Source organism: Maribacter sp. (genome assembly GCF_039968975.1).
Lineage (GTDB): Bacteria > Bacteroidota > Bacteroidia > Flavobacteriales > Flavobacteriaceae > Maribacter.
The window spans coordinates 1-44,683 of sequence record NZ_JBDVOT010000034.1 but is presented as its reverse complement, the minus strand read 5'-3'; the positions used below and the strand labels follow the sequence as shown (position 1 = coordinate 44,683).

18 protein-coding genes are annotated in these 44,683 nt (G+C 34.4%); 17 read left to right on the top strand and 1 reads right to left on the bottom strand.

The window, feature by feature from the left end:
* The 9 genes from ABJI11_RS02115 to ABJI11_RS02075 all read left to right on the top strand — a co-directional run.
* The coding region (locus tag ABJI11_RS02115; RefSeq protein ID WP_348348986.1) for an ATP-binding protein at positions 1-2,636 on the top strand (2,636 nt) is incomplete at its 5' end.
* A gap of 144 nt (positions 2,637-2,780) precedes the next feature.
* Positions 2,781-3,656: an inositol oxygenase family protein gene (locus ABJI11_RS02110; RefSeq protein ID WP_348348984.1), complete on the top strand. Its 876-nt coding sequence runs from the start codon at positions 2,781-2,783 to the stop codon at positions 3,654-3,656.
* A gap of 91 nt (positions 3,657-3,747) precedes the next feature.
* On the top strand, positions 3,748-5,325 hold the full coding sequence (locus tag ABJI11_RS02105; RefSeq protein WP_348348982.1) for a solute:sodium symporter family transporter: 1,578 nt from the start codon (positions 3,748-3,750) through the stop codon (positions 5,323-5,325).
* A gap of 11 nt (positions 5,326-5,336) precedes the next feature.
* On the top strand, positions 5,337-6,533 hold the full coding sequence (locus ABJI11_RS02100) for a glycoside hydrolase family 88 protein (RefSeq protein WP_348348980.1): 1,197 nt from the start codon (positions 5,337-5,339) through the stop codon (positions 6,531-6,533).
* A 488-nt stretch (positions 6,534-7,021) separates the two neighbouring features.
* Positions 7,022-7,939 (top strand): hypothetical protein, encoded by a 918-nt coding sequence (locus ABJI11_RS02095; RefSeq protein ID WP_348348978.1) that lies wholly within the window; start codon positions 7,022-7,024, stop codon positions 7,937-7,939.
* 37 nt (positions 7,940-7,976) lie between these two features.
* Positions 7,977-11,201: a TonB-dependent receptor gene (locus ABJI11_RS02090; protein WP_348348976.1), complete on the top strand. Its 3,225-nt coding sequence runs from the start codon at positions 7,977-7,979 to the stop codon at positions 11,199-11,201.
* Positions 11,202-11,213: 12 nt separating this feature from the next.
* Positions 11,214-12,704: a RagB/SusD family nutrient uptake outer membrane protein gene (locus ABJI11_RS02085; RefSeq protein WP_348348975.1), complete on the top strand. Its 1,491-nt coding sequence runs from the start codon at positions 11,214-11,216 to the stop codon at positions 12,702-12,704.
* A gap of 75 nt (positions 12,705-12,779) precedes the next feature.
* Entirely contained in the window at positions 12,780-16,112 is a 3,333-nt protein-coding gene (locus ABJI11_RS02080; protein ID WP_348348973.1) for a VCBS repeat-containing protein, read from the top strand.
* A 15-nt stretch (positions 16,113-16,127) separates the two neighbouring features.
* On the top strand, positions 16,128-17,237 hold the full coding sequence (locus ABJI11_RS02075) for a glycoside hydrolase family 16 protein (protein WP_348348971.1): 1,110 nt from the start codon (positions 16,128-16,130) through the stop codon (positions 17,235-17,237).
* 130 nt (positions 17,238-17,367) lie between these two features.
* Here ABJI11_RS02075 and ABJI11_RS02070 read toward each other — a convergent pair whose 3' ends face one another.
* A complete protein-coding gene (locus ABJI11_RS02070) occupies positions 17,368-18,099 on the bottom strand; it encodes an NUDIX domain-containing protein (RefSeq protein ID WP_348348969.1) in 732 nt (243 codons plus the stop codon).
* 527 nt (positions 18,100-18,626) lie between these two features.
* On the opposite strand from ABJI11_RS02070, the gene ABJI11_RS02065 reads away from it, so the two are divergent.
* The 8 genes from ABJI11_RS02065 to ABJI11_RS02030 all read left to right on the top strand — a co-directional run.
* On the top strand, positions 18,627-22,358 hold the full coding sequence (locus ABJI11_RS02065) for a glycoside hydrolase family 2 TIM barrel-domain containing protein (RefSeq protein ID WP_348348967.1): 3,732 nt from the start codon (positions 18,627-18,629) through the stop codon (positions 22,356-22,358).
* Between the two features lie 573 nt (positions 22,359-22,931).
* Positions 22,932-27,890, top strand: a complete 4,959-nt coding sequence (locus tag ABJI11_RS02060) for a T9SS type A sorting domain-containing protein (RefSeq protein ID WP_348348965.1) — start codon at positions 22,932-22,934, stop codon at positions 27,888-27,890.
* Positions 27,891-28,137: 247 nt separating this feature from the next.
* The gene (locus ABJI11_RS02055) at positions 28,138-29,811 is read left to right on the top strand and encodes a ribulokinase (RefSeq protein WP_348348963.1); all 1,674 of its coding nucleotides are present in this window, start codon (positions 28,138-28,140) and stop codon (positions 29,809-29,811) included.
* Positions 29,812-30,513, top strand: a complete 702-nt coding sequence (locus ABJI11_RS02050) for an L-ribulose-5-phosphate 4-epimerase (protein ID WP_348348961.1) — start codon at positions 29,812-29,814, stop codon at positions 30,511-30,513.
* Positions 30,514-30,530: 17 nt separating this feature from the next.
* On the top strand, positions 30,531-32,042 hold the full coding sequence (gene araA, locus ABJI11_RS02045; protein ID WP_348348959.1) for an L-arabinose isomerase: 1,512 nt from the start codon (positions 30,531-30,533) through the stop codon (positions 32,040-32,042).
* Between the two features lie 32 nt (positions 32,043-32,074).
* Positions 32,075-33,667 (top strand): solute:sodium symporter family transporter, encoded by a 1,593-nt coding sequence (locus ABJI11_RS02040; RefSeq protein ID WP_348348957.1) that lies wholly within the window; start codon positions 32,075-32,077, stop codon positions 33,665-33,667.
* A gap of 1,068 nt (positions 33,668-34,735) precedes the next feature.
* Complete coding sequence (locus tag ABJI11_RS02035) at positions 34,736-35,458, top strand: hypothetical protein (protein WP_348348955.1); 723 nt, start codon at positions 34,736-34,738, stop codon at positions 35,456-35,458.
* Positions 35,459-35,511: 53 nt separating this feature from the next.
* On the top strand, positions 35,512-44,683 hold a 9,172-nt coding region (locus ABJI11_RS02030; RefSeq protein WP_348348953.1), incomplete at its 3' end, for an Ig-like domain-containing protein.

Below are 44,683 nucleotides of genomic sequence, written 5' to 3'. Positions count from 1 at the left end.
AAGGAGCCATGTTATTAGATACCAAAACCTTAAAAAAGGTAACCGGTACAGATGTAATCTTGCAAGGGTACCAAATCAATGAAATTGTCAAGCAAAACGATGCCAATATTTGGTTCGCTACAGAAACAGGTGTTGTTCATTTTTTGAAGGATAAAAATACTTTTGAATATTATACATCTACTAGTTCACCAGAACCAGGTTTGTTGCATGATAATGTTAGTGACATCACGTTAGATAATGAAAATCGTTTATGGGCTGCGACCAGAAAAGGTATTAGTCTTTTTGATTTTAGGGAGGGTAAATTTAAACCGTTAGAAGAACCCGTTGAACTTAGGGATAAGTGGATAACTGATATGCTCACGTACACAAATGGTGATATTTGGTTTAACCTAAATAGCAATAGTGTCGCTAGGCTAAAATCTAACTTAAAAAGTTATAATATTTACGATGTTAAAAGTGGTAATAGATTAGATGTCTTTAGTTCTAGCGGTTTCTATAATTTTCAAAATTCAAATATATATTTAGGAGGTAAAAATGGTATTATTTATTTTTCACCGCATGCTATCAGTGAAAATAAGATTGCTAAAAAACCTATGATTACCGAATTTAAGATTCAGAACGAGGTAATTAATCCGGGTACTGAAATTAATGGTCAAATACCTTTAGAAAAAGACTTGAACGAGACCAAGAACATAAGCTTAGATTATAAGAATAGAAATTTTTCACTTCAATTTTCTGCCCCATCGTACGTTAACGAAAAGCTCAATAGGTTTGAATATATGTTAGAAGGTTTTGACGAAAACTGGATATCTACTACAAGCAATTCTAGAACGGTACAGTATACGAACTTGTTTCCTGGAGATTATACTTTTAAAATAAAATCAAGCAACAGTGATGGTTTTTGGAGCGATGTAAATTCATATCAAATTTCGATAACACCTCCTTTTTGGTTAACATACCAAGCTTTAATACTCTTTTTGGCATTGTTCATTTTAATCATTTATTTGATAAGAAGAGAAATGAAGAACAGGTTGCGTTTAAAGCAAGAACTAGTTACAGAAAAGGTAAATAGAGAGCGTGATATAAAATTGAATAATGAGAAACTTCGTTTTTTTACAAATATCTCTCATGAGTTGAGAACACCGTTAACACTTATTTTGGGTCCTGCTAAACAATTATTGGAAGAGAGTAGTGAGAACAGTAGCGAATACCAAAAGAGTAGGTTTAATCTCATACACCAAAATGCGAGTAGGTTACTTAATTTGGTAAATCAGGTTCTTGATTTTAGAAAAGCGCAAACTGGGGAACTAAAACTAAAAGTATCTAAAACAGATATTTTAATGTTTACAATGAATACGTTCGAGTCTTTTAAAGAGTTCGCTTACAACAAACAAATAGAATTAAATATTAATAGTGAAGTAGAAGATTTATTTGGTTGGATAGATCGAGACAAGTATGACAAAATTCTGTATAACCTTTTATCTAACGCCATAAAATTTACCAATAAATACGGGCACGTTGATTTGTTTATAAAGCTCAAAGAAACCAATAGCGAAATGTTGGTAATTGAAGTGAGTGATGACGGTATAGGTATACCTGTAAAAAGTCAGGAAAAAATATTTACCCGCTTTTACCAAGCTACAAATAGTAAGGAGAATAATACAGGGTCAGGTATTGGTCTTTCTTTGGTTAAATCTCTTGTAGAATTACATAAAGGAACAATCGTTGTTAAAAGTAAGCCTAATGTAGGTAGTACATTTACCGTAGAAATTCCCATAACTAGAAATGGCTATTCCAAAAAAGAAGTTTTTGAATTTATTTCAAATAAAGAGGTTGAAGAACCTGAAACATATGTGCCTGTAAAAAGGAAAACCACAAATACCGAGATAAAAGATAAGGTTCTAGTCATTGAAGATAACATTGAACTAAGAAAATATCTCATTGACTATTTATCTGCTTACTACAAGGTTTATGAGGCAGAAAACGGTCAAGAAGGATTACAACTTTGTAGAAAGATCAAGCCCATGTTGTGTGTAGCGGATGTTATGATGCCGGTTATGGATGGTTTAGAATTTTGCAATGAATTAAAGAACGACGAATTTATAAGTCATATTCCTGTTATTCTACTAACGGCGCTGTCAGAAAACGAAGATAAGGTAAAGGGGTATGATGTTGGAGCAGATTCTTATTTGGTGAAGCCTTTTGATCCTTCATTATTAAAATCGGTGATCGTAAATACCATTAAAACACGATTAGAACTTAAGGCTAAGTTTTCTGACGAGGTAGAAAGTGAAGTGGGGCTGCTTACACATTCTCCTGTAGACAAAGAATTAATGGAGCAAATCACCCAGATTATTGAAGATAATATTGATGATGTAGATTTAACGACCAACTACCTTTGTCAAGAATTAGGTATGAGTTCCTCAAAATTATACCGTAAGATAAAAGAGTTAACAGATTTGGCACCAAACGAATTTATTAGAACTATTAGATTAAAAAAATCGGCACAACTGTTAAAGACTAAAAAATATAACGTATCAGAAGTGACAGATTTAATAGGCTTTAATGATCCGTTATACTTTAGTAGATGCTTTAAAAAACAGTTTGGCTTTCCGCCTAGTAAATTATTGAAATAGAATCTTTTAAATGCCAGTTATATTTTTGGTTATCCATATTTATGACAGTATTATCCATCTTTTTTTGGCTTAATTTTTATAGATTGCATATAGATATTTTTTAAAATATCATATTCAACTTACTCAAAAACTAATTACAACTTTATGGAAAATGCCTTCAATAAACAGAACAATCCCATGGCTGATATCGACGATTGGGAAGATAACTTATTAGAGAGATACCCTGATCCAGAAGAAATCACAAAAGAAAAAGAAGAGTTTAGAAATTACGTAGACTCAGAAAGATTAGACACTGTCAAAGAATTTTATAAGATAAACCATCAATTTCAAACCTATGATTTTGTAGTTGAAAAAGAGAAAGAGTTCTTGCAGTTCAATAAAAAAGAAATGTCTATTTGGGAAGCGGTAGATTTTCTAAATACCCTGGTAGACGATAGTGATCCAGATATTGACCTTGATCAGTTACAGCATTTATTGCAAACGTCTGAAGCAATAAGGGCAGATGGGCATCCAGATTGGTTTGTACTTACTGGTTTTATACATGACCTAGGCAAAATACTTTGCCTTTTTGGAGAACCGCAATGGGCGGTAGTTGGTGATACTTTTCCTGTTGGTTGTGCTTATTCCGATAAAATAGTATATCCAGAATTTTTCAGTGCAAACCCCGATGCTACTAACGAAAAATACAATACAAAATATGGGGTCTATGAACCTAATTGCGGATTGGATAATGTAAAAATGAGCTGGGGACATGATGAGTATCTATATCAGATCATGAAAGATTATTTACCAGAACCCGCATTGTACATGATTCGTTATCATTCTTTCTACTCACAACATAGAGAAAATGATTACGGACATTTAATGACAGCAAAGGATATTGAGATGTTTGAATGGGTAAAGAAATTTAACCCATATGATCTATATTCAAAAGCGCCTGTTCCACCAGATGCAAAAGAATTACTTCCTTATTATAAAGAGTTGGTGGCAAAGTATTTACCTGAGAAATTAAATTTTTAGTTGTCCCAATTATTTGAGTTTAGCAATGCTCTAGCATATTCTACTAGAGCATTTTTTTTACCTAATATTTTCAAAACCAACCAATCTACCTATGTATACCGCTATTACATTTATTGCGTTTACCGCCTTTGTTGCCTTTTATTCTTGGTTTAAACTAAGAAAAGAAAAACTGGATTCTAAAGACGGATATTTTCTTGGAGGAAGAAGTTTAACGGGCGTGGTTATTGCCGGTTCAATGTTATTGACAAATATATCTACTGAACATTTAATAGGTATGAACGGCTCGTCTTATAAAAACGGGTTTATCATAATTGCTTGGGAGGTAACATCTGCATTGGCATTAGTGGTGGCAGCTATATATTTTGTTCCCAAATATTTAAAAATGGGATTGACCACGATACCTGAGTATTTAGAAAAAAGGTTTGACAGCACTACTAGAACTTTGGTAGCGCTATTTTTAATGGTTTCCTTCATTGTAACATTGCTGCCAATTGTACTTTATACCGGTGCAATTAATATTGAAAGTATCTTTAATATATCTGAAGTTTTAAACGTATCTAAAGAACAGGGGCTTTGGATTACTGTGGTCTGTATAGGTGTTCTTGGCTCTATATACGCAATATTCGGTGGTCTTAAAGCTGTTGCCATTTCAGATACGATTAATGGTTATGGTTTATTGATCGGTGGTCTGGCAATACCTATTATAGCCTTGTTTGGTATAGGGGACGGCAATTTGTTTGACGGTTTATCTAAAGTATACAACCATAGCCCAGAGAAATTTAATGTTATTGGGGCTAAAGACTCGGTATTACCATTTGAAGTGCTTTTTACGGGACTTATCATTAATCAGTTATATTTCTGGAGTATGAACCAAACCATAATTCAACGAGCACTTGGTGCTAAGAATTTGGTAGAAGCACAAAAGGGGCTTCTCTTTACGGGAGTTTTAAAAATTTTAGTGCCTATAATCATTATTCTGCCTGGTGTAATCGCCTTTTACTATTTTGGGGATTCTCTATATGATAATCAAGATATGATCTATCCTGAGCTCGTTAAAAAGGTTTTACCTATTGGTTTTGTTGGTGTCTTCGCTGCAATCATTATGGGCGCCGTTCTAAGTACTTTTAATAGTGTATTGAACAGTGCTGCAACTATTTTTAGTATAGATGTTTTTAAACGACATTTTGGTAAGAATGCAAGTGATAAAAAATTGGTAAGAATTGGAAAAATTACATCCACAATTCTTGCGGTGTTTGCCATATTGGTGGCTCCTATGGTTGCAAATGCACCAGACGGACTTTATCAACTTTTACAGCAATTAAACGGTATTTTCTTTATACCGATAGCATCAATTATGTTAGCAGGTTTCTTTCTGAAAAAGGTATCTGCCATGGCTGCCAAAGTAGCTTTGCTTGTTGGTTTAACGTTTTACATCATAACTACTTTTGTATTCAAGGTAGATATTCATTTTGTACATATTTGGGGAATTGAATTTGTTCTAAATGTATTGGTGATGTTCATTGTTTCATATTTATATCCTAATCATAAAGGAACAATGGAAGAAAATCATGATTATGTGGAAATGAAAGAATGGCAGTACACAAAGCCTATGGCTATCATCTTATGTATTATTACCATAGTAATATATATACTATTGGGTACTAATTAATCTTATTTTCAATGGGCAGAATTGTGACTGGAACTTTAATGCTGTTAATTTCTTTTACATTTATTTCTTGTAAAGAGACTATAAATGGAAAAGAAAGTAGGAATGTAGTGTCTATTGATTCACTTTTAAAAATTAGGTATCAGAAACTTTTAGATTACCCTGTAGATTCTATTGGGTTTCCAAGAAGTTATACGAAAGAAACCAAAGAAGTTTTTAAAGTTAAACCTAATGACTGGACAAGCGGATTCTACCCCGGTAATCTTTGGCAATTATATAAGTTAACAGGAGAAGAAGCTTTTAAGTCTGAGGCAATGGCTTGGACTAGTTTTTTGGAGAAAGAGAAAACCAACGGTGGTACCCATGATATGGGATTTAAAATGTACTGTAGTTTTGGTGAAGGTTATGACGTTGCCGGTAATGAGGAATATAAAAAGGTGCTTCTTGAAAGTGCTGCTACATTGACCACCCGATTTAATGAAAAAGTAGGCAGTCTGAGATCTTGGGATTTCAATAAGGATATATGGGAATTCCCCGTAATCATCGATAATATGATGAATTTAGAGCTTTTGTTTGAAGCCACTAAGATTTCGGGCGATAGCACATTTCATAAGATTGCTGTACAACATGCAAATATGACATTGAAAAATCATTTTAGAGAAGACAACAGTAGTGTTCATGTTGTTGTGTATGATTCTATTTCAGGATTGGTAAAAGATAAAATTACCCACCAAGGGTTTAGTGATAGTTCAGCTTGGGCTAGGGGACAGGCTTGGGGTATATATGGTTTTACTATGTGCTACCGTTATACAAAAGATTTAAATTATCTAGAACAAGCTAAAAAAACTGCAGACTTCTTTTTAAACCATAAAAACCTTCCTGAGAATGGTATACCTTTTTGGGACTTTAATGACCCTAACATTCCTAATGTGATCAAAGATGTTTCTGCGGCTACAATTACTGCATCTGCACTTGTAGAATTGTCTTCCTATACTAATGAGGTTAGTTACCTCACTTATTCTGAAAAAGTATTGAATACATTAAGAAGTGAGAAGTATATATTGTCGGCAGATACCAATGCTCCATTTATTTTGGATCATAGTACAGGTAACTGGCCTAAAAAGGATGAAATGAATGTGCCAATTGTTTATGCAGACTATTACTTTTTAGAATTGATATTTAGAATTAACAATAGTAAACTTCGTTATTGAGTATACTAATGAAAAAGAATGTGTTTGTTTAATGTAAATTATATCAATATTATTTCCTTAATAACTCACTCTTTTTAAAACTACATAAGAGTTATTAAATAATTCTGTTTTCTACTTTTGCTCCATCTAATAAATATTTCCACCGAAACAAATGAATTAATTTAATCTCATAATTATTTGTTTTTCAACAACGATTAAAATAAATGTAATTTTAACACTTTTGATAATTCAAATATAAAACATTGATAAACAGTGTCTTATATTTGAATTATATTTTTTTGTTAATATTTGTGTATTAGATTTGATTTTGCAATTTTTTTTAATTGGAATATTATTATATTTTAGTGTTAAAATGACACTTAACTATAAGGGAATTGAAAAGCTTTGCTTTACATCAATGTATAACAAGAGTGCTTACCATTCTTAAATTATAGCTAAATCATTTAAGAACTGTTTTAACAGTATTAATCTTTTTTAACCTAACCAAAATGAAAAAACTACTTAGTCAGGCTATAGTATGCTCTATATTCCTATTTCTCGTAATCGGCTTAGTGTCTTGTGAAGACGATGACACAGTCTCAACAGATGAAACTGTAATTGTAAAATCTATAAATGGTCTCGATAAAAATGCTGGATTTGGAATTCAAGGTGATTCGTTGGTGCTTTTGGGACAAAACTTTGACAAGGTCACTAGTGCAAATTTAATAGGAGAGGGCAATCCAATAAAATTGACCATTAATAATACTATTAACACTAATTTTCGTCTCATCTTTATTTTACCAAATTTAGAGAATTCTGACGTGGTTTATGGTTCAAAACAATTAGTCTTATCTGGTTCTTCAATAGATGACGAGACAATTGATTTTGATTTAAGAGTTCCTGGTAGACAGTTTGAGCCTGGTGCCGTATTCATTTCAAATTTTGATGGATTAGGGTTTGAAGAAGCTGGATCTGATAAATGGGGATGTTATGGAAGTCAAACCAGTTCGGGCGAAAGTTCAGATGACGAGTATGGTAATTATATTCAATTTATTTGGGATGGTAATCCTAGTCCAGGGTTTGGAGGATGTTTTAGTGGAACTTTTCCTGCAACAGGTATAGAAGAAGTTAATCCATTAAACATGGCAATTGCTTTTGATGCAGATGTAAACGGTGTATTGGGTACATTATTTACCGTAATAGCACAAAATAGAGCAGGAGAGCAATACACTGCCGATATAACAGTCAATGAGGAAGGTTGGCAAGAATTTTCAATAACCTTTGCCAGTTTTAGATTAGCGAGTGACCCAGAAGCAAGAATCATTCCTGCAGAAGTAGGTCAAATGTTGATAGCTATTAATCAATATACAGGTGTTGGACCGGCTACCCTAAATGTAGATAATATCAGGTTTGTACCACTTAATTAACCAATTAAACTAACTTTTCTTTTAAACCAATACGTCTATGAATATTTTAAAATTAAAAAATATAATTGCGTTTATGTTTATGATACTTAGTAGTAGTATCATATTCGCGCAATCTATTACTGGAACGGTGTTTTCGCTAGATGGTCCGTTACCAGGGGCATCAGTTGTTGTAAAAGGTACTACGAACGGTACGATTACAGATTTTGATGGAAATTTTAGTTTGAACAATGTAGAGCCAAATAGTATTTTAAATATTACATATTTAGGATTTATCGCACAAGAAATTCAGACAAATGATAAAATAGAATTCAATATAATCTTAGAAGAAGATGTAGCTTCTTTGGATGAGGTAGTTGTAGTTGGTTACGGTTCAAAAAAACGATCAGAACTGACAACAGCAGTTTCTTCGGTTGGCAGCGATAAAATTAATTCTTTACCGGCTGCTGACATAAACCAAGCTTTAGAAGGTAGAGCTACTGGTGTTCAGGTTCGCAACGGTGGCTCTCCTGGTGAAGCAGCTACGGTATTGATTAGGGGTTTTAATACATTTGGTGATGGGTCACCACTTTATGTGGTAGACGGTATATTTATTAGTGATATAAGCGCTATAAACCCAAATGATATCGAAAAGGTAGATGTGTTAAAAGATGCAGCTGCAGCCGCAATTTATGGATCAAGAGGTTCTAACGGTGTTATCATTATAACAACTAAAAAAGGAAAAGAAGGGGCTCCTAAAATTTCTTATAATACGTATACAGGTTATCAAACTTTTAGTAAATCAAGATATTATGATGTTATAGATACGGATCAATTAATTCAAGTTCTTATTGATGAAGATTTAAGAGTAGGCTCTGATGCGGCAGTAGGTGTTAATGAAACTCCTCCTCGTTTTTCTGATCCTGATTTTGTAGCTGCAAATACTAATTGGCAGTCAGAAGTCTTTCAATCTGCACCGATGTCCAATCATGACTTCTCTGTTTCTGGAGCGACTGAATTTGTAAATTATAGAGTAGGTGCCGGTATTTTTAGTCAAGATGGTATTCAATTGGATACCGAATTTAAAAGGTGGAATTTCAGTGCCAATACAGATTATAAGGTAGGTAAGTCGATTAAAATCGGTCAAACTTTAAATCTAAATTATAGTAGACAAAAAGCACCCGAACAAGTAGGTGGAGAGTTTTTGCCGGCCTGGGCATTAAAAATGCCTTCTTACTTACCCGTAAGATTTGAAGATGGCCGTTATGCTGGTACCGGTAGGGTTGAAGATTTAGTGACTATCGGTCAACGAAATCCGGTTCTTTTAGCTGATGTTAATGATAATGAACGATTAAATTCTAACATTGTGGGTTCTATTTATGGTGAAATTCAATTGGCCCCGGGTTTAACAAATAGACTTCAGTTAGGTGTTAATCTTTTTAATCAAAATTCTAGTTCGCAACAAAATACTTATGGTGAGGAACTTTTAGATGGTGATGGTACTAATATTAATAAAGTTCTTCAGAAAAATACTTATAGAAATTTAACCACAAGTTTAACAAACGTTTTATCTTATAATAAAACCTTTGGAGATCATAGGGTTGATGCTAGTTTTATATTTGAACAATTGCAGATTAAAATTAATACGGGTAGCACTAGGTACACTAGTGACGAGCCAAATACTATTACAGATTTCGGTGCCGGGGTTGTTGGTAATCTTGATACAAATCAAATTGTTAATATTGCATCATCATACTTACCTAATAAACTAGTTTCATTAGCGGGTCGTTTGGGGTATTCATATAAGAATAAATATGTTTTATCTGGCTCTATCAGAAGAGATGCCGACGGAAAATTTGCAGCAGGTTTTAGGGATGAAGTCTTTCCAGCTGCTTCTGCTGCTTGGATTGTTACCAACGAATCCTTTTTAAATGAAAACAACACAATCTCTAATCTTAAGTTGAGAGCTAGTTATGGTAAAACTGGTAATAATTCTGCTCAACAATTTGCAACTAATCCGGCTTTGAACAATACATTTGGTCCTGTAGGTGATGTTAATGGTATTTCTGTACTTCAGGTAAGCTCACCAACTTTAACTTGGGAGACAAGTACCAAAACTAATTACGGACTTGAATTTGGTCTTTTTAAAAATAAGTTTACGCTTGAATTGGATTATTTTACTAGTGAAAATGATCAGTTAATTGTATTTCCTATAGTAGATACTTCAGAAGGTCTTGAGCCGAACTTTACAAATGCCGGTAGAGTAGATTCTAAAGGTGTAGAACTAACATTGGGTTATAACGATTATGAAGGTGATTTTCAATGGAATGCTACGGTAAACGTCTCTACTGTTGATCCAGTCGTAAAAGAAGTGGCGCCAGGCGGTCAAGGTATACCGGCTGCAGAGGTAAGCTTTGGTGGTTCTAGTAGTGTTGTAGTTTTTAATTTGCCAGGAGAAGCACCATATTCTTTTTTAGGGTATGAAACAGAAGGAATTTTTGAAAGTGAGCAAGCTGCTATAAGTGGTTCTTTACAGTCACAGGCATTTCGTGAGACAAGTACAGGTGCAGGGGTTTCAAGAACTACCGATGATAATGGTAATCTAGTATACACAGTCTTAAGTGATGGTAGAGTAATTGACGCTAGTGAAATTTCTTTAGATGGTGATATAGGCACTTTTGCGGGAGATATAAGATTTAAAGATCAAAATGGAGATGGTGTTATTTCTGAAGAGGATAGAGTTGTAATAGGTGATCCAAATCCTGATTTTACATATTCATTTAATTTAGGTGCTAATTATAAAGGTTTCGATGCTAGCTTGTATTTTACCGGTGTTCAAGGAGTAGATGCTTATAATCATTTAAGTTATACCGTTGATAATTTTAATAGTACCGGACCTAGAAACTATTCAACCAGAATATTGGATCGTTATTCTGCAACCAATACAAATACTTCTGTGGAGAGATTTACACCTAATGATCCCAATAATAATGAACGCGTTTCAGATAGATATATTGAAGATGGTTCATATACAAGATTAAAAAATATAACTTTAGGGTATTCACTATCTAAAAATTCACTAGGGCAGTTATTGAATAATAGTGTTAGTAAATTACGTTTATATGTAAGTGCTCAGAATATTTTAACAATAACCGATTACTCAGGTTATGATCCTGAAATTAGACCAACTTATAATAGTGGTGGTGTAATTGATGGTATTGGTCTTGATAAAGGATTTTCACCGGCACCAGAAACTGTTATTGTAGGACTACAAATAGAATTTTAAAAAGGAATCAACATGAAAAATTTAATTAAATACACGTTATGTAGCTTAGGTTTGGCTATATGTTTAGTGTCTTGTAATGAAGATGAATATCTTCAATTTCAAGATACAAATGGTCTTAATGCAGCGGTTTTAGAAGCTACTCCAGAGTTGCAAGAATCTGCTGTCGTTGCTATTTATTCTGCATTTAGATCAGAAGGTATGTATGGCCGTTATGGTAATTTGCTTTATGATTATGTGTCAGATGAACTATCTATTAATATCTCTGGTCAGCCACAATTATCTCGTATTTCAGAATTTTTATTGGACGGTACATTTGATGCGCCCAGCGGATTCTATAAATCGGCATATTCTGGTATTGCAAAAGCTAACTTTGTAATAGAGGGTTCGGAAAACTATACGACAGAACCAGAGTTTTATGAGCCTTTAGTAGCAGAAGCTTATTTTATGAGAGGTTTATACTACTATATTTTAGCTACTAGATATGGTGATGTTCCAATTAAAATTGGCGAGAGTACAAGTGGTTTTCAACCTAAGAGTACACAAGAAGAAGTTCTTCAACAAGCTATTTCAGATTTAAAAATAGCTTCTGAAGGTATGAGAACCAAAGCCATTCAATCTGTAGGTAGGGCTACCAATGAAACTGCTTTTGCTATGCTTGGAAAAACCTATTTGTATTTAAAACAATATGATGAAGCTTATGAAGCTTTTGATCAGGTAACATCTTACTCACTTATGTCTAACTATATTGATAATTTTAATGTTGCAGGTGAATTTAATGATGAGACATTGTTGGAGATTGATTTTAGAAAAGGTTCACTAGACGGTCTTTGGGGTAATAATGTTGGTAACAATAACACATTGTCAACGCTACGTAGTGCAGATTATAGCGGATGGGGAAACAGTATACCTAATCCCGTTTTAGTAGAGGCATATGAGGATAATGACCCTAGATTCGATGATACATGGTGGGTTACCGGTGATTCTTACGGTACGGGAAGAACATGGGGTGTTGATCCAGATGTTGGTGATTTTTCAGGACCTACACTTGGTGGTACTAGAATGAAAAAATATTCTAGTTATATTGAAGATGACGTTCATACTCAAGATAATGGAACCAACATTAGATTGTTACGTTACTCAGATGTATTATTGATGAAAGCAGAGACAGAGTTATTCAGAAATGGTGGTAGTTTAAGCAATGCAATAGCTTTAATGAATGAAGTTAGGTCTAGACCAAGTGTAAGCATGCCATTATATGGGACTGCAGCTATGAACGATGCAGGCTATCCTGTAAATTCTGTAGATGAAGCTTTTGCGGCATTAATTCATGAAAGACAAATAGAACTAGCTGGCGAAGGTAAACGTTTCATTGATTTACAAAGATGGAATTTGGATATGGAGCTTTTGTTTAATACCGGTATAAAACCAAATTATTCTTTAGACAAACGATTCTTGCCAATACCAACGGAACAGATAGATACCAATCCATTAATAAATGATTGATTTTTAGCTAATTTTTCTTTTAAAAAAAGCAGAAATCTAATTTCTGCTTTTTTCTATTTAAAACTATTGCCATTTATGAGAATTCAACCACTTTTTTTATACCTAAGCTTAGTTGTATTCATTAGTTCATGTTCGAAAACTAATGAAAAACAGAGTACAAAGAATACTAGTTTAGATAGCGTTCCGGCTATTTTTAACAAACTGAATTTTGAGCAAACTTCTATCGATTTCGCAAATAACCTTACAGAAACAGATTCGTTAAATTATTTTACTTACTACTATATCTATATGGGTGGCGGTATTTCAGCTGGTGATGTAAATAATGACGGATTGACCGATCTTTTTTTTACAGGTAACCAAGTAAAGAATAAACTTTATTTAAACAAAGGTGATTTTAAATTCGAAGACATTTCAAAAGCCTCTGGTATTGAAGGTGATAATCGTTGGTACACCGGTACTTCAATGGCAGATGTGAATTTTGATGGGTTTATGGATATTTACGTTAGTGTATCTGGTCAAGATGGAAATAAAGAAAATCAATTATACATTAATAATGGTGATAATACATTTACAGAGCGGGCAAAAGAATTAGGAGTTGATGACGCTGGTAATTCAATTAATGCCACTTTTTTAGATTTTGATAATGATGGTGATTTAGATATTTATGTAGCCAATTATCCTATCACAGACTTTAAAACAGATTCAAAAACCTTAAGGGCTATGATGTATCATGTTACTGATCTACAATCAAATCATTTGTATCGAAATGATGGAGGTGTATTTACAAAAGTAACCAAAGAAGCCGGACTTTTTGAGTATAGTTTATCCATTAGCGCAACGGCAGCAGATTTAAACAATGATGGTTGGCAAGATATTTATGTGTCAAATGATTTTAATAGTCCAGATATATTATATATAAATAATAAAGACGGCACATTTACTAATACAATTAAAGAGAGCACAAAACATACATCATTTTATGGTATGGGCGCTGATATAGCAGATTTTGATAATGATGGTCATCTTGATATTTTTCAGGTTGATATGGATGCGGAAATTAATAGGAGGTCTAAAGCTAATATGGCAAGTATGGATCCTTTATTGATGCTACAGGTTAAAGAAGCAGGTTTTCAAACCCAGTATATGCAAAATTCTTTACAACATTATATTGGCGAAACCAAAGAGAATTATCCTATCTATTCAGAAATATCTAGACTTTCTGGAGTTTCTTCTACTGATTGGAGTTGGAGCCCTCTTTTTGCGGATTTGAATAATGATGGTTTAAAAGATTTATATGTTTCTAACGGTTCAAGAAGAGAAATAAATAACAAGGATTTTTTCGCTAAACTAAAAGGAGAAACTAAAAATAAGGATAGTTTATTGTCAAAAACAATGGCAATGCCGTCTGAAACTTTACCAAATTACGCTTATAAAAATATGGGCGATCTAACTTTTGAAAAAGCTACCAAACCATGGGGTATAGTACATAGTGGATTTTCAAATGGGGCTATTTACGTTGACTTGGATAATGATGGAGATTTAGAAATCATTACAAATAATATTGACGAAAAAGCATCTGTTTTTGAGAACTCTAGTTCCGCGTCTAATAATTATTTGACCTTGACTTTTAAAGGTGATGAAAAAAATATTCAAGGAATAGGTGTAAAAGCGACTATAACCAATAACGGTTCAAAACAATTTCAAGAATTAACCTTGGCTAGAGGTTTTCAATCTTCAGTAGCACCAAAATTGCATTTTGGTTTAGGTGAGTTTAGTAAGGTTGATACTTTACATATTCAATGGCCTAATGGTAAAGAGCAAATTCTTGCAAACATATCAACAAACCAAACGTTGAATGTAAATATAGATGAGGCCTTCAATATTCCAATTAATGAAAAGAAGGATAAAAGCACTTTTTTATTTGAAAGTGATGTCGATTCAATTTTGTCATTTACCCATCGCGAGAATTTATATAATGATTTTACTTACGAAATATTGTTGCCACACAGAACCTCTAGTTTCGGGCCAGGTATAGCTGTTGGTGATTTAAATGGAGATAACTTGGAAGACTTCTATATAGGTGGAGCACATAACTACCCAGGTGGTTTGTTTTTTCAAACAGAAACCGGTTCGTTTAAGCAACAGAAAACTGAATTAATGGCTAATGAACGTGATTTTGAAGATTTAGATGCCTTAATATTTGATGCGGATAATGATGGAGATAACGATTTATATGTCGTTAGTGGTGGTAATGAGTTTTCGTATCGTTCAGAGATGTTGCAGGATCGTCTTTATATAAATGATGGTAAAGGGAATTTTACCAAAGGTCAAAAGGTTCTACCAAAAATGATAACTAGTGGTAGTAGGGTATTTGCAAACGATTTTGATAATGATGGAGATTTAGATTTATTTGTTGGCGGGCGTTTGTTTCCTGCAAATTATCCCTATCCGCCTATGAGTTATATATTAGAGAATGTAAGTACACCTGGTAAACCTAAGTTTGTAGATGCAACTGAAAGCGTAGCGCCATTTCTTAAAGAAAAATTTGGAATGGTAACCTCTGCGGTTTTTGTGGACTATGACAATGACGGTTGGGAAGATTTAATAGTAGCAGGTGAATGGATGCCGATTAAAGTACTTAGAAACGAAAAAGGAGAGTTTAAAGAAGTTACTGAAGATTTAGGATTATCTGGTACTACTGGGTGGTGGTTTTCATTGGCTAAAGGTGATTTTGATGGTGACGGCGATCAAGATTTGGTCGCTGGTAATCTTGGTTTAAATTATAAATACAAAGCTAGTGAAGATGGTACTTTTGATATCAATTTAAATGATTTTGATGAAAATCAAACAAATGATATTGTACTTAGTTATTATAATGATGGTGAAAAATATCCTTTGCGTGGTCGCCAATGTTCCTCTCAGCAAATGCCTGATATTAAAAATAAATTTAAAACCTATAATGAATATTCTACAGCTACATTAACGGATGTCTATGATGAGGATAAATTGGAGAAAGGTATTCATTATCAAGTTTCATCTTTTGCAAGTGCTTTTATTGAAAATACTGGTGGATCATGGAAAGTACATGATTTGCCTAAAGAATCTCAAATTTCACCTATCAATCAAATTTTGGTAGATGATTTTAATAGAGATGGAAGTTTAGACGTTTTGGTAGCAGGTAATCTTTATCAATCTGAAGCAGAAACACCTCGTGCAGATGCAGGACACGGCTTATTGTTAAGTGGGAATGGTAAAGGGGCTTTTACACCTATAAAAAGTACGGAAAGTGGTTTTTATACACCAGGTGACGTAAAGGATATGGATAGAATTACAATTGCTGGCGAAGAATATATTATTGTGGCTAAAAATGATGATTATCTACAGTTTGTTCGCATGAAAACTAAATAAGAAAAAGAGATAATTATGAATTTGTTATTCAGAATATGGAGATGTAATGGGTTGAATGTAGCAGCTACCATTCTTGCATTTTTGATGTTAAATGGATGTTCGGAGAATTCTTCAACAGATGCTGATTCTGAACAAACTAATACTACAGGAATAGAAAATCCAGTTGACGAAATACCGGAAGTAATGGAAGAAGTACCAGATGAAGAACCTGTGGTTGTAGATGATAGGTTACCTACAGATATCGATTCTAACTATATTATTACGTTTGAAGACGATTTTAATCAACAGCCAGGTACATTACCAGACCCCAGCAAATGGCAAAGCCAACTACCGTGGGGACCAAACGTTACTATTAATAGTGAATTACAATATTATACAGATGTTCTAAATGGAGACGTAAAGGCACCTAATCCTTTTGATTTTGATGGTAATGGAAATCTTATTATAACTGCTGGTTTAAACAATGATCAGCAAGTGGAAGCCACTGGTGCGGAGTATTATTCAGGGGTGTTAACAGGAGCGGAATCTACGCCCTACAGAGATGGTTATATTGAAGCAAATATCTGGTTTGAACCAGATGTTGCCGGCTTTTGGGGAGCCTTTTGGTTATTACATAAATATTATGAAAGTCCTCAAGATACCGGAGAAAACGGCAAACGTAGAACAGAGATAGATTGGGAGTTTGTACGTGGACCAGGTGGAGCGTTTTTGGGCGGACCTTATAGTACAGACCGTTTGCAAGTAGCTTATCATTATGATGATGGGCAGTGGTCAGTTTCTGGTTCTGGTTTTAATAGCTCAAATGGTGAGCCTGGTTTAAGTATTCAATGTGATGGTTCAGAAATTAATAATGTTGTTGGAGTGGGGCCTATAAAACAGATGAAAGGAGAAGACTTTGCAGGTGATTGGCATAAATATGGAATATGGAAAACAGATGAATTTGTGAAATGGTATCTTGATGGTAATCTTGTTGCAAGTATCTGTGATCCTACAATAGTATCGCAAATAGATATGTACCCAATAATTAATTTAGCAATAGGAGGTAACTTTCCCGGGCCGCCTAATCCAGAAGATTATCCAACAAGTATGCTGGTAGATTATATTACTTTATGGCAGCCACAATAATTATTTATATTAAATAAATGTCTTTTAATTATATTAGTTACTACACTAGATTATTAAGTAATGATTAAATAAGAAAGCAGGCGAATAAAAGCAATATATAGAGTTTCAATAAAACTCATTCTAATCTTTATCAAATTTTAAAATCAAATCCTTCATCAGATTTACGCTTATACTTTTCTTCGTTAAAGCGATAAAGAAATGATCCTTTTCTAGAACTTGTCATATCTTTTTCATCAAGTTTATCAAGAATGTCAAGCAGGTTTACTTTATTAATAAAGTTTCGTTTATCTAGTTTTTTATTTAGAATGGACTCGTATAAACTTTGAAGTTCACGCATTGTAAATTTTTTGGGTAACAATTCAAAACCAATTGGTTTTACAAGTGCTTTACGCCTTAGTCGCAACATGGCCTTGTTGATCATTTCATTATGATCAAAAATTAATTGTGGAATTTTATTAATTTCAAACCATTTCGCAGAATCAATTTTAATTTTATCTAAATTTTTTGCACTTAAATCAATCAAAGCGAAATATGCTACAGATATGGTTCTTTGTCCTGGATCTCTATCAATTTCACTATAGCTGTACAATTGTTCCATATAGATATCTTTTAGACCTGTTAATATATTTAACACGCGTATTGCCGCTTCATCTAAGTTTTCACTTTTTTTTAAAAAACCACCAATCAAAGACCATTTATCCTTCTCTGGTTCAAAATCACGTTTTACTAAAAGTACTTTAATTTCTTTTCTATCAAATCCAAAAATGATACAATCGACGGCCAGTAAAACTTGGTCTTCCTTGTTGTAATATTGCAATTTGTAATTTACATCTTCGTGTTGATCGGCGTTACCTATTTTCATTACTTATAAGCGATATTTCTATTAACTTGATAATCAATTTAATGCTAAAATACTACTATTTAACAATTATTAAAGGATGTTCTTAACCTTATAATTTAGCATTTTCGGATTTTAATTATTTGAATATTAACAATTTTGATAAATTTTAAAATCCATTAAAACAAAGTTTTTTTGAGGTTTAGCTCTATTATTTTTGTGGTAGGTTAAAGATTAATATTCAAATAATAATAATTAAAACGCTATCTATTTGAAACTAAATTAATTTATGGCTATTAGTTATTAGAAAATCTTTTTAAGCTGTTAAACATTTAAATATAATTCTTTTTATATATTCGTAAGTGTAATAATAACACTTAAAATACTGTATCCTTTATTTTAGGTAAATTTCAATTGGTTGTGTCTCTAATTTATGTAGTGAATTGGTAAGATGAATTCTTTGGAAAATGTAAGGGTTAATAAATTATTTTAATTTACCCGTAATAAAGCGTAATTAAGTAATAACATATCGAAATTAACATCACTGATAAATGAATCAATCATATAAAAAAACTGTTTTTCTTTTTAAGATATGTATACTATTTAGTTTAGTAGTAGCACAAGCACAAAATGAATGGGAGAACCCAAAAATATTTCAACGTAACCAAGTTTTGCCTCATACCAACTTAATGCCTTTTAATACCGTAGAAGAAGCATTGAGTAAAGGTAAAAAAGAATCAATAAATTTATTGAGTCTAAATGGAACATGGAAATTTCAATTTTCAGATAATTTAGATAGGGCTCCAAAAGGTTTTTATGAAGATAATTTTAATCGTAAAAAATGGGATGAGATAAAAGTGCCTTCCAATTGGGAAATGCAAGGTTTTGGATCTGCAATGTTTAGAAACATTGGTCAACCCTATAACTCAAAACCACCAATGGTACCTAAAGAGTATAATCCTATAGGGTCTTACTACAAGACTTTTACGTTATCTAAGAACTGGAAAGAGAAAAAACATTTTTTACATTTTGAGGGTGTACAATCTGCATCTTATGTTTGGATAAATGGTAAGGAAGTAGGTTATAACCAAGGGGCAATGGAACCCGCTGAATATGATATTACACCGTATTTAAAAGAAGGTAAAAATAGTATTGCCGTTAAAGTTTTACATTATAGTGATGGCTCGTATTTAGAGGACCAAGATACTTGGAGACTTGCCGGTATTTACAGAGATGTGTATATCATGTCCACACCAAAAACACATATACATGATTATTATGTAACCACAGATTTAGATGAAAATTACCAAAATGCCACTCTAAATATTGATGCGTTTGTAAAAAATTACACTGATGAAAATTTAAATGGGTTTAACGTAAACGCCATTTTGTATGATGATAGGGGAAATAGAATTGTTTCTAAAAAATTAACCATGGCAGACGATAAATTTTCAGTATCAATTGATGTTGAAAATCCTAGGAAATGGTCTGCTGAACACCCAAATTTATATACACTTATCTTAGAATTGATTGATGGTAAAGAAAATACTATTGAGGTGTTTAGTCATAAAACAGGCTTTAGGGAGGTAGAGGTTAAAAACAAGGCTATTTATGTTAATGGCAAGCCTGTTAAGTTGAATGCTGTAAATAGTCATATGATGCATCCTAAAACTGGGCATGCTATGGATGTTATAACAATGCGCAAAGATTTAACCTTGATGAAACAATTCAATATTAATAGCGTAAGAACAAGTCACTATCCGCCAAATGTGGAGTATTTAGATTTAGCTGATGAATTGGGAATGTATATTATTGATGAAACGGGAGATGAAGCTCACAGTAACATTCAATTATCCAGTGAACCAGAATGGAGAGATCAGTATCTAGATCGTATGCAGAAAATGGTATATAGAGATAGAAACCATGCTTCTGTAATTATATGGAGCGCAGGTAATGAAAGTGGTCCAGGAGATAATATTTGTGCCTTAATTGTTGAAGGAAAAAAAATAGACCCAAGTAGACCTGCTTGGATGTATGGGGGTAATAGTGATGAGGATCCAGAGACTAACCCTATTGAATGTGAAGATATTGTTGGTCCAAGATATGTTACACCATTTATGCTCGAAAAAAGATTCGCGCTTGAAGAAGATGCTAGACCTTCTTTTATGGATGAATATTTATCTGTGGCAGGAAATGCACTTGGTGGTTTAGATGAGTATTGGGACCTGATTTACAAATATCCACGTTTAACAGGTGGTGCAATTTGGGATTGGGTAAGCCCGGGTATTGATAAAAGATGGATAACTACACCAGATGCTTCAGCTAATAAGATTTCTGCAGCTTTAATGAATAATGCGGTTTTAAAAGAGGGCAAGTTTGGAAAGGCACTTTACTTAAGTGGTCATGATGACTGGTTAGAAGTGTATAAAGATAAAGCTCTGGATATTGCCGATAATAAGCTTACATTGTCTTTTTGGGTGAAACCTGAAAAATATAACGGACATGCCTATTTTGTTACCAAAGGAAATTATCAATATGGTATTATTCAATCTGATAAATCTGAATTGCAATTTTATGTTCATACAGATGAAAGGGTTAGTGTAGAAGCTTCTCTTCCTGCTAATTGGGTGGGTAGCTGGCATCATGTAACAGGAGTTTATGATGGAAAGAATTTAGGACTTTATATTGATGGAGAAAGATTAGCGACCAAGAGTTGTTCTGGTAATATTACTAACGGTCCTTATCAGGTTGAGATTGGTAAATCTGCCAACATAATTGATAGTCATTTAGGCTATTTGGCGCATACAACTATTGACAAAGTTAGAATTTTTAATAAAGTAGTTTCTAACGAGGATTTGAATGTAGATAATGAGGAATTAAGAGACTCAGCTTCTTTGTGGCTAGATTTTGAATCTATAATCGATGAATCTCATTATTATAGTATTGGGTTGCCAGGTAGAACATATGGGTTGGTTTGGCCAGATAGGGAAGTTCAACCGGAATTGTGGCAATTGAAAAAATCACCACAACTTATAGATGTTAATCTAATAGACATTAAAAAAGGAACAGTATCTATATACAATCGTTTTCCTTTTACTAATCTAAGTAATTTTGATACCAAATGGTCATTATTAGCCAATGGTAAGCAAATAGAATCTGGTAATTTAAAGGTTGACTTGGAACCTTTAAAAATAAAAGAATTTAAAATTCCATTTACTAAAAGTAATCTAGAAGCCGGAATACATTATGTGTTAGAAGTAAGTTTATCATTATCTGAGGATACCAACTGGGCTAAAAAAGGACATGAAGTTGCTTGGGAGCAATTAGAATTTCCATTTGTAGAAAAGCCAACAGTACTTTCTAATGTAGACGGATTAAGTGTAGAAGATAACCTAGAGAATATTGTTTTTAAAGGTCCTGAGTTTGTCTATACATTTGATAAGCAAAATGGTTTGCTAACCTCACTGGTCTATAGAGATAAAGAATTTCTGAAAAAAGGCCCCATGTTTAATGTATGGAGAGCTCCGTTAGCCAATGAACTAGATGCTTGGCCAACATTCACCGTTTCCACAGGATATCAAAAAGATGGTATGGGTGTTAATTTAACTAATGGTTTGTATGCCATTGGTCTAAATAATTTAGAACATGAAGTATCATCTTTAGAAATAATAAATAAAGAAAACGAGGTAGGCCTAAAAGTGATTATTCTTGCTACAAGTAATAAGGATGCTACAGGCTTTTTAAACGAGTTTAATTATAGTATTACCAAAAATGGGGAAATTGCTATTAGAACAAATACTTCACCTGCAGGTGAATTTACCAACCGGATTCCTAAAGTTGGCCTACAATTACAAATTCCAAATACGTTTAATACTATTGAATGGTATGGAAGAGGACCTTACGAAACATATCCCGATAGAAAAACAGGAGCCAAGTTCGGTAGTTATGAAACTACTGCAAAAGATGATTATGTACCTTATATTATTCCGCAAGATTATGGTAATAAAACAGATGTATATTATACATCTATTAGTGATGACAGTGGATATGGATTACAGATAAAAGGTGATCAAACTTTTAATTTGAGTGCTCAAATCTATGATACGGACAACATGACACGATCTTATTATAGACGTCAACTAAAAGAAGTAGATTATATAACTCTAAACTTGGATCATGCAGTTTCTGGAGTAGGGGGTACGGCAATTTCTGTATTAAATAAATATAGAGTACAGCCTAAACAGTATAATTTTACTTTTTATATAACCCCATTTAAAAAATAACTAGTAACTACTTTAAGAATATAATTTCAACAATCTATTGATTCTTGTAAATGCTTTAACACTATTGTTTTAAGTAGCTCCTTCTGTTTATTTCCCTGTTAATCGATATAGTAAATGATTAAAATGTTTTGGATAAATTGATTAATGATTATTATTAATGTAAAATATACACTTATAACATATTATTGGCTATATTTATGCATATTAAGTATCTGTAGTCTTAAAAACTTATAATTATTAAAGGGTATTTTAATGATTTGTGAAAAAATGGAATTAATCAATTATAATGAAATAGATAGTAATGGATTTGTTTGATTCTTTTTACATGATAATTTAATTATAGTTTTTAAGAACCATACCTCTAGATATATAGTTGTTTACATTTTGCACATATGGTGTATTATGTAAATTTTTTATGTAAATTTTATTAAGTGTAAAATATACATTAAAAAATATAACGGTATTAGAATACTATGAATTGCCTTTTGTGAGATCAGTTCAGAGACTCGTGATTAGAATAATGTTCTTGAAATATATAGGGAAATAAAAATAAACCTCTCAAAACCAACAATTATGAAAACAAAACTACTCTTATTTCTTTTTGCAATAGCCTTTTCAGGTTTCCTGCAAGGGCAAAACACCGTTGCCATTATAAATCCCCCTACCACTGTAACGGCAAATCAAACGGTAGATGTCAATGTGAATTACACTAAAGTAGTTGATACGGCTTACGTTCTAATTAGGTTTAAAAGTCCAACTGGTGATAATTTGGGTCAAGCGTTAACTACGGTTATGGCAAATTCAGATACAGTTCTGTTAAGTGTTCAAGCCCCGGATGCAGCGGGTAACAATTATAGTTTACAGGCGCAGATTTTAGCTTTGGGAACTTGGGCAGGTTTAGCAAATGACGAGTTTATAGGGGTAACTGTTGAAGGTGATGCACCGATTTTGGAAAATACTATTTCAATTATAGATCCACCAACTACGGTATCTGCAGATGAAATGATTGGTATTAATGTTAGTTACTCCAAGGTTGTAGATACAGCTTATGCTTTAATACGTTTTAAGAGTCCCGCCGGTGATAATTTAGGACAGTCGCTAGCTACAGTAACTTCAGATTTAGATACGGTATTATTATCTGTATTGGCACCTGAAACTGCAGGTGCTAATTATAGTCTACAAGCTCAATTATTATCACCAACTTGGGCGGGATTGGCTAATGACGAAGTAGAAGAGGTTACAGTAGAAGATAATACTCCGGTTTTGAATAATTCCATTACAATTATTGACCCGCCAGCGACAATTACGGTAGAGCAAATGGTTGACATAAATATTAATTATACCAAGGCTATTGATACTGCTTATGTGCTTGTTCGGTTTAAAAGTCCTACGGGAGATAATTTAGGCCAAGGAGTAGAAATGGTGACTGCAGATTCTAATTCAATAAATATAAGTGTTTTAGCTCCTGATGCTGCTGGTGCTGATTATAGTATACAAGCACAATTATTATCGACTACTTGGGCTGGTTTATCTGAAGATAATGCTCCTGGAGTTACTGTAGAGGAATTTACCCCGCCTACAGGAGACAACACTTTAGATATTGTGAATACATCTATGGATCCTATTAATAACGGTACAATTAGACGTGTTAACATTAGTTATAATTTATTGCAAGCTAGTAGAATTTTAGTTGAAGTTCGTGATAGCGAAATAGCTGCTGGAAGTAATAAAATTGGGCAAGTATGGGTAGATGTTCAGGCAGGTACAAACACCGTTGGTGTTGATTTAATAGTTAATAGTGGTAATCCGAAGGCGACCAACCGTATACAGGCGGTATTGTTTGAAGGTAATTCATGGACTCCTATTAGTATTGCAGAAGCTCCACATTTATTAGTTGGTAAAGGTGACGGTACCATTACATACAGAGATCAACCTTATAATTACGATAATAGCCAAAACCTTCTTTTTGAAGAAGATTTAGGTAATGGATATTACACCAATTGGTTTGTAAATAATGGTTGGATAGGTGATATACAGGCAAAGTTTGGTCCTGCAGAACAAGAATCATGGGTAGATTGGGATAATAATGGTTTCGAAACTGGACAAACACATGCAGAATTTGACATTAAAATACAAAAATATTCTTGGCACAACTGGAAAGAGCAAGGGTTAAGTCGTGGATACCCTACGAAAATTGCTGATGTTGAAAACCCAATAACTTGTACCTATACGGGTCAATGGTCTTCAAACAGTGAAGGAAGAACATTTTTTAATATGACTGCATGGTTATATAATGGTGGTGGTGATTTAAATAATAATTCCTATGCAAAAAGTGATATTATTGTCCATACATGGGATAATTCTGGAAATCTTGCACAAAGATATGCCGAAGACCCAAATGATAGTTTAGAACCGTTAGATACAATTAGCAGTGGTGGTATTGCTTATCATGTATTAAAAAGAAATACTGGTGGTTATGGAGAGGCAGCGACATATAATATTGTTCCCGTTAACAATCCAAGAGCGGGTAATTGGGATACTCCTTTTGATACGGCACCTTTCAATGTTTCTTTAGATATGAAGGATATCTTAGAGAAATTAATAGTTGTTGATGCTAATAGTACAACACCTACACTTGACAACCAATGGTTTATTCATGGTTTAGAGTGGACATTTATTGGTTCTTCTGGAGATACTATTGGTGGTGATTATGTGGGCGACAGTAAAGCCAAGTTTACATTATTGAATTACACTATTCCAGATTTATTGGCTAGCACTGAATCTGATGGAAACAATAGTTTAGAAATAGTAAATACCTCTTCTGATCCAATTAATAACGGAAGTTTAAAGCAGGTTAATATTAAATATAACGTTAGTCAAGCTAGTAGAATATTGGTAGAGGTTAGAGATAGTGAAGATGCAGCAAATAGTAGTAAAATAGGTCAAGTTTGGGTAGACGTAGAAGCAGGAGAAGATACTGTAGCTGTAGATTTAGTAGTAGATGATGGTAACCCAGGAGATATGAATCTTATTCAGGTCTTATTATTTGAAGGTAATTCGTGGACGCCTATTAGTGTTGCAGAAGTTCCACATTTATTAGTTGGTAAAGGAGACGGAACATTAATATATAGAGGGCAACCTACAGCGGGCAATAAACAAAATGAGTTGTTCCAGCAAGATTTAGGTGATGGGTATTGGACCAATTATTACATTGCTGACGGATGGCAAGGTCCTTTACAAATGAAATTTGAACCATTAGGCTCGCCATCATGGATAGAATGGGAAAATCAAAATGATGTCAATGGCGGACATAAGGAATTTGATATTAAAATTCAAAAATTCTCATGGCATGAGTGGAAAGATACTGAAGATAGGGGTTACCCAACAGCCGTGAAAGATATCAACTTTCCCTTAGAAACGACATTAGAAGGTCGTTGGAGTCATGGAAGTGGTGGTAAAGGACAAATTAATATGACCGCTTGGGTTACCGAAAATGGGGATATGGGCGGAAATAGAGTAGATATTATTGTTCACGCATTTGATAACTCAGGTAACTTTAGACAGAAATATGATGATGCAAATGTTGATGGTAATCATAGCTTCAACAATATTGGTGAGTTTACAGCTAATAATGGATTAACATATCAGATATTAAGAACCTTGCCAGGTTATATTGGGGAAATGGCATCTTATAATTTAATTCCTGATGAAATAGTACAAAAAGATCCAAGAGCAGATTATACAAATGAATTAATTACTGCCAATATTGATATGAAAAATATCATTGACAATATTATTCAAAAAGAATCTGAGTTTTCAGGTGCCCAAGTTCCAATAAGTGAAGATTGGCAGATAAATGGTTTGGAGTGGACAGTTGTTGGTCAATCAGCAAGTACAGATACAGACGATCAACCTATACCTAGTAGTCATGGCAGATTTACATTCGAAAATTATAGCATTCCAGATTTAGTTGGTGGTGCACCGGTTTATAGCAATACGTTAAAAATTGTAGATACTTCTTCGGATCCCATCAATAATGGTAGTTTAAAGCAAGTGAACGTAGAGTATAATGTGCTACAGGCTAGTAGAATTTTGGTTGAGGTACGTGATGGTGAAGATGCAACTATTAGTAACAAAATAGGTCAAATTTGGGTTGATGTTGAGGCTGGTACTGATACTGTTAGTGTAGATTTAGTTGTTGATAATGGTTGGCCCGGAGATACAAATGTTATTCAGGCAGTTTTGTTTGAAGCAGACTCATGGAACCCCATTTCATTGAGTAAAATACCTCAAATATTTGTTGATAAAGGCGACGGAACTATTACTTATAGGGGTCAACTTTCAGCAGACAACAATCAAAATATACTCTTTGAACAAAATCTTGGATATGGCTATACCACAAACTATAATATTTTTGATGGTTGGGAAGGTCCGTTGCAAATGAAGTTTGACCCTGTTAGTTCTTTATCTTGGATTGAATGGGAGAATCAGAATGTGGAAAGTGATGATACTAGAGGATTTGAAATAAAAATTCAAAAATCTTCAAGTAATCCAGATAACGCTGATGTTGGTTATCCTACAAAAATTGAGACAATCAACTTACCGTTAACTGCAACCTTAAAAGGGAATTGGAATACAGGGAGTAGTGGAAGAGCAAGTGTTAACTTAACTGCAAGACTAACTAAAGAAGGAGGCCTAAGCGGTGAAAAAGCTGACATTATAGTGTATGCTTTTGATAATTCAGGAAACTTAGAGAACGGCAATGGAAATGGTAAGGGAAACGGGCATGGCAAAGGTAATATAAATGGAAAGAGTTATTCAAAAGGCAATGGAAATGGCAACGGACATGGAAATGGGCAAGACAATGGTTATAACAATCTAGGTCAGTTTACATCTAACGGGTCAACATACCAAGTATTAAGAACAATAACAGAATCTTCTGATGTTATTGTAACCTACGCTGTTATTTCAAATAGCGTTTTACAAAGAAATTCAAGTGATGGTTTTTCAACAGATGCTATTGAATCTACTATCGATATAAAAAATATTATAGATAATGTTATTAAGATAGAATCAAAAAATGGAAAGGGTAATCAGAGTTCAATAATAGATGAGAATTGGTTTATTAATGAATTAGGTTGGACAGTAGAAGGATTATCTGAAAGTACTGTTTCTAGAAATAAAACTATAGCTAGTAGCAAGGGTAGATTCATCTTTACTGATTATTTGTTGCCGAACATAAGTGATAGTGTTACTAGTGGCGACAACGACAATGGAGAGGATATTGCAATACATTTTTATCCTAACCCTTTTAAGAATAACTTAAATTATGAATATAGTTCATCAGTAGATGAACCTTTATTTATCGATTTCTATTCGAATAATGGAAGGCTTGTAAAAAGAGTCAAAAATGAAAAAGGCTCTTTTGGTATCAGCAATACTATAAAGACAAATCAGTTCAAAAAAGGTCTATATCTTGTTAGAATTAAGTTTAAAAACAGAGTAGAAACAACTAAGCTGATTAAAAAATAAAAAGAATAGTGAGTAAGTTTAGTTAATAGTAGAAAAGCTGCCCATTAATTTGGGCGGCTTTTTTTATGGTATTTCTGGAGTATTTAAATAATTTAAACTAAACGTATATGGTGTATTTGTGCAGTTTCAATATCAATATGTTTAAGAATTGCTATAGAAGTTGAACGAATATATGATACATTATATTTTAAATGTGTAAATAACACTTAATAATATATTATATTTGGTTTTATAAAATAGTAGAGAATTGAATAATTATGTAATTGGTTTAGATTATGGGTCCGACTCTGTAAGAGCGGTATTGATAGATGCGGAAACCGGACATGAGGTATTGTCAAAAGTTCATTGGTATTGCCGTTGGAAAGAAAATAAGTACTGTAATGCATCCATAAATCAATTTAGACAACATCCGTTAGATCATATAGAGGGGCTAGAAGATGTTATTAAATCCGTAGTAATGGAAAGTAACCTTGCACCAGAGTCTATAAAAGGTATTTGCATAGATACTACAGGGTCTTCGCCAATTCCTGTTGATGAACAAGGCACACCATTAGCATTAACTAAAGGTTTTGAAGAAAACCCAAATGCAATGATGGTGATATGGAAAGATCATACAGCTATAAAAGAAGCCAATGAAATTAATAATTTAGCTAATAATTGGGGAGGTGAAAACTATACCAAATTTGAAGGAGGAATTTATTCGTCAGAATGGTTTTGGGCAAAAATTTTACATATAATCCGAGAAGATAATTTAGTCAGAAATGCCGCATATTCCTGGATGGAACATTGCGATGTAATGACCTATTTACTTATAGGGGATAAAAAATTAAAATCATTCAAACGAAGTAGATGTGCGGCGGGGCATAAAGCTATGTGGCATACATCATGGAATGGTTTACCTGCTAAAGAATTTTTAGAACAATTAGACCCCTACTTGGCTAAACTTAGAGATAGGTTGTTCGATGAGACATATACGTCAAATCAGGTTGCAGGAAACCTAAGTGAAGAATGGGCTAAAAAATTAGGTCTTACCACCAAAACGGTTATAGCTGTAGGCACATTTGATGCTCATGCCGGTGCTCTTGGAGCAAAGATTAAAGAGAATGTTTTGGTAAGGGTTATGGGTACTTCAACTTGTGATGTTATGGTTTCTTCAAAGAAATTCGTTGAAGATAATCCTGTAAAAGGTATTTGCGGCCAAGTTGATGGTTCAGTTATTCCCGGTTTAGAAGGTTTAGAAGCTGGTCAGTCCGCTTTTGGTGATGTGTTGGCATGGTTTAAAGATATGTTGTTATGGCCAATTGATAATTTAGTATTGTCATCTAATATTCTTACCGATGCTCAAAAAGCTGAACTCAAAGAAGAAATAGAACTTAATTTCATTAAAAAAATAAGTGCCCAAGCAGAGAAAATTCCTCTTGATGAAAGTATACCAACAGCTTTAGATTGGATTAATGGGAGAAGAACTCCAGATGCAAATCAAGAATTAAAAGCAGCAATTTCTAACTTATCTTTAGGTACAGAAGCTCCTCACATATTCAAAGCTCTGGTGAATGCTATTTGTTTCGGCTCTAAAAAAATAGTAGAGCGGTTTGAAGAGGAAGGCATTCGCATAGATAGTGTTATTGGAATTGGTGGTGTAGCAAGAAAATCGCCCTTTATAATGCAGACATTGGCAAATGTATTGAACAAACCTATTAAGGTGGCAGCCTCAGATCAGGCACCTGCATTAGGTGCTGCTATATATGCTGCGGTAGCTGCAGGAATTTATGCCGATGTTATTAAAGCTAGTGAGAAAATGGGTAGCGATTTTGAAGCAACTTATTACCCTGAAGAAGAGAAAGTTTCAATGTACAAAGAACAGATGCAATCCTATGACGAACTAAGTTCGTTTATAGAAAATAGTATAAAAAACAAATAAATGAGTGTTGACTATAATGCACTAAAGTTAGAATGCTATAAAGCAAATATGGAGCTAAATGAACTGGGTTTGGTCATTTATACTTTTGGTAATGTAAGTGCAGTTGATCGTGAAAATGGTGTTTTTGCTATTAAGCCAAGCGGTGTACCTTATAAAGTATTGAAACCTGAAGATATGGTAATTGTCGATTTTGATAATAACATAATTGAGGGGGAACTAAGACCATCATCAGATACTAAAACACATGCCTATTTATACAAAAAATGGGATGATATAGGTGGTATTGCACATACACACGCTATGTATTCGGTAGCCTGGGCTCAAGCACAAAAAGATATCCCCATTTTTGGAACAACACATGCAGATCATTTAACAACAGATATTCCGTGTGCTGTGCCAATGAGCGATGATCTTATTAGTGGAAATTATGAACACAATACTGGTGTTCAAATTGTAGATTGTTTCAAAGAAAAAGGGCTTTCGCATACAGAAGTGGAAATGGTTTTAATTAGCAATCATGGTCCTTTTACATGGGGCAATGATGCAGCAAAAGCTGTTTATAATAGTAAAGTGTTAGAAACGGTGGCCCAAATGGCAACGTTAACATTACAGATAAATCCCCAAGCACCTAAGCTAAAAGATTCATTAATTAAAAAGCATTACGATCGTAAGCATGGTAGTACTGCTTATTACGGTCAATAAAGGATAGATAATTTAAGATGATAGATACTTCTAAAAAAGAAATATGGTTCGTTACAGGTAGCCAGCATTTGTACGGTGATAATACATTGAAACAAGTAGCCGAAAATTCACAGGAAATTGTAAAAGGTTTTAACACATCGTCCCTTATACCTATTACCATAGTTTATAAGCCAACAGTAAAAACTTCAGATGAAATTACAGCGGTTTGCCAAGAGGCTAATATGTCAAAAAACTGTATCGGTATAATTACATGGATGCATACTTTTTCACCTGCGAAAATGTGGATAAAAGGGTTAACTATTTTAAATAAACCACTTTGTCATTTACATACACAGTTTAATGCTGAAATTCCTTGGAAATCAATTGATATGGATTTTATGAATCTAAATCAATCTGCGCATGGAGATAGGGAGTTTGGTTTTATGATGACCAGAATGCGTAAAAAACGAAAGGTTGTTGTAGGTCATTGGCAAGATGAAAGAGTTCAGAAGAAATTAGCCATCTGGTCTAGAGTTGTTTTAGGTTGGGACGAACTGCAAAATTTAAAGGTTGCTAGAATTGGCGATAATATGCGTGGAGTAGCAGTAACCGAAGGTGATAAGGTAGATGCTCAAATGAGATTTGGGTTTTCTGTAAATGGCTATGATTCTTCTGATATTGTTAAGCATATTAACAAAGTAACGGACAGCGAATTAAACGAATTACTGGCTGTTTATGAGGATAGTTATGAATTAACAGCATCTCTTAAACATGGAGGTGATCAAAGAGAATCATTAATTAACGCTGCCAAAATAGAGTTAGGCTTACGTAAATTTTTGGAAGAAGGCGATTTTAAAGCCTTCACTGATACTTTCGAAAATCTTGGAGAACTAAAGCAACTACCGGGTCTTGCCGTGCAGAGATTAATGGCAGATGGATATGGATTTGGAGGAGAAGGCGATTGGAAAACTGCCGCTATGGTTAGGGCTTTAAAAGTTATGAATACAGGTTTAGATGGTGGTATATCGTTTATGGAAGACTACACATATCACTTTACCCCACAAGGATCATACGTTTTAGGTTCGCATATGTTAGAAATTTGTCCGTCTATAGCAGATGAGCATAAACCTTCTTGTCAAGTACATCCTTTGGGGATAGGGGGTAAAGAAGATCCTGCTAGATTGGTGTTTAATACAGCAACTGGTAGTGCTATGAATGTCTCATTGGTAGATATGGGTAATAGATTTAGATTAGTGGTTAATGAAGTAGAGGCTGTAAAACCTGGCGAAGATTTACCTAATTTACCTGTTGCAAGAGTATTATGGGATGCCAAACCAAATTTGGAAACTGCGGCAACGGCTTGGATTTTGGCAGGTGGAGCACATCATACAGTGTATTGTCAAAATCTTAATGTAGAGTATATGGAAGATTTTGCGGACATAGCAGGAATAGAATTACTTGTAATAGACGAGCAAACTACCGTTCGGGATTTTAAAGATAGAATTAATGCCAACGAAGCATTCTATCAAATGTTTCAACATAGATTTTAATAAATATGAAATTCACTAAGAACAAATAAATTATGGGGATTATTTCATTTATAGGATTTACATTATTAGTAGCTATAATAGCGTATGTATCAACACGTAAAACAGATGAAAAATCCTCTGATGGTTATTTCTTAGGTGGAAGAAGTTTAACAGGGCCGATTATTGCTGGTTCATTATTATTGACAAACCTTTCTACGGAACAGATTGTGGGAGTAAATGGTGTGTCTTTTAGAGACGGATTGCCAATTGTTGCGTATGAAGTTTTAGCTGCTGTTGCAATGGTGTTTACCGCTTTTGTTTTACTACCTAAATATTTAAAAAGTGGGATAGCCACAATACCTCAATTTTTAGAAAATAGATATAGTAAATCTACTAAAACCATAGTTTCATTGTTATTTTTGTTAGGGTACGCAATTTCAATGCTGCCAACGGTTTTATACTCTGGTGCATTAGCGATTAATACAATGTTTGATATTCCTGAGGCTTTAGGTGTAGGACCGGAACAAGCACTTTGGATAACGGTTTGGTCTATTGGTTTAATAGGTAGTGTCTATGCTATTTTTGGCGGTTTACGAGCAGTAGCTGTGTCAGATTCAATTAATGCTGTTGGTTTAATTATTGGTGGTACACTTATACCTGTTTTTGGTTTAATGTATATTGGTGATGGTAATGTATTTACTGGGTTAAATACATTGACTACTGCACTTCCTGATAAATTTGATATTATTGGCGGCCCTGATTCTGATGTGCCTTTTTGGACCATATTTACAGGTATGATAATTGTAAATTTTTATTATTGGGGTACTAACCAAGCAATTATACAAAGAGCGCTTGGGGCTAAAAATTTAAAAGAAGGTCAAAAAGGTCTTTTGTTAGCTGCCTTTTTAAAAATTCTAGGACCAATTATAGTGGTATTACCAGGTATTATTGCCTTTTATATTTTTAAAGGTGATTTGGCAAATGCAGATGAAGCTTACCCTATGTTGGTAAAAAGAATACTGCCAACGGCATTTGTCGGCTTTTTTGCAGCTGTTCTTTTCGGGGCTATTCTAAGTTCGTTCAATAGTGCCTTAAATAGTTCTGTAACGTTATTTGGATTAGATTTCTACAAGCAATATATTGATAAGACCGCTTCTGACGTAAAAATTGTAAAAGCAGGAAAAATTTTTGGAGCGTTTTTAGCTATATTCTCTATGGCTATAGCGCCCCTTTTATATGGCGTGCAAGGTGGAATTTTCACTTATTTACAAGAGTTGAACGGTACGCATAGTGTGCCAATTTTAGCGATCGTAATTGTTGGTATTTTCTCTAAACGTGTTACCGCTAGGGGAGCAAATATGGCAATTTTGTTTAGTGTAATAACGTACTTGGTTGCATTGTATGTTGTTAGACCTATCAGTATAGAGAACGGCACTTATTTTCCTCACTTTTTACACCTAATGGGTATAATATTCGCTTTAGCATTAATAATTATGTTTATGGTAAGTTACTTTAAACCAAGGGAAACTGACTACGTTCAAGTATATACCAAACAAGTTGATATTCAAAACTGGAAGTATCTAAAACCTGTAGGGTATACTGTTTGTATTATAGTATTATTAATTTATATATATTTTGCTAACTAAATTTGTATATAATGTTTCTATTCTATTATTTAATTTTTTTGTAATCTGAATAAGATTCAATTAGCTTTTTCTATCAATTTTAAATCAATTATTTATTAAAACGAAATACTAAAAGTTGACAAGTCTTCTTTTTCGATTGTACTTCTATTTTAAATTCTTTTTTAGTTTACCGGTCTTCGTCATCAAGCTACACTATTACATAATTATATTATATGCTGATGTACCATAAAGTAATTTGTTGTTAACTATATTGTTCAAGCCAAATCCGTCTGAAGAAAAGTTAGGTACATAATCGTCTAGTTCATTACTATATTATGAAAAAGTAAAGCTGAATTAAATTTGGTACGGTTACTCCAGTATCATCAGCTATAGTTTTACTACATAATATCATCAGCTGTAAAAGTACCTAAGTCACCTATATCTAATATGCACAAATTTTGTAATTGGTTATTGAAACAAAATTAATATTATGGCTTTCGTTTACAATAGAGCTAGTGGCGTTTAACCTTAATTAAAAGCCTATTACATTAATATGCAATAGATTATTTAATCATATTAAACAGAATTTTGAATAAAGTATCTATAATCTAATATTACTTATAAATATTTAGATTTTAATACTTTGCTAGAAATCTACGTAATTTTTATGCTATCTACTTTTTTAAAGAAAGCAAGAAAGCTCAAATACTATTTTTTAAAGGCAAAGTTATTTTAGGCTTTATTGCATAATGTAATTTGATATTTCTTTATTCCTACAAAATACTTACATCAAAAAAAATTATTTTCTTACAATAAAATGATGTTTTGAAATTATAATAGACCACAGGTTAACTTTGTTGTAAAAGTTTGAGATATTTTAGAATGTGTTGTAGGGTAGTAGTTTAAAAATTATTTTACAAGCCTAAATTAAACGTTCGCAACAACTTTTTTTAATTTGACAACATTTTATATTAATTATACAATTAATTAGTTCATTTTTGATTTCAAATTAATTGTAGTTTTTTCTTACAATTACGGAAAGTGATTAACTATATTTAATAAAAATTTATCTTATAAATAATAATTGACATGAAATCAACTAAACTATCTGTTATCGGTCTGTTGTGGACTAAAAAAAATGCTTTTGTAGTTGTGCTTTTTATTTTACTATTTAATGTAAGTAATGCACAATCAGTTGGGATTAATACTTTAACTCCTGATCCTTCAGCAGCGCTTGATATACAATCTACCACAGGTGGTTTGTTAATACCACGTATGACCACGGCAGAAATTTCATCGCTAGTAAGTCCGGCAGATGGACTAATGGTTTTTAATTCTGATTTAGGAAACAGCATGATGTTTATGGGCGGTGCCCCATATAAGTTATACAATCAAACAGCAGGTACTGTAATCACAGTATTAAGTGGTATTGCTCCAACTTTTTGGTTAAACATAGATAATTTATCCTTAACTGAATTTTTAGGATTAGATATTCATCGTTTTCAAATGGATCTAACGGATGCCAATGAAATTAGAATTGTAGCAAATGTTACTGGTCTTACATTAGGCTTAGGAGGAGAGTTAACAATTGCGTTACAATATTCAACTGATGGTGGAACTACATGGACCTATGTGAAAAGCAGTAGTTTTGGACCTGCTTTATCAATTTCTGTAGATGGTTTAATAGTTACCCCTTGGACAGAAATTGATGCTATTGCTAAACAAGATGTTCAATTACGTTTAGTAGGTCAAGCATCTGGCGGTATAATTACGCAAGCTGGTCTTGGTCTTGTAATGATTGAAATTAGATAAAATTATTACCGCTTTACCACCATTATTTCTCTTTTACTCATAACAATTCTATTATGAAAACCAACGTCTTTCTTGGCTTACTTTTAACGTTAAATCTATTTACACTTTCGGCTCAAAATGGTTTGCATATTTCCGGCGCCGATATTTCAATAACTTCAGGAGCTTCAATTCGGGTTGACGAAGGTGATTTGACTATTACCGGTGATGCTGAGGTAAAGAATGAATCTCATATCAGCGTGGACGGTAATTGGCTTAACAATAATGCTGGAAATCAAGTTTTTACAGAGGACTCTGAAGGGATGGTTACCCTCACAAAAACAACTGATATTACAACTATTGGCGGCGGCAACACTACCTTATTCTACAATTTAATTTTAGAAGTTGATGAAGCTACTTTAGAAGTCAATACTATAGTTGGTGGTTCTATATCTGGTACTAATTTAGGGATATTAGATCTTAAAGATGTAAGTTTAGATCTTAACTCCAACACCTTACAAATTACCAATTCTTTAATTGGTGCATTAATTACGAACGAAGGATATTTAATTAGTGAAAATGTTTTAAATGAAAGCAAAGTATTATGGCAGACTTCTGCAACTGGAGGAGCATATACCATACCATTTGGATCTCAGTCAGGAGATTTTATCCCTTTAAGTATAGAAAGAGCAAGTGGTGATTTAGGGCAAATAACAGTATCTACTTACCCAACGGGATTAAACATGACCCCTTTACCAACCCTGCCGGAATCTGTTGGTAATATGAATACTACCACAGGAGAAAGTATAAGCACATCATCTTTAAATAGATTTTGGCAAATAGATAAGTCAGGCAGTGGTACAGCTAATCTTACCTTTACCTATGCTGATGGTGATATAGCGGCAAATGGAGAAAATAATCTTTCTTCCTATAGGTATAACTCTGTAGCTAGTGCATGGGAAAAAAAAGGAGCAAGTAGTATAAGTAGAACAAATAATACAGTAACGATACTCGGTGTAAACGAATTTTCTCCTTGGACAATGTCTGGTAGTCCAGAAAATATAGATGGTGATAATCTATCAAACGACAACGATACTGATGATGATAATGATGGTATACCAGATGACCTAGAAAACATATCATGTGCTACCTTTTATGAAGATTTTGGCACAGGGTCTTATCCTGGTGGTGCATTACCGGCCGGGTATACAACATATAATTATAGAGGAGACATTGCTGCTTTCGCAAATTTCCCAAATGCCTTAAATGATGGAGATTATGCTATTGCTACACGTGCTAACGAACCAGAAGGTAGTTGGCAGGCAGATTTAGGGGATCATACTACGGGTTCAGGATATATGATGGTGGTAAATGCAAGTTTTGATCCAGGAGATTTTTATAATAGAACAGTTGCTGTAAGCCAAAACACAACATACAAATTTTCGGCATGGTTGGTAAATGCCAATAGTGAAGGTAACCAAACTTTTTGCGAGTCGGAACCTGACGGTTTTATTTTACCTAACGTAAAATATGAAATTAGAGATTTAGACAATGCTAGTGCCGTAATTGCCAGTTATGATACTGGCGATATTGCTAGAACAGGAAATTGGCAAAATTATAATTTCGAATTCAACACAGGCACTTCTACCAACATTGAAGTTGTTTTAATTAATAATAATACAGGCGGTTGTGGTAATGATTTGGCATTAGATGATATTTCATTAATACCAACCATACTTTCTGGCGGAGCTGCTGCATGTGATTTTGATGGCGATGGTATACCTAATTCTCAAGATTTAGATTCAGATAATGACGGTATTTATGATATTGTAGAAGCAGGTGGTACCGATGCTGATAATAATGGAGTAGTTGATAATACAGATGATTTAGATAATGATGGTTTAGCAGATATTTATGATAGTAGTTGCCAAGCAACTTCTGCAGGACCAATAAATGCTGTAGGTGCAAATGTTGTGCAAAATTCATTTACAACACCTAATAATGCAATTGGTGCAACTGGAACATCAGATACAGGTGCTGCTGTTTCTGGTGTAAATACTTCTGAATTAGTTCTAGATTTAGGAACTTTAGTTCCATCAGGAACATCATTTACCTTGTATATGGCACATGCTACAGGAGGTACTCAAGGTGGGCAAATACATCAAACAGATGCTAGTGGTAATCAGATAGGATCTAAAATTTCTGATTATTCTGTATCTAGTAGTACTATCAATTCATTTACATATACAACTAATGCAGATACGCAATATATACAAGTATCAACCTATTGGGAAAATGTTCAAATTTTTGGTATTGAAGTTAGTTTTTCTGGATCAACAGACTGCTCTGGCACAGCCTTAACACCAACACAAACAACACCTGGAACACCAGACTATTTAAACCAAGACTCTGATGGTGATGCATGTACCGATGCTAAAGAAGCAGGTTTTACAGATGCTGATGAAGATGGCGAAGTAGATGGTACTGGGTATGCCACATGGGGAGCCGTAGAAGGTAGTGATGGGTATACAGGTACATCACCAAATGTAACAGATAGTAATAATTCAGTTGCTTGTGGAGGCCCGGCTGGCCCTGACTATGATAATGATGGTATTTTAGATGTAGATGATTTAGATAGTGATAACGATGGTATTTTAGATGCTGATGAAGCTACTAACTGTACAGGTGCACAAATAGAATGGACACACAATGGTGATTCAGGAAACTCTGACAGCGCTACATTTAATCCTGGTGATGAAGTATATTTTACAAACTACCCAGATATTATATTTGGATCAGGAATAGATGAAACTATAGATAATAATAATTATACCTATTTATTAAGAAATGCTGGTGAAGCTAACTTTGCAAATGCAAAAAGTGGTAATGATTATGCAGAATTATCTTTTGAACCTACTGAAATTTTAACTTTAAACGTATTACAATTAGGTTTCTTTACAAATTCGTCAGGAGACCCTGCTGAAACTGCAGGTCTTTTTAAAATGGCAATTGAATATAGTACTGATGCTGCATTTTCTAATCCAACATTATTATTTCAAGATATTCAAATTCCACAGATGATAGCTGGTGATTATATATCATTACCTCAAAGCGTATCTAACCTTACTTTACAAGGCGGAACACCTTATTATTTTAGATTTTATTTCTATGATGAACAAAATACAGATGCTTTTAATCGTGTTCGTTTTGATGATGTTCAATTCATAACTTCGGTTAAAGCTTCATGTGATGCAGATGGTGATGGCGTGCCAAATTATTTAGATCTAGATTCTGATAATGATGGTATTTATGACGCGGTAGAAGCAGGTCATAATGCAGCACATACCAATGGTCAATTAGATGGTGCTGTTGGTGCTGACGGTGTTCCAGATGCAGTTCAGGGCGTTGGAAATGAAGATGCAGGTACTGTTAATTATACTCTTGCAGACTCAGAAACAACACCAGATACTATTCCAGACTTTTTAGATTTAGATAGTGACGGTGACGGATTACCAGATAATATTGAAGCGCAGACTACAGCGGGTTATATAGCTCCAATTGCAGATAATGTAGCAACATACGAAACAAATAAAGGGGTTAATAGCGCCTATTTAGGAGGGCTGGACCCTGTAAACACAGACGGTGCAGATACGCCAGATTATTTAGATTTAGATGCTGATAACGAAGGTGATGATGATACTACAGAAGCCGGGCTTACATTAGCTGGTACAGATACAGATGAAGATGGTTTAGATGATAATACAGATGCAACAACAGATTACTCAGACCCTAATGGTACTATTGATGATCCCACTGCATTACCAAATGTTAATGATCCGGGTACACCTGAAGTAGATTATAGAGACGATGGATCTGTAGCATCATGTGGTACTGTAGACAGTGATAATGATGGTATTTTTGATGATTGCGATGATGATGATGACAATGATGGTATTTTAGATGATGTTGAATGTTCTTCAATCAGTTTAACAAATACAGATGGAGATTTTTGGGTAGCTTTAAATGGAGCAAATATTTTGAATCTTGCAGTAGGAGATGTTTTAATTAAAGATAATTATTTTATAGATCCTTATACATCGGTTACTTATAGTTTAAGAGCTGAAATAATAAATATTAATAAAAATGGTTCGTCCTCAATTGTAAAATTTGAAGATTCAAGTTATAAATTAAATTCAGGAGTTCCTTCTGATGAAGAATATTTTGAAGTTGAAATGTCAATTATTGAATCGGGATCTATTAGTGGAGCAAATCCTAATGGGATTATTCGAATTTTTCCAGAGCTTAATTTTACTTTGTTTGATTTAGATAATGCTTCTGCCTCAGGTGGAGGTTATACTGACATAGGTGGGTTTGATAGTGCTGGTGTTGTTTACTCTTTAGGATCAAAAATTTCACAGTATACACTAAGTGATGGTTCTATTGTTTATGGTCTAAGTGATTTTAGTATTGGAGATGCTGGTAGTCCAGCAGATAATCCAATATATTCTGTTGCTGCTAGATATGAAAACACCGGAACATTTAGAATTAAACATGGTGTATTTGGTACAGACAATTCTTCAGGAAACAGAGGAGGAGTTTTTGGAATGGAGTTTCCAATTTGTCCAGATACAGATACGGATGGAATACCTGATTATTTAGACGTAGATAGTGATAACGATGGTTGCCCGGATGCTTTAGAAGGAGATGGCTCTTATACCTATGCAGATATAGATTCTGAGTCAAGATTAACTGCCGCAGTAGACGGTTCTGGTATTCCTGGTGGTACTTCGCAAGGTGCAGGTACATCACTTGATGCTGGACAGCAAGCCGATGCTTGTGACCAATGTGATGCTTCTCACCCATCGTATGTAGATAGTGATGGTGATAACATTGCAGACTATTGTGATGATGATGATGATAATGATGGTATTTTAGATACAGATGAAGATACCTGTACAGGCTACACAGTAGTTAGACCTAGCGATTTAGGCTATACCGGTAATGAAATAATTGCAAGTGCAGTACATGATGTAAGTAGCTTATTTGGTTTAAGTACGGGATCAGTAATACTAACGCTTACAGATGCTTATGTAAATAGCACAGGTTCTTCTTGGAATACTTCAGGGTCTAATCCTGCCTCTTCAATAGCAATTTCTGGAACAATCCCATCTAGAATTCGAATTGACCATGGTTCAGGGTTAACTACCGTGGGTAGTAGAGAGGGAATTCGTTCTAACGGAGAAAAGTTCAATTTTACAGGCACACTAAATACAGGGTTTACACATTACAACCAAGGAACAGAATATTATGTAGAAAGAGACGCTTCTTCTGCAGATAATAATGCAGGTACAGAAATATGGGAGTCGGATGGTTATGCATCCTTTGTGGAGTTCTATACTTTAGATACAGCAAGTGTGGTTATTTTTAGGTTGTGTCCTGCAACAGATTCTGATGATGATGGTATTGCTAATCATTTAGATACGGATAGTGACAACGATGGTTGTCCCGATGCTCTAGAAGGAGACGGAAGTTATACGTATGCCGATATAGATTCAGAATCAAGACTGACCGCTACCGTTGACGCAGCAGGAATACCGGGAGGTTCTTCTCAAAATATTGGAACTTCAATAGATGATACCCAACAAGCAGCTGCATGTGATCAATGTGATCCTTCTCATCCTTCGTATACAGATACGGATGGTGATTTAATAGGTGATTTCTGTGATGAAGATGATGATAATGATGGTATTTTAGATATAAATGAATGTGGCGTGCCATTATTGGCAACCGGTACTGCAGGAGAAGGAACAAATACAATTACTGGTTCTTATGAAGCAGGTTTAATGACTACGGACTTTACATTAACATCTCCATCTCAAGTAGAAATTCCTTTAGGAACCCCGGCACCAGTAGAGCTTTATGTGTATACAGCAGGAGTTACAGATGGTCTTTTGGTCAATTGGGACGAAGGTTTTGTAAACCCAGGTAGTGTCTTTGACATGACTCTTACTTTACAAGAAGCAGAATATGGAAAATTACTATCATTAAGAATTGGTAATAATGCCCCAAGTTCTACTTATGGTGCTCAAAATGCAACCAAAGAAATTACTCTTTCATGGGCAGGAGGTAATGTCGCTGTTCTTAATGACCCACTAAATGAAATACTAAATTATGCCGATGGTGCAATAATTACATCTGGTACTGTTTTAGATTATGATACTGGCGGTAGCGCAGTAAGAGATTCTGAATGGTATATAGATTTAGACTTAGAAGGCGTTACCTATCCATACGACATAGATTACAATACAGTTTCTAGTGTATTAACGAGAAATGAAGGTTTTGCCTTTATACCTGTTGGTTGTTTAGATACGGATGACGATGGTTTAGCCAATAATATAGATACAGATAGCGATAACGATGGTTGTAATGACGCTGTAGAAGCTGGTCATACAGATAGCGATAATGATGGAGAAGTTGATGGTTCAGGATATGATGGAGATGGCAAAGTAACAGGAGTAACAACTGCTTATACTGGTACTAATACAGGTGTAACAACAGCTTCACAAACTAGTATTGACACTGCTCCTTCAGACCAAGAAGAGCGCGTTGGGGATGATGCTACATTTGTAGTTGCCGCATCTGGTTTAGAGGCTTCTATACATACGACTGGTACACCTAACTATGATACAAATTCTGATTCAGAACTAACGTATCAATGGCAAGTGAGTACAAACTCCGGTTCTACTTTCTCAGATATTGCAGGAGCTACAAATGCTAGTTTAACTGTATCCGATGTCACCCTAATAATGGACGGAAATATTTACAAAGTATTGGTAAGTCAAACCAATAACGCATGTCCAGAAGAAGCGCAAGCTACGTTAACGGTAATTAATAATGTGGATGCAATAAATGATACTGGGGCACTTACGACTGTAGAAGGTTTTACAGGAGTAACAGATGTTATAAATGTACTTGATAATGATGAATTAAACGGAGCAATTCTAAATCCTACAAGCGTAACAATTACTCCAGTTACGAATGGTCCTTTAACGGTTAATGGTGATGGATCTGTAGATGTTGCTAGTAATACAAATGAAGGGATTTATACTGTAGATTATCAAATTTGTGATGCTACAGACTCTACCAATTGTGATATAGCTACAGTAACGATAACTGTTGCAGCTAATAGTTTACCAACTGCTCAAGATGATGCCGTTTCAGTTCCTCAAGACAGCAGTAATAATAGTTTAGATGTTCTTGCGGATAATGATAATGGCGCTGATAGTTTTGGCGCTGATGGTCCAAATGCAGGGTCAATTACACTTCCTAGCACAACAACAACTAACGGAGGTACTGTTTCTGTAGATGATAATGGAACTTCTCTTGACCCAACCGATGATAAAGTATTGTTTACTCCCGCAGCAAGTTATAGTGGAGCTGATTCGTTTACTTATACTATTACCGATGCAAATAACGATACATCTACAGCCACTGTAAATGTAACCGTAGTAGCAACACCTACAATAGCAATTAATGTAGTCGCTGTAGATGATATCATCAACGCAACGGAAGATGATAGTCCAGTAACTATAAGTGGTACAACTACCAATGTAGAAGATGGACAAGTAGCAACAGTGGTTCTTAATGGAACGACCTATTCTCCTGTAGTTTCAGGGAATGCTTGGACCTTCGATATCACGGCTACGGAAGCACAAGCTTTAGATGCTACGGAAACCATAACTGCAGATGTCACTAATAGCTTAGGAACGTCAGCAACACAAGCAACGCGTGATATTCAACATATAACTACGCTTCCGGTACCGGTATTAACAATAGACGACATTACTTCGGACAACATTCTAAACGCAGCGGAAGCTGCTGCCAATGTAGCGGTAACGGGAACCGTAACAGGAGACTTCAACGATGGAGACACCGTAACCTTGACCGTTGACGGTACCGATTACACAGGAACTGTTGATGCTGCCGGTGACTATAGTATTGATGTACCAGGAAGTAAACTTACAGCCGACCCAGATTCAACAGTCGATGGTAGTGTAACTACAACAGATACTGCTGGAAACTCAGGAACTGCAACGGATACGCAAGTGTATTCCGTAGATACTGCTGCCCCTACTATTGCTATTAATGTTGTAGCTGTAGATGATATTATAAATGCAACGGAAGATGATAGTCCAGTGACCATTTCCGGTACAACTACCAATGTGGAAGATGGACAAACCGTAACGGTTACTCTAAACGGAGAAACGTATACAGCTTCTGTCTCTGGAAATACATGGACTTTAGATATTCCTGCGGCAGATGCGCAAGCTTTAGATGCTACAGAAACCATTACTGCAGATGTGAGTGATTTAGCAGGTAATCCTGCAACACAAGTAACTAGAGATATTCAACATATTACAACTGCGCCAGTACCTGTATTAGCAATTGACGATATCACTGCGGATAACATCCTAAATGCAACAGAAGCTACTGCAGATGTAGCAGTTACAGGAACCGTAACTGGTGATTTCAACGATGGTGATACTGTTACTTTAACAGTTGACGGAACTAATTACACAGGAACTGTCGATGCTGCAGGTGATTATAGTATTGATGTACCTGGTAGCAAACTTGCTGCGGATTCAGATTCAACAGTCGATGGTAGTGTAACTACAACAGATACTGCTGGAAACTCAGGAACTGCAACGGATACACAAGTGTATTCTGTAGATACCGCTGCTCCTACTATTACGGTAAATACTATAGCTGGTGATGATATTATAAATGCAACAGAAGATGATAGTCCAGTAACTATTTCTGGTACAACAACGGATGTAGAAGATGGTCAAATCGCAACGGTCGTTCTTAATGGAACAACCTATTCTCCTGTGGTTTCAGGGAATGCTTGGACCTTCGATATCACGGCTACGGAAGCCCAAGCATTGGATGCAACGGAAACGATTACTGCGGATGTGAGTGATTTAGCAGGTAACCCTGCAACACAGGCAACCCGTGATATTCAACATATTATTACTGATCCTACTATCACAATAGATGTAGTAGCGGTGGATGATATCATCAACGCAACAGAAGATGATAGTCCAGTAGCTATTTCCGGTGAAACTACCAATGTAGAAGATGGTCAGATTGTAACCGTAACCTTAAACGGAACAACTTATTCTCCTGTAGTTTCAGGGAATGCTTGGACTTTTGATATTACAGCAACGGAAGCACAAGCTTTAGATGCAA

Excerpts from the sequence above, each read along its gene's own strand:
- ABJI11_RS02110 (WP_348348984.1), top strand. The coding sequence starts at position 2,781 with ATGGAAAATGCCTTCAATAAACAGAACAATCCCATGGCTGATATCGAC.
- ABJI11_RS02105 (WP_348348982.1), top strand. The coding sequence starts at position 3,748 with ATGTATACCGCTATTACATTTATTGCGTTTACCGCCTTTGTTGCCTTT.
- ABJI11_RS02100 (WP_348348980.1), top strand. The coding sequence starts at position 5,337 with ATGGGCAGAATTGTGACTGGAACTTTAATGCTGTTAATTTCTTTTACA.
- ABJI11_RS02095 (WP_348348978.1), top strand. The coding sequence starts at position 7,022 with ATGAAAAAACTACTTAGTCAGGCTATAGTATGCTCTATATTCCTATTT.
- ABJI11_RS02090 (WP_348348976.1), top strand. The coding sequence starts at position 7,977 with ATGAATATTTTAAAATTAAAAAATATAATTGCGTTTATGTTTATGATA.
- ABJI11_RS02085 (WP_348348975.1), top strand. The coding sequence starts at position 11,214 with ATGAAAAATTTAATTAAATACACGTTATGTAGCTTAGGTTTGGCTATA.
- ABJI11_RS02080 (WP_348348973.1), top strand. The coding sequence starts at position 12,780 with ATGAGAATTCAACCACTTTTTTTATACCTAAGCTTAGTTGTATTCATT.
- ABJI11_RS02075 (WP_348348971.1), top strand. The coding sequence starts at position 16,128 with ATGAATTTGTTATTCAGAATATGGAGATGTAATGGGTTGAATGTAGCA.
- ABJI11_RS02070 (WP_348348969.1), bottom strand. The coding sequence starts at position 18,099 with ATGAAAATAGGTAACGCCGATCAACACGAAGATGTAAATTACAAATTG.
- ABJI11_RS02065 (WP_348348967.1), top strand. The coding sequence starts at position 18,627 with ATGAATCAATCATATAAAAAAACTGTTTTTCTTTTTAAGATATGTATA.
- ABJI11_RS02060 (WP_348348965.1), top strand. The coding sequence starts at position 22,932 with ATGAAAACAAAACTACTCTTATTTCTTTTTGCAATAGCCTTTTCAGGT.
- ABJI11_RS02050 (WP_348348961.1), top strand. The coding sequence starts at position 29,812 with ATGAGTGTTGACTATAATGCACTAAAGTTAGAATGCTATAAAGCAAAT.
- araA (WP_348348959.1), top strand. The coding sequence starts at position 30,531 with ATGATAGATACTTCTAAAAAAGAAATATGGTTCGTTACAGGTAGCCAG.
- ABJI11_RS02040 (WP_348348957.1), top strand. The coding sequence starts at position 32,075 with ATGGGGATTATTTCATTTATAGGATTTACATTATTAGTAGCTATAATA.
- ABJI11_RS02035 (WP_348348955.1), top strand. The coding sequence starts at position 34,736 with ATGAAATCAACTAAACTATCTGTTATCGGTCTGTTGTGGACTAAAAAA.